Origin of the sequence: Cellulomonas shaoxiangyii (assembly GCF_004798685.1) — a bacterium.
Taxonomy (GTDB): Bacteria; Actinomycetota; Actinomycetes; order Actinomycetales; family Cellulomonadaceae; genus Cellulomonas; species Cellulomonas shaoxiangyii.
On sequence record NZ_CP039291.1, the window covers coordinates 3839615 to 3896671 of the forward strand.

Annotated in this window: 50 protein-coding genes and 3 pseudogenes (1 of these 53 running past the window's edge); 28 read left to right on the top strand and 25 right to left on the bottom strand. The window is 73.5% G+C overall.

Annotation, left to right across the window (positions count from 1 at the left end):
* From E5225_RS17045 to E5225_RS18080, 4 genes are all read left to right on the top strand, one after another.
* Window positions 1-1268 carry the 3' portion of a glycosyltransferase family 39 protein gene (locus E5225_RS17045; protein WP_135972145.1) on the top strand. The gene continues 361 nt to the left of window position 1, outside the view, so the window shows 1268 of its 1629 coding nt (coding positions 362-1629); its start codon lies off the left edge, out of view; its stop codon occupies window positions 1266-1268.
* Complete coding sequence (locus E5225_RS17050; RefSeq protein WP_166435878.1) at window positions 1265-2713, top strand: MATE family efflux transporter; 1449 nt, start codon at window positions 1265-1267, stop codon at window positions 2711-2713. The genes E5225_RS17045 and E5225_RS17050 overlap by 4 nt, the downstream gene beginning before the upstream one ends.
* Window positions 2710-4347, top strand: coding sequence for an ArnT family glycosyltransferase (locus E5225_RS17055; protein ID WP_135972147.1), 1638 nt, complete (start codon window positions 2710-2712; stop codon window positions 4345-4347). The genes E5225_RS17050 and E5225_RS17055 overlap by 4 nt, the downstream gene beginning before the upstream one ends.
* A gap of 156 nt (window positions 4348-4503) precedes the next feature.
* Window positions 4504-5928, top strand: a complete 1425-nt coding sequence (locus E5225_RS18080) for a cellulose binding domain-containing protein (protein WP_135972148.1) — start codon at window positions 4504-4506, stop codon at window positions 5926-5928.
* 96 nt (window positions 5929-6024) lie between these two features.
* On the opposite strand, the gene E5225_RS17065 is transcribed toward E5225_RS18080, so the two are convergent.
* A complete protein-coding gene (locus E5225_RS17065) occupies window positions 6025-7044 on the bottom strand; it encodes a zinc-dependent alcohol dehydrogenase family protein (RefSeq protein ID WP_135972149.1) in 1020 nt (339 codons plus the stop codon).
* Between the two features lie 141 nt (window positions 7045-7185).
* Between E5225_RS17065 and E5225_RS17070 the strand changes: the two genes are divergently transcribed.
* Window positions 7186-7323 (top strand): hypothetical protein, encoded by a 138-nt coding sequence (locus E5225_RS17070; RefSeq protein ID WP_208012444.1) that lies wholly within the window; start codon window positions 7186-7188, stop codon window positions 7321-7323.
* Window positions 7320-7892 carry a sugar O-acetyltransferase gene (locus tag E5225_RS17075; protein WP_135972150.1) on the top strand — a complete coding sequence of 191 codons (573 nt, stop codon included), beginning with the start codon at window positions 7320-7322 and terminating at the stop codon, window positions 7890-7892. Before E5225_RS17070 ends, E5225_RS17075 begins: the two co-directional genes overlap by 4 nt.
* A 123-nt stretch (window positions 7893-8015) precedes the next feature.
* Here E5225_RS17075 and E5225_RS17080 read toward each other — a convergent pair whose 3' ends face one another.
* Both E5225_RS17080 and E5225_RS17085 read right to left on the bottom strand, forming a co-directional pair.
* Window positions 8016-8348: a hypothetical protein gene (locus tag E5225_RS17080; RefSeq protein WP_243738072.1), complete on the bottom strand. Its 333-nt coding sequence runs from the start codon at window positions 8346-8348 to the stop codon at window positions 8016-8018.
* Window positions 8349-8381: 33 nt separating this feature from the next.
* Window positions 8382-8981, bottom strand: a complete 600-nt coding sequence (locus E5225_RS17085; RefSeq protein WP_341765546.1) for a putative immunity protein — start codon at window positions 8979-8981, stop codon at window positions 8382-8384.
* Between E5225_RS17085 and E5225_RS18085 the strand changes: the two are divergent.
* Window positions 8935-9060: pseudogene (locus E5225_RS18085) on the top strand (dihydrofolate reductase family protein); the annotation flags it as partial. The gene E5225_RS17085 and the pseudogene E5225_RS18085 sit on opposite strands and share 47 nt — an antisense overlap.
* Window positions 9061-9171: 111 nt before the next feature.
* Here the strand turns inward: E5225_RS18085 and E5225_RS17095 are convergent.
* Window positions 9172-9612, bottom strand: coding sequence for a hypothetical protein (locus tag E5225_RS17095; protein ID WP_135972152.1), 441 nt, complete (start codon window positions 9610-9612; stop codon window positions 9172-9174).
* Window positions 9613-9875: 263 nt separating this feature from the next.
* On the opposite strand from E5225_RS17095, the gene E5225_RS17100 reads away from it, so the two are divergent.
* Window positions 9876-10949 (top strand): lytic polysaccharide monooxygenase auxiliary activity family 9 protein, encoded by a 1074-nt coding sequence (locus tag E5225_RS17100; RefSeq protein ID WP_135972153.1) that lies wholly within the window; start codon window positions 9876-9878, stop codon window positions 10947-10949.
* A gap of 82 nt (window positions 10950-11031) precedes the next feature.
* Here the strand turns inward: E5225_RS17100 and E5225_RS17105 are convergent, their stop codons facing one another.
* Window positions 11032-11964, bottom strand: a complete 933-nt coding sequence (locus tag E5225_RS17105) for an SDR family NAD(P)-dependent oxidoreductase (RefSeq protein WP_135972154.1) — start codon at window positions 11962-11964, stop codon at window positions 11032-11034.
* Entirely contained in the window at window positions 11961-12599 is a 639-nt protein-coding gene (locus E5225_RS17110) for an NAD(P)-dependent oxidoreductase (protein ID WP_166435879.1), read from the bottom strand. Before E5225_RS17110 ends, E5225_RS17105 begins: the two co-directional genes overlap by 4 nt.
* A gap of 56 nt (window positions 12600-12655) precedes the next feature.
* Here E5225_RS17110 and E5225_RS17115 point away from each other — a divergent pair, with 56 nt between their 5' ends.
* Entirely contained in the window at window positions 12656-13222 is a 567-nt protein-coding gene (locus E5225_RS17115; RefSeq protein ID WP_135972156.1) for a TetR/AcrR family transcriptional regulator, read from the top strand.
* Between the two features lie 72 nt (window positions 13223-13294).
* On the opposite strand, the gene E5225_RS17120 is transcribed toward E5225_RS17115, so the two are convergent.
* Entirely contained in the window at window positions 13295-13678 is a 384-nt protein-coding gene (locus tag E5225_RS17120; protein ID WP_135972157.1) for a winged helix-turn-helix transcriptional regulator, read from the bottom strand.
* Window positions 13679-13742: 64 nt separating this feature from the next.
* Here E5225_RS17120 and E5225_RS18235 point away from each other — a divergent pair, with 64 nt between their 5' ends.
* The 3 genes from E5225_RS18235 (at window position 13743) to E5225_RS17130 (ending at window position 16772) form a co-directional block, all read left to right on the top strand.
* On the top strand, window positions 13743-14621 hold the full coding sequence (locus E5225_RS18235; protein ID WP_341765547.1) for an LLM class flavin-dependent oxidoreductase: 879 nt from the start codon (window positions 13743-13745) through the stop codon (window positions 14619-14621).
* Window positions 14618-15934, top strand: coding sequence for an FAD-binding oxidoreductase (locus E5225_RS18240; protein ID WP_341765548.1), 1317 nt, complete (start codon window positions 14618-14620; stop codon window positions 15932-15934). The genes E5225_RS18235 and E5225_RS18240 overlap by 4 nt, the downstream gene beginning before the upstream one ends.
* Window positions 15935-16016: 82 nt before the next feature.
* Complete coding sequence (locus tag E5225_RS17130; protein ID WP_135972158.1) at window positions 16017-16772, top strand: polyamine aminopropyltransferase; 756 nt, start codon at window positions 16017-16019, stop codon at window positions 16770-16772.
* A gap of 344 nt (window positions 16773-17116) precedes the next feature.
* Here E5225_RS17130 and E5225_RS17135 read toward each other — a convergent pair whose 3' ends face one another.
* Window positions 17117-18577 (bottom strand): protein adenylyltransferase SelO, encoded by a 1461-nt coding sequence (locus E5225_RS17135; RefSeq protein ID WP_135972159.1) that lies wholly within the window; start codon window positions 18575-18577, stop codon window positions 17117-17119.
* 223 nt (window positions 18578-18800) lie between these two features.
* Window positions 18801-19226 (bottom strand): annotated as a pseudogene (locus E5225_RS17140) (ribonuclease FAU-1 family protein); the annotation flags it as partial.
* Window positions 19227-19284: 58 nt separating this feature from the next.
* On the opposite strand from E5225_RS17140, the gene E5225_RS17145 reads away from it, so the two are divergent.
* Window positions 19285-19782: a peptidase S9 gene (locus E5225_RS17145; RefSeq protein ID WP_135972161.1), complete on the top strand. Its 498-nt coding sequence runs from the start codon at window positions 19285-19287 to the stop codon at window positions 19780-19782.
* A 189-nt stretch (window positions 19783-19971) separates the two neighbouring features.
* On the opposite strand, the gene E5225_RS17150 is transcribed toward E5225_RS17145, so the two are convergent.
* Entirely contained in the window at window positions 19972-20175 is a 204-nt protein-coding gene (locus E5225_RS17150; protein ID WP_135972162.1) for a hypothetical protein, read from the bottom strand.
* Between the two features lie 602 nt (window positions 20176-20777).
* Here E5225_RS17150 and E5225_RS17155 point away from each other — a divergent pair.
* The gene (locus E5225_RS17155) at window positions 20778-21506 is read left to right on the top strand and encodes a hypothetical protein (protein WP_135972163.1); all 729 of its coding nucleotides are present in this window, start codon (window positions 20778-20780) and stop codon (window positions 21504-21506) included.
* A gap of 4 nt (window positions 21507-21510) precedes the next feature.
* On the opposite strand, the gene E5225_RS17160 is transcribed toward E5225_RS17155, so the two are convergent.
* Window positions 21511-22347 carry a DUF5677 domain-containing protein gene (locus E5225_RS17160; protein WP_135972164.1) on the bottom strand — a complete coding sequence of 279 codons (837 nt, stop codon included), beginning with the start codon at window positions 22345-22347 and terminating at the stop codon, window positions 21511-21513.
* Between the two features lie 96 nt (window positions 22348-22443).
* On the opposite strand from E5225_RS17160, the gene E5225_RS17165 reads away from it, so the two are divergent.
* Complete coding sequence (locus E5225_RS17165) at window positions 22444-22773, top strand: hypothetical protein (protein WP_135972165.1); 330 nt, start codon at window positions 22444-22446, stop codon at window positions 22771-22773.
* Window positions 22774-22900: 127 nt separating this feature from the next.
* A complete protein-coding gene (locus E5225_RS17170) occupies window positions 22901-25429 on the top strand; it encodes a hypothetical protein (RefSeq protein WP_135972166.1) in 2529 nt (842 codons plus the stop codon).
* Between the two features lie 328 nt (window positions 25430-25757).
* On the opposite strand, the gene E5225_RS17175 is transcribed toward E5225_RS17170, so the two are convergent.
* From E5225_RS17175 to E5225_RS17185, 5 genes and pseudogenes are all read right to left on the bottom strand, one after another.
* The gene (locus E5225_RS17175; RefSeq protein WP_243738073.1) at window positions 25758-26837 is read right to left on the bottom strand and encodes a hypothetical protein; all 1080 of its coding nucleotides are present in this window, start codon (window positions 26835-26837) and stop codon (window positions 25758-25760) included.
* A 186-nt stretch (window positions 26838-27023) separates the two neighbouring features.
* Window positions 27024-27497 (bottom strand): annotated as a pseudogene (locus E5225_RS18295) (TniQ family protein); the annotation flags it as partial.
* A gap of 288 nt (window positions 27498-27785) precedes the next feature.
* Window positions 27786-28325 carry a hypothetical protein gene (locus E5225_RS17180; protein ID WP_135972167.1) on the bottom strand — a complete coding sequence of 180 codons (540 nt, stop codon included), beginning with the start codon at window positions 28323-28325 and terminating at the stop codon, window positions 27786-27788.
* A 36-nt stretch (window positions 28326-28361) separates the two neighbouring features.
* On the bottom strand, window positions 28362-28520 hold the full coding sequence (locus tag E5225_RS17650; protein WP_166435882.1) for a hypothetical protein: 159 nt from the start codon (window positions 28518-28520) through the stop codon (window positions 28362-28364).
* A gap of 353 nt (window positions 28521-28873) precedes the next feature.
* Window positions 28874-31531 carry a replicative DNA helicase gene (locus tag E5225_RS17185; RefSeq protein ID WP_135972168.1) on the bottom strand — a complete coding sequence of 886 codons (2658 nt, stop codon included), beginning with the start codon at window positions 31529-31531 and terminating at the stop codon, window positions 28874-28876.
* 399 nt (window positions 31532-31930) lie between these two features.
* Between E5225_RS17185 and E5225_RS17190 the strand changes: the two genes are divergently transcribed.
* Window positions 31931-33259 (top strand): MATE family efflux transporter, encoded by a 1329-nt coding sequence (locus E5225_RS17190; RefSeq protein WP_243738081.1) that lies wholly within the window; start codon window positions 31931-31933, stop codon window positions 33257-33259.
* Between the two features lie 42 nt (window positions 33260-33301).
* Here the strand turns inward: E5225_RS17190 and E5225_RS17195 are convergent, their stop codons facing one another.
* The 6 genes from E5225_RS17195 to E5225_RS17220 all read right to left on the bottom strand — a co-directional run bounded on the left by E5225_RS17195 (window position 33302) and on the right by E5225_RS17220 (window position 38235).
* Window positions 33302-33676, bottom strand: coding sequence for a hypothetical protein (locus tag E5225_RS17195; RefSeq protein ID WP_135972170.1), 375 nt, complete (start codon window positions 33674-33676; stop codon window positions 33302-33304).
* Between the two features lie 178 nt (window positions 33677-33854).
* On the bottom strand, window positions 33855-34304 hold the full coding sequence (rplI, locus tag E5225_RS17200; protein WP_135972171.1) for a 50S ribosomal protein L9: 450 nt from the start codon (window positions 34302-34304) through the stop codon (window positions 33855-33857).
* Between the two features lie 14 nt (window positions 34305-34318).
* Window positions 34319-34555 (bottom strand): 30S ribosomal protein S18, encoded by a 237-nt coding sequence (rpsR, locus tag E5225_RS17205; RefSeq protein WP_135972172.1) that lies wholly within the window; start codon window positions 34553-34555, stop codon window positions 34319-34321.
* A 77-nt stretch (window positions 34556-34632) separates the two neighbouring features.
* On the bottom strand, window positions 34633-35181 hold the full coding sequence (locus E5225_RS17210) for a single-stranded DNA-binding protein (protein ID WP_135972173.1): 549 nt from the start codon (window positions 35179-35181) through the stop codon (window positions 34633-34635).
* A 96-nt stretch (window positions 35182-35277) separates the two neighbouring features.
* Window positions 35278-35571 (bottom strand): 30S ribosomal protein S6, encoded by a 294-nt coding sequence (rpsF, locus tag E5225_RS17215; protein ID WP_135972174.1) that lies wholly within the window; start codon window positions 35569-35571, stop codon window positions 35278-35280.
* Window positions 35572-35763: 192 nt separating this feature from the next.
* The gene (locus E5225_RS17220) at window positions 35764-38235 is read right to left on the bottom strand and encodes a transglycosylase domain-containing protein (RefSeq protein ID WP_135972175.1); all 2472 of its coding nucleotides are present in this window, start codon (window positions 38233-38235) and stop codon (window positions 35764-35766) included.
* A gap of 303 nt (window positions 38236-38538) precedes the next feature.
* On the opposite strand from E5225_RS17220, the gene E5225_RS17225 reads away from it, so the two are divergent.
* From E5225_RS17225 to E5225_RS17235, 3 genes are all read left to right on the top strand, one after another.
* Complete coding sequence (locus tag E5225_RS17225) at window positions 38539-39177, top strand: PadR family transcriptional regulator (protein ID WP_135972176.1); 639 nt, start codon at window positions 38539-38541, stop codon at window positions 39175-39177.
* Window positions 39174-40268 carry an inositol-3-phosphate synthase gene (locus E5225_RS17230; protein ID WP_135972177.1) on the top strand — a complete coding sequence of 365 codons (1095 nt, stop codon included), beginning with the start codon at window positions 39174-39176 and terminating at the stop codon, window positions 40266-40268. The genes E5225_RS17225 and E5225_RS17230 overlap by 4 nt, the downstream gene beginning before the upstream one ends.
* A 224-nt stretch (window positions 40269-40492) precedes the next feature.
* Entirely contained in the window at window positions 40493-41506 is a 1014-nt protein-coding gene (locus E5225_RS17235; RefSeq protein ID WP_243738074.1) for a type IV toxin-antitoxin system AbiEi family antitoxin domain-containing protein, read from the top strand.
* Between the two features lie 92 nt (window positions 41507-41598).
* Here the strand turns inward: E5225_RS17235 and E5225_RS17240 are convergent, their stop codons facing one another.
* Window positions 41599-43050, bottom strand: a complete 1452-nt coding sequence (locus E5225_RS17240) for a hypothetical protein (RefSeq protein ID WP_135972178.1) — start codon at window positions 43048-43050, stop codon at window positions 41599-41601.
* Window positions 43040-43600, bottom strand: a complete 561-nt coding sequence (locus E5225_RS17245) for an RNA polymerase sigma factor (protein WP_135972179.1) — start codon at window positions 43598-43600, stop codon at window positions 43040-43042. The genes E5225_RS17240 and E5225_RS17245 overlap by 11 nt, the downstream gene beginning before the upstream one ends.
* A gap of 236 nt (window positions 43601-43836) precedes the next feature.
* Here E5225_RS17245 and E5225_RS17250 point away from each other — a divergent pair, with 236 nt between their 5' ends.
* Together E5225_RS17250 and E5225_RS17255 are read left to right on the top strand one after the other, a co-directional pair.
* Window positions 43837-45150 carry an MFS transporter gene (locus E5225_RS17250; RefSeq protein ID WP_135972180.1) on the top strand — a complete coding sequence of 438 codons (1314 nt, stop codon included), beginning with the start codon at window positions 43837-43839 and terminating at the stop codon, window positions 45148-45150.
* Window positions 45147-46856 carry a SpoIIE family protein phosphatase gene (locus tag E5225_RS17255; RefSeq protein ID WP_243738075.1) on the top strand — a complete coding sequence of 570 codons (1710 nt, stop codon included), beginning with the start codon at window positions 45147-45149 and terminating at the stop codon, window positions 46854-46856. Before E5225_RS17250 ends, E5225_RS17255 begins: the two co-directional genes overlap by 4 nt.
* A 31-nt stretch (window positions 46857-46887) precedes the next feature.
* On the opposite strand, the gene E5225_RS17260 is transcribed toward E5225_RS17255, so the two are convergent.
* A complete protein-coding gene (locus tag E5225_RS17260; RefSeq protein ID WP_135972222.1) occupies window positions 46888-48492 on the bottom strand; it encodes a CCA tRNA nucleotidyltransferase in 1605 nt (534 codons plus the stop codon).
* A gap of 57 nt (window positions 48493-48549) precedes the next feature.
* Between E5225_RS17260 and E5225_RS17265 the strand changes: the two genes are divergently transcribed.
* The 6 genes from E5225_RS17265 to trxA all read left to right on the top strand — a co-directional run bounded on the left by E5225_RS17265 (window position 48550) and on the right by trxA (window position 56604).
* The gene (locus tag E5225_RS17265; RefSeq protein ID WP_135972181.1) at window positions 48550-49104 is read left to right on the top strand and encodes an NUDIX hydrolase; all 555 of its coding nucleotides are present in this window, start codon (window positions 48550-48552) and stop codon (window positions 49102-49104) included.
* Window positions 49101-51323 (top strand): DUF6049 family protein, encoded by a 2223-nt coding sequence (locus E5225_RS17270; RefSeq protein WP_135972182.1) that lies wholly within the window; start codon window positions 49101-49103, stop codon window positions 51321-51323. Before E5225_RS17265 ends, E5225_RS17270 begins: the two co-directional genes overlap by 4 nt.
* On the top strand, window positions 51320-53029 hold the full coding sequence (gene murJ / locus E5225_RS17275; RefSeq protein ID WP_243738076.1) for a murein biosynthesis integral membrane protein MurJ: 1710 nt from the start codon (window positions 51320-51322) through the stop codon (window positions 53027-53029). Before E5225_RS17270 ends, murJ begins: the two co-directional genes overlap by 4 nt.
* A 138-nt stretch (window positions 53030-53167) precedes the next feature.
* Window positions 53168-55081 carry a protein kinase family protein gene (locus E5225_RS17280; RefSeq protein WP_135972183.1) on the top strand — a complete coding sequence of 638 codons (1914 nt, stop codon included), beginning with the start codon at window positions 53168-53170 and terminating at the stop codon, window positions 55079-55081.
* Between the two features lie 150 nt (window positions 55082-55231).
* On the top strand, window positions 55232-56275 hold the full coding sequence (gene trxB, locus E5225_RS17285; protein WP_135972184.1) for a thioredoxin-disulfide reductase: 1044 nt from the start codon (window positions 55232-55234) through the stop codon (window positions 56273-56275).
* Window positions 56272-56604 carry a thioredoxin gene (gene trxA / locus E5225_RS17290; RefSeq protein ID WP_135972185.1) on the top strand — a complete coding sequence of 111 codons (333 nt, stop codon included), beginning with the start codon at window positions 56272-56274 and terminating at the stop codon, window positions 56602-56604. The genes trxB and trxA overlap by 4 nt, the downstream gene beginning before the upstream one ends.
* The last annotated feature ends 453 nt before the right edge of the window (window positions 56605-57057 follow it).

Here is a 57057-nt window from a genome sequence, read left to right on the forward strand (position 1 = left end):
TCGTGGGGTCGATGGCGGGGTCGATGGGCGCGGGGGCCGCCGGCCGCGCGACCGCCGCGGGCCTGTGGGCGGGCACCGGCAGCGCCCTGGTCAACGGCCACGTGTTCGTCACCGGCACGTTCGACCTGCTCGCGAGCGCGGCGATGTGCTGGTGCCTGGTCCGGGCCATCGCCACCCGGGACCCCCGCTGGGTCGCCGTGGCGGGGCTGGCCCTGGGGTTCGGGCTGACCAACAAGATGCTCGTCGGCGCCCTGGCGGGGTGCCTGGCGCTCGCGCTGCTGCTCGTCGGCCCGCGCTGGGTGCTGCGTTCCCGCTGGACCGTGATCGGGGCGGTGCCCGCCGTCCTCGCGGCCGCGCCCTACGTGTACTTCCAGGCGACGCACGGCTGGCCGCAGAGCAGCGTCGCCGCCTCGATCTCGACGCTGGCCGAGACCCGGCCACCGGGTCAGCTGCTGGCCCAGCTCACGATGCTCTCGGTCCCTGCCGTGGCGCTGTGGGTCGGCGGCGTGGTGCACCTGTTCCGGACCGAGCGGCTGCGCCCGTTCCGGTTCTTCGCCGTCGGCTACCTGCTGCTGCTCGTCTCCGTGCTGGTGCTGCACGGGCGGGGCTACTACACCAACGGCGTGGGCCCGGTGCTGGCCGCCCTGGGCGGCCTGGCAGGCGAGGCGTGGCTGCGGCGCGGGCGCGCGGGGCGCTCCACGCGCGTGCGCCGCGCCGCCGTGGCGGCCACCCTCGGCGTCGCCCTCGCCGTCGGCGTGGTGTTCTCCCTCCCGGTGATCCCCGCCGCCCGGCTCGAGGCCAGCGGCGTGGGCCGGCTGAACCCGATGCTGATCGACGAGGTCGGCTGGCGCCGCGTCGCCGAGACCGTCGCGGAGGTCCACCGCAGCGTCCCCACCGCGCAGCGCGACGAGACCGTCGTCCTCACCACCAGCTACGCCAGCGCCGGGGCGGTCGACGTCTACGGCCCCGACCTCGGGCTGCCCCGGGCGTTCAGCGGGCACAACGGCTACGGCGCGTGGGGGCCGCCGACCGGTGACGGTCCCGTCATCCTCGTCGGGTTCGAGAGCCCGGCCGCGGTGTCCGGTGCCTTCCGGGGCTGCCGCCCGGCGGCGGTGACCGACAACGGCCTGGGACTGACCAACAGCACGCAGGGCCTGCCGGTGCTGCTGTGCGCGGGACCGCTCCGGCCGTGGCCCGAGCTGTGGCCCGAGCTGGTCCACCACGACCTGGGCCTGGACCGCACCCTGCCGGGCGCCGGGTCCTCGTGACCCGGGCGGCGAGGGCGCCGGAGCCGCCGGACCGTGCGGCGCCCGAGCCGCCGGAGCGCACGGGCCCGGTCGACCGCACGGACCTGACCCGCGGGCCGGTGCTGCGCCGGACCCTCGCCTACGCGCTGCCGGTGGCCGTGACCAACCTCCTGCAGCAGACGTACCTGCTGGTCGACACCGCGGTCGTCGGGCACCTCCTGGGGCGCCCGGGGATGGCGGCGGTGGGGGTCAGCCAGGGGCTGGTGTACGTGCTGTCGGCGGGGTCGTTCGGCATCGGCGGCGCGTTCGCGATCCGCCTCGGGCAGCTCAAGGGGGCCGGGCGGGACACCCGCGCGACCCTGCGCGCGCTCGCCCTGAGCACGGTCGCCTGGGCGCTGGTCTGCCTGGTCCTGACGCTCGGCCTGGCCGGGCCGGCGCTGGCCGCCATGGGCGCCGAGGGGCAGCTCGCGGACGACGCCCGCAGGTTCCTGACCACGCTCGGCTGCGGCCTGGTCGCCGTCTTCGCGCTCGGCTCGGTCACCGCCGTCCACGCCGGACGTGGTGACTCCCGCACCGCGATGCTGCTGCTCGCGTCGAGCAACGTCCTCAACGCGGCCCTCGTCTGGCTGTTCGTCGGACCGCTCGGCCTCGGGCTGGAGGGAGCCGCCCTGGCGACGATCGCGGCCAGCGGGCTCGCCGCGGTCGTCGGCCTGCGCGGGCTGACCCGCACGCGGGGTCGCCCCGACGCGCGAGCGGACGTCGGGGGCGTGCGGGCGGAGCTGCGGGCCGGCCTGAGCCTCGGCGCACCGATCACGGCGCAGCACCTGGTGATCGCGCTGGGCGCCACGCTGCTGCTCGGGATCGTCACCACCTCGGGGACCGCGGTGCTGGCCGGGGTGACGGTCGTGGTCCGGCTGGAGACGTTCGCCGCCCTGGCGTTCATCGCCCTCGCGTCCGGGCTGTCGGCGACGGTGGCCCAGAACGCCGGCGCCGGTCAACCGGACCGCATCCGGACGGCGCTGACCGGGTGCGTCCGGTTGACCGCCGGTCTCGGCGTCGTCGTCTCCGCCGTGCTGGTCCTCTGCCGTGACCTCGTGGCCACGCTGTTCGTCGCGGACCCGGCGGTGGCGGAGGTGATCAGCCGGTACGTCGCGATCACGTACCCGTTCTTCACCTGCTACCTGCTGATGGTCGTCGTCCACGGGTACCTCACGGGGCTGGGGCGGACGGCGGTGCCGCTGGTCTGCACGGTGCTGTCGTTCGCCGTCGTCCGGCTGCCGCTGTCGGCCGTCTGGAGCGACCGGTACGGGCTCGACGGCCTCATCTGGGCGGTCGTCGTCGGGTGGGTGGTGGGGCTGGCGTACACCGTGCTCGCCGTGCTGCCGGGCGGCCGGCGACCAGGGCGACCACGAGGCCCGGACCGCCGGCCGCTGGCCGTCGAGGCACGGGAGGCGACGCCGGCGTGAGCGTCTCGGTGGACGAGCGGCGGCACGAACCGCTGCACGGGCGCCGGGGACGGGTCGTCCCGTGGGTCCTGCGGTCGCTGCCCCTGACGGCGGTCCTGCTCGCGGTCGCGGTGCTGTACGGCACGAACCTGGGCGGCTACCCGGCCTTCGTCAACGACGACGAGGGGACGTACTACGCGCAGGCGTGGGCCGTGCTCACGCAGGGCCGGCTGACCCACTACTCCTACTGGTACGACCACCCGCCGCTGGGATGGATCCAGCTGGCCGCGGGGCTGCCGCTGGGGCGACGGCTGTCGGGCGACGCACCCGTGCTGGTCGGCGGGCGGGCCGTCATGGCCGCGGTGATGGTCGTCTCCGCGGCTCTGCTGCACCGCGTCGCGGGCAACCTGGGCCTGCCCCGGGCTGCGCGACTCGTCGTGGTCCTGGTCTGGTGCCTGTCCCCGCTGACGGTGTTCCTCGGGCGGCAGGTCCTGCTCGACTCCGTCGCGCTCGCGTGGCTGCTCGCCTCCGTCGCGGCGGCGACGGGCCCCGGCGACCGGCGTCGGCACGTGCTGTCCGGGCTGTGCTTCGGCATCGCCGTCCTCAGCAAGGAGACCGCCCTCCTCGCCGGGCCGGGCATCCTGGTGGCCCTGTGCACCGTCGGGGGCGGCCGGCCACGACGGCGGGCCGTCACCGACTGGCTCGCGGCCGCGGGGCTCGTGCCCGGGTGCTACCTCCTGGTCACCGCGCTCGCCGGCGACGCGCCGGCCCTGCTCGGCGCGGTCGCGTGGCAGCTCGGCGGCCGGGAGGGCTCGGGGTCCGTCCTGGACGCCGGCTCGGTGGCCCACGGGGTGCTCGCCTCGTGGCTCGCCCACGACCCGTACCTCCTCCTGGTCGGGACCGCCGTCGCGCCGCTCGCGCTCCTCTCGCGGACCGGCCGGGGCATCGCGCTGATCCCCCTCGTCCTGGTGGCAGCGGGGCTGCGGCCCGGGGGGTACCTGCCGGCCATGCACGCGATCCTCGTGCTGCCCTTCCTGGCCCTGGTCGTCGTGCACACCGCGTGGCGGGCGTGGCGGACCGTGCGGGACCGCGGGCACGCACCCGCTCCGCTCCCCCGGCCGGCCGCGACCGCCGCCCGGGCCGCCCCCGCGGTGCTGGTGGCCCTGGTGGCGGCCGCCGTGGTCGTGGTCGCCCCGCCGTGGGCGAGGGGTGCCCGTGCGGCCCTGACCCAGGACCACAACGCCCCCTACCGGCAGGCACTGGCGTTCGTCGCCACGCGCGTGCCGCGCGACACCGTCGTGCTCACCGACGACACCACCTGGAACGACCTGGTCCGCCTCGGCTGGAGCGGCGACGGGTGGGAGGGACCCCTCTGGCACTACAAGCTCGACCGGGACCCGGACGCCGCGGCCCACCTGCCCGACGGGTGGCGCGACGTCGACTACGTCCTCGCCGGCCGCGGCATGGGGTCGCTCCTCGGGACCGACGCCATCAGCTGGCAGCAGTCCCCGCAGGTGCTGAGCGCGTGGCAGAACAGCACGGTGGTGCGGGCGTGGGGCCCGGCGGACGCGCAGGTCGTGCTGCGCAGGGTCGACCCGGACGGCACCGACGGGTGCGTGCGGTGGACCTGCCCGGCGCACGAGCCGACGTGGTGAACCGAGCGCGAGGACGAGGTCGTCGCGCCGAGGACCGGACCACCGGTGGCCCAGGTCGTCGCGCACCGGCGATGCGAATGGATTCGGGCATGGCCACCCACGGTCCCGCGCCGCGACAGTGTGCTGGATCGATACAACGCCACGGGAGGGACGGTCATGTCGAGGACGCGCAGGACGACGGCAGGGGCTCTGCTGGGGGCGGTCGCGCTCGTCGCGGTGGGTGCGATCACGGCGGTGAGCACCCCCGCGCAGGCCGTGCAGACCACCACGAACGTCGCGTACGCCCCGGCGGAACCCGCGGGCAGCCGCGGCCACCTGCTGGACCTGTACGTCCCCGACGGCGCCGGCCCGTGGCCGCTCGTCGTCTGGTCCACGGGGTCCGCGTGGACGTCGGACGACGGCAAGTCCGGGGCGAGCGCGATCGCCCAGCAGCTCAACCCGCGCGGTATCGCCGTCGCCGGCGTCAGCGTCCGGTCCAGCTCGCAGGCGAAGTTCCCCGCGCAGGTGCACGACGTCAAGGCGGCGATCCGCTTCCTGCGCAGCAACGCGACGCAGTACCGGCTCGACCCGCAGCGCTTCGCCAGCATGGGCGACTCCTCGGGCGGATGGGTCGCCGCGATGGCTGCCGTCTCGGGCGGCGACGCGTACCTCGAGGGGCGGGTCGGCACCACGGGCGTGTCGAGCGCCGTGCAGGCGGGCGTCGACTTCTTCGGGCCCACCGACTTCTCCCGCCTGAAGGAGCAGAACCCCGGCGGATTCATCGACCATGACAGCATCAACGCCCCCGAGGGCCAGCTCCTCGGCTGCGCGACCCCGACCTGCCCGGACAAGGTGCGGCAGGCCAACCCCCTGGCGTACGTCGACGCCCAGGACCCGCCGATGCTCCTGCTGCACGGGCGGGCCGACAACGTCGTCCCGCACGCGCAGACCGAGATCTTCTACGACGCGCTCAAGGCCGCGTGCGTCGACACCCAGTTCTTCTCCGTGCCCGGTGCCGGTCACAGCCACGCCGACGTCACGAGCTCGTCGCGCTACGGCCAGCAGACGGTCCGCACCGTCGAGGGCTGCCGGGAGACGGTCACGCAGGGCACGCCGAACCCCAGCTGGGACACGATCGCCGCGTTCCTCAAGGACGCGTGGGCGGACGCGGGCCCGGGGCCGACCCCCTCGGTCACCCCGACGCCCTCGGTCACCCCGACTCCCTCGGTGACGCCCACGCCGTCCGTCACCCCCACGCCCTCCGTGACCCCGACGCCCACCCCCACCCCGACGCCCACCCAGGGCACGGGTGCCGGGTGCACGGCGACCTACCGGCTGGCGAACAGCTGGCCGAACGGCTTCGTCTCGGACGTGACGGTCACGGCAGGCAGCAGGGCGATCAACGGCTGGCGCGTCACCGTGACGCTGCCCTCCGGTGCCAGCGCGACGCAGGTGTGGAACGGGCAGTCCACCGCAGGCGCCCCGCTCACCGTGACCAACGCCTCCTGGAACGGGCGGGTCGAGGCCGGCCGCAGCACGACGTTCGGCTTCCAGGGCACCGGGAACGGAGCGGGTGCGACGGTGACGTGCGTCGCGTCCTGACCGTCGGCTGACTGACGCGCACCGGCGTACGCCGTGAGGTCCTGCAGCGCGGCAGGCACGGGGCCGGCGCGCGTCCGTCTCGGTCGCGCGGGTGGGTCAGAAGGTGAGCAGCACCTTGGTCGCGCGGCGCTCGTCCATGGCCTGGTAGCCCTCGGCGGCCCGCTCGAGGGGCAGCGTGAGGTCGAAGACCTTGCCCGGGTCGATCTCGCGGTCCCAGACGAGCCGGACGAGCTCGGGCAGGAACCGGCGCACGGGCGCGGGTCCACCGTGCAGGTGGACCCCGGAGAAGAACAGCTCCTCGCCGGGCAGCGAGACGTCGTGGGAGACCCCGACGTACCCGACGTGCCCCCCGGCGCGGGTGGCGCGGATGGCCTGCGTCATCGACTCCTGCGTGCCGACGGCCTCGATCGTGCTGTGCGCGCCGAGCCCGCCGGTGAGCTCCTTGACCCGCTGGACGCCGGCGGCGCCGCGCTCCTCGACGACGTCCGTGGCGCCGAAGTCGCGGGCGAGCGCCTGCCGGTCGGGGTGCCGCGACATGGCGATGATCCGCTCGGCGCCGAGCTGCTCGGCCGCGAGCACGCCCAGCAGGCCGACCGCGCCGTCGCCCACCACGGCAACCGTCTTGCCGGGGCCGGCCTCGGCAGCGACCGCGGCGAACCAACCGGTGCCGAGCACGTCCGACGCCGCCAGCAGCGACGGGATCAGGTCCTCGTCGGGCATGGCGGGGGTGGCGACGAGCGTGCCGTCGGCGAGAGGGATCCGCGCGTACTCCGCCTGCGCGCCGGGGACCGCGCCGGGCCCGCGGTGCACGCAGTGGGTCTGGTAGCCGGCCCGGCAGATCTCGCAGGTGTTGTCGGAGGAGAAGAACGAGCCCACCACGAAGTCGCCGAGCGCGATGCTGGTGACGTCCGAGCCGATCTCCTCGACCACGCCGACGTACTCGTGGCCCATCGGCTGGTGGTCGACGTCGTCGGCGCCGCGGTAGGGCCACAGGTCCGACCCGCAGATGCAGGTGGCGGCGAGCTTGACGATCGCGTCGGTCGGCTCGACGATCGTCGGCCGCTCGGTCTCGTCGACCCGGACGTCGCCCGGGGCGTACATGACGACTGCGCGCATGGTGGTGGCGCCTCTCTGTCGGTGTACCCGCCGGCGAACCCCAGCGTGCGCGCGCCGGGGAGCCCTTGTCGAGGGGTGTGCCGCCGGTACACCGCTCACACGGACTCCCTCGGCGGGCACGCCGGGCCTACCGTCGCGAGCATGGGCATGGACGACCGGGCAGACGTACGCGAGCTCCTCATGTCGCGGCGCGCGGAGGTCACCCCCGACACCGCCGGCGTGATCGGCGGGACCAACCGGCGCGTACCGCGCGTCCACGACGACGGGACCCGCAGATGAACCTCCAGGACTTCCTCGACCACGTGCAGGCCAGGACGGTCATCGAGGCCGGCTCGGCGCAGCACGCCTTCATCGTCGAGACGGCCCAGCACGCGCTGCGCACCACCGCCGAGCTCAACAGCGGCTATCGCACCCCGGACGACGTCAGGCGCCTGCTCTCGCAGCTGACGGGGCGGGCGGTGCCCGAGTCGGTGACGCTCTTCCCACCGTTCTACTGCGAGTTCGGCAGGAACCTCACGCTCGGCGAGGACGTGTTCATCAACATGGGCTGCACGTTCCAGGACGCCGGAGGCATCACCATCGGGGACGGCACCCTCATCGGCCACGGCAGCACCGTGGTCACCCTCGACCACGCGGTCGACCCCGCCCGTCGGTCCGACATGCTCCCCGCACCCGTCGTCATCGGTCGCCAGGTCTGGCTCGGCGCCCGCGTCACCGTCGTCCCCGGTGTCACCATCGGTGACGGCGCGATCGTCGGCGCCGGCGCCGTCGTCACCAAGGACGTGCCCGCGAACACGATCGTGGCGGGCGTCCCCGCGCGACCGATCGGCCCCACAGGCGCACCATGACCGTGGGGAGGCACAACGGCCTCCTGGGGCTCGCGCTGGCGTTCTCCCTCGCTCGCCGCGTGCACCGCCACGCCCAAGCGGACGGGAGTACGACGGCACCTGACCCGAGGACCCCGCGGCCCCTCACCTCAGGTGCCGGTCGAAGAACCGGCAGGTGTCCTCCAGCTCGAACCTCGGGGTGTCGAGGTGCCCTCCCCTGTTGGCGTGCAGCGTCTTCTCCGTGCTGCCGAACGCGTCGAACAGGTCCAGGGCCCGCTGCCGAGGGTGGCCTGCGTCGTCCCACTGCAGCAGGAGGAGCAGCGGGGCGGTGACGTGCCGGGCCTCCTCGTGCTGGGCGCGAGGGACGTAACCCCCGGCGAAGAGACCGGCGGCCGCGATGCGCGGCTCGGCCGCGGCCAGCCGGACGCCGAGCGCCGCCCACCCCGCGTACCCGACCGGCCCGTCGATCAAGGCCATCTGACGGCGCGGCCCCGGCCACGGCCGCGGTCGTCAGGACGCAGCCAGGTCCGCCTGGATCTCTCGGATGACGGTCGCAAGGACGCCGGACGCCAGCAGCCCCGACCCGAGCGGGCCCGCCGGGTCCTCACCGAGCAGGGGCAGCCGCCGCAGCGCTGCCCGGGTGGCCGCTGTCATGCCGTGCAGCTGCCGGCGGACCTCGTCCTCGACGGCGTCCGCGCGATCGGGGACCCCGAGGCCGGCAGCCTTCGCGGCGTAGGCGGCCGCCCCCAGAGCGTGCGCACCCATGTGGGCGACGCCGGAGGCCTGCGCCGCCGCCCTCGCTGCGGCGACAGCCGCGGGCGAGCTGACGACGTTCGCCGCGCGGCCGGCCACGAAGCGCCGGCGGATCTCGTCGGCGGCACGCAGCTCGCCGCGACCGAACGCCCGGGCGCGTGCGATCGCGTCGCGCGGGCGACCGTCGTCCGGCGCCTCGGCCTCGAACAGCGGCAGGACACGCTCCGCGCAGTCGGCTGCCCACCCCGCGACCGTGCGCCGATCGGCCTCGCTGAGCGCCTGGGGAGAGACCACACCGACCTCCGGTTCGCCGAGCACGGTGGGCGCCGGCACGCCGTTCTTCGCGGCCCTGGACACCTGGGTGAACCTGAGCCTGGTGGAGACCCGGACGTTTCCCGGCGGCGTGCTGCTGACCAGGTACGAGACCCGGCGCTGAACACCCGACCCCGGGTTGGGCGAGGCCGGGACGGAGGCGGGGTCGGGGGCGCGGTCGTCATGGCGCCGGTCGTCATGACGTGCGCTGCTCGGCTCAGCGTTCTGGCGTCGTCTACTCGGGCTGCGCGGGCACGGTGACGGGCGGCAAGCACGGGTTGGCCTCCCAGCACCAGTGCCAGCAGCTGCAGTCGGCGCAGCAGCACAGGATGGCACCGATCTCGCCGCCGTCCATGGCCAGGCGGCCGTCCGGCCCGGCCACCTGCAGCATCAGCATCCGACGGCCGGTCTCGACGTCGGCGTGGACGCGGAGGCGGATCCGCTCCCCCTGACGCACCCGTTGGCTGGCGGCGGCGAAGGCCGCCTGGACCTCGCCGTTGCGCTCGTCCGAGATGTCGGACAGGGCGATGCGCTGACTTCTGGTCAGCTCGAAGTGGTCGTGGAAGGCCTCGCGCCAGTCCGTCTCGACCAGGCTCGGGTCGTCGTTGATCCGCCGCGCCAGCGCGGTCAGCCCTCTGATGCTGAACTCTCGGTAGTCGTCGTGCGATGTCACCACGGGACTCGGCCCCCCTCGGTACGTCCGTTCCGGGTCCGCGTCGACGACGCGGTAGACGGCCGCGGGGCACGCCCGGTGTGGGGCAGCGTTGCCGAGGGTCGCGACGAGCGCATTCGCACGCTAGGGAGCCGCTGCGCGGCCCGCAAGGCGTTTTCGAGCAGCCGGTTCGACGCCCCAAGCGTTTCGGACCGTTGCCGCGCCCGCTCCCCCGCCGAAGGGTGCTCTCGTACGTTCTCCACCGTCCTCGTCCCGGAGGGGCACCCATGTCACGGTCACCAGTACTCCGCCGCCTGGCCGCGGCGGCCGGCACGCTCGCGCTCGGCGCCGCGATGGTCGCAGGCTCGGCCGTCCTCGCCGCACCGGCATCGGCGCACGGCGCCGTGTCCGACCCGCCCTCGCGCATCTACGGGTGCTACGACCGCTGGAGCGCCGCCTGGACCGACCCGGCGATGCAGACGCAGGACCCCATGTGCGCGAACGCGTGGCAGAGCAACCCCAACGCCATGTGGAACTGGAACGGCATGTTCCAGGAGAACGTCGGCGGCCGGCACGAGCAGGTGATCCCGAACGGCAAGCTGTGCTCCGCCAACAACCCCACCTACGCGGCCGCGGACACCCCCGGCGCGTGGCGGACGACCTCCCTGCCCCACAACTTCCGCCTCACCGTGCACGACCCGTCGAACCACGGCGCGGACTACCTGCGGATCTACGTCACCAAGCAGGGGTACGACGCCCGGACGAAGCCGCTCGCGTGGTCCGACCTGGAGCTCCTCAAGACGACGGGCAGCTACCCCAGCTCGAGCCCGTACGTCACCGACGTCAGCGTGCCGAGCGACCGTCGCGGCCACCACGTCGTCTTCACGATCTGGCAGGCGAGCCACCTCGACCAGCCGTACTACCAGTGCAGCGACGTGAGCTTCGGCGGCGGCAACCCGACGCCGAACCCGACGACGCCGGCACCGAACCCGACGACGCCCGCGCCGAACCCGACCACGCCGGCCCCCAACCCGACCACGCCCGCACCGAACCCGACGACGCCCGGCCCGAACCCGACGACGCCCGCGGGTGCCTGCACCGCGACCGTGTCGGTGGCGAGCGCGTGGCAGGGCGGCTACCAGGCGACCGTGACGGTCACGGCCGGGTCGAGCGCGATCAACGGCTGGCGGGCGACCGTCAACGGCGCGACCGTCACCCAGGGCTGGAACGGCACCTTCTCGGGCAGCACGATCACGTCGACGTCGTGGAACGGGAAGCTCGCCGCCGGGGCGTCGACCTCCGCCGGGTTCCTCGGGAGCGGCAGCCCGGGCAACCTGACCGCGAGCTGCACGGCGTCCTGAGCGTCGCGCACTGACGGCCGAGGGCCGCACGTCCACGCGGACGTGCGGCCCTCGTGCGAGGTTCCCGGCGCGTGCGCGCGGATCAGCGGTCGAACCACCTGCTGCTCACGTCGTGCAGCCGCTGCTGCACCGCCGCGTCGTGCGAGACGGCGGGCGTCGTCGCCTCCCGTTCACGGCGGTAGTAGCGACCGGTGACCCCGGCCAGCGCGGGGTCCGTGGCCAGCCGCAGCGCGGCGGATGCGCCGTCGCGGGGCGTCCGCATGGCCCTGCGGATGAGCCCACCCACAGGACGCAGCGCCGCGGGGACGAGGTCGTCGACGATGCCGGTGGCGACGATGCCCGGGTGCACCGAGTTGATCGTGACCCCGTGGGGCCGCAGGAGGCGCGCGACGTCGTAGCCGCTGGTGACGGTGAGGAGCTTGGCGCGGGCGTACGCCTCGAAGGCGACGAAGCCGCCCGCCGGGTTGAGGCGGGTGAGGTCCTCGAGGTGCGCGGGGTCGAGGCCGGCGGGACGGGCGCGTCCGACGAGCCTGACCTGCCGGGTGTCGTTGAGGCTGTCGGACGCGACGTGGACGACGCGCCCGCCGGCGGCGACGAGGCTCTCCCGCAGCAGGTGGGTGAGCCCGAAGGCCGCCAGGTAGTCCACCGCGACGTGCATCTCCACCCCGTCGGGCGTCAGGCGTCGCTCGGGGAAGTGCGCGCCGGCGTTGTTGACCAGCACGTGCACCCGCGGGTGGCGTCGGCTGATCGCCGCGGCGGCGTCGATCACGCCCCGGCGCAGGGACAGGTCGGCCTGCACGACCTCGAACCCGCCGTGGTCGCCCATGGCCTCCCGCAGCAGGCCCTCGGTGCGCAGTGCGTCCCGGGCCACGGCGACCACGTGCGCACCGGCGCGGGCCAGCTCCCCGACCAGCACCCTCCCCATCCCCCCGCCGGCCCCGGTGACGACCGCCACCCGCCCCGTCAGGTCCGCGCCGCCGACCGGGCCCGCGGCGCGGGAGCCCCCGGCGTTCACCGGGCGATCCGAGGGAAGGCGTGCACGTGGTGGGGGTCCTCCACCTCGCGGACGAGGAAGTCGGCGAGGTCGGCGCGTGGGACGGACGTCCACAGGTGCACCGGCAGGTCGACGGCGGTGCGGTAGGTCCCGGTCGCGGAGGCGTCCGTGAGCCGCGGCGGACGCACGACGGTCCAGCGCAGGGGTGCGGAGGTGACGCGGGACTCCATCGCCTCCTTGTCGCGCATCCGCTCCCCGACCGCGGCCCACACCGCGAGCGAGAACGGCGACCGGTCCCGGCTCTCGGCGACGCCGTGCGCGCTGACGACGACGAGTCGCGCCGTTCCCGCGGACCGCATCGCGGGGACGGCGACGGCCATGGCGTCGGTGCAGACGGAGGTCGGGCCCCGCGCCGCTCCGCCCAGGGCGCTGATCACCGCATCGGCGCCGGTCAGGGCCGTGGACAGCGTGGCGGCGTCGCGGACGTCCCGCCACTCCACCTCGCGGAGGCCGGGCGCGGGCGCGAAGGACCCCGGCCGGCACGCCAGGGCGGTGACGTGGTGGCCGTGCCGGAGCGCCGTCGAGACCACCAGGCGTCCGGTGGCCCCGGTCGCGCCCAGGACGACGACCCGCTTGTGTGCGACAGTTTGTCTCATAGGCTCAGGGTGGCGCTCGCCCCGTTCTGAGTCAAGATGTCTCATAGGATCGTCGAATGGTGGCCACCCAGGACGACCCCCGGTTCCTGCGCAGCCGGGAGGCGATCCTCACCGCCGCCCGTGAGGTGCTGCTGGCCCACGGTCCCGGCGCCGTCACCCACGCGCGGGTCGCCGAGCAGGCGGGGATCGCACGCGCCACCGTCTACCGCCACTGGCCGCGCACCGACCAGCTCCTGGCCGAGGCGATGGCCACCGTGCCGATGCCGTTCTTCGAGGCACCCGACGCCCCCACCCGCGAGTGGCTCGTCCGGGAGCTGACCGCCCTCGCCCGGCAGCTCGACCACCACGACGTCCGCGTGATCGCGACCACCCTGGCCGGCAGCGCCCTGTGGGAGGACGACATGGACGCCCGCCGCGCCCGCTTCGCCGACCTGCTCGCCGGCCGGCTGGCCGGTGCACTCGAGGCCGCCCGGTCGCGCGGGGAGGTCGACCTGCACACCGCGCCCCGCGACGCGGCTGCCCTGGCGATCGGACCCCTCTACTACCGGGCCACCATCGAGCGGGGCACCACCGACGAGGGCGTCATCGCGACGGTCGTCGACAGCCTCGGCCGGTGGCGGTGAGCCGCCGCCGCGCTCGCGACCGCAGCCGTGTCCACCACCACGCGGCGTCCGACGCCCTGCGGACCCGTGATCTCAGGCGCGCGCGGCGGCCCGGTCGGGTGCGGCCTCCCAGCGGCGGATGTACCCCGCGATGGGGTGGACCGCCTCGAGGAGGTCCACACCGCGCGGCGTCAGCCGGTAGCGGACGGAGACGGGCGTGGTGGGGATGACGATGCGGTCGACGATCCCCCCGTCCTCGAGCTGCTTGAGGCGCACGGTCAGCATGCGTGCCGAGAGACCAGGCACGGCGGCGGTGATGTCGGTGAAGCGCTCGACGCCCCGTGCGAGGGTCAGCAGGATGCTCGGCGTCCAGCGCTGGCCGACGACCTCCAGCGCTCGGCTGGCGTACCGGCAGTCCGCCTCGTCGGTGTCCTGCCATCGCGTCGACGGGGGCTGGTCGGGTGCGGACCTGGTCACTTACGAACGGTAACTCAGTTACCTCATGCTTGCACGGGTGGCGAGGGCACCGAACGATGAGCCCATGCCCGACTACGGTCACCCGCTGCGCTTCGGCAGCTTCATCACACCCACCTCCGCCCGCCCGCAGCACGCGGTGGACCTCGCCGTGCTCAGCGAGGACCTGGGCCTGGACCTGGTCACGTTCCAGGACCACCCCTACGAGCCGTCGTTCCTGGACACCTGGACGCTGCTCTCGTGGGTGGCGGCGCGTACCACGCGGATCGCCGTCTCGGGGAACGTCCTCAACGTGACGCTCCGACCACCGGCGGTGCTCTCCCGCGCGGTGGCCAGCCTCAGCCTGCTGAGCGGTGGCCGGGTCGAGCTCGCCATCGGTGCCGGTGGTTTCACGGACGCGGTCGTCGCCTTCGGCGCCCCGCGCCGGACGGTCGGTCAGTCGTTGGTGGCCCTGGACGAGGCCATCGACGTCATCCGCGGGCTGTGGGACGCGGGTGACCCCACGCCGCTGCGGGTGCTCGGTGAGCACTACCGGATCGACGGCGCACGGCGCGGACCCCGGCTGCCTGCGCCGATCCCGATCGCGATCGGCGCGTACCGGCCCCGCATGGTGGCGCTCACCGGGCGCCAGGGCGACGCATGGCTGCCCAGCCTGCCGTGGCTGCAGCCCGGCGGTCTCGCGGAGGGGAACCGGATCATCGACGAGGCCGCCGTCGGTGCGGGGCGCGCTCCGGGCGAGATCCGTCGGATGCTGAACATCCCGCCGGGCACCCCGACGGAGGTCCTCGTCCGGGCGGCGGTGGACCACGGCGTGAGCACGTTCATCCTCGCCACCGACGAGCCCGAGCTGCTCCGCGAGCTCGCCACACAGACGGCCACCGAGGTCCGCGAGCGCGTCGGCGACTCCCGCGCGGGCGCGACGGCGAGCGGCCGGTCACTCCCGTGAGCGCCGGGACCGACCGCGCCGCGGTGCCGGCCTCGCTCGCCGACCGGGCGCTCGCCCCGGGCGACGACGGGTACGGGCGGTACACCTCGGGCTACTTCCGCGGTGCGCGGCCCGGCGTGGTGCTGCGGCCTCGGTGTGCCGCCGAGGTGCAGGACGCCGTCCGGTACGCCGACGGTCACCGCGAGGTCCCGCTCGGCATCCTCAGCGGGGGCCACGGCATCTCGGGCCGGTCCCTCAACGACGGCGGCACCGTGATCGCGCTCGACGCACTCGACGAGATCACGGTGCTGGACGACAACCGGGTCAGGCTGGGCCCCGGGGCCCGGTGGGGCGACGTGGCGCGGGCCCTCGCGCCCCACGGGCTCGGCGTCACCGCCGGTGACAACGGGGGCGTCGGCGTGGGCGGGCTGGCGACGGCGGGCGGGATCGGCTGGTTCGTCCGTGAGCACGGCCTGACGATCGACCACCTGCGATCGGTCGACGTCGTGACGGCGGACGGCCGGCTGGTCCGTGCGAGCGACGAGGAGAACCCCGACCTGTTCTGGGCGATGCGCGGCGCCGGCGCGAACTTCGGCGTTGCCGTGTCGTTCGAGCTCGAGGCGCACCCCGTCGGTGGTCAGGTCGGCTTCGCGATGCTGGTGTTCGTCGTGGCCGACGTCGCCGCGTTCCTGCCGGCCTGGGGCGCCGCGATCGAGGCGGCCCACCCGAGCGTGACCGGGACGCTCATGCTCGGGACGAGCCCGCCGGGGGCGCCGTCGACCGTGCAGGCGCTCATCCTCGTCGACTCGGACTCCCCCGGCGCGGTCATCGAGCGGCTCCAGCCGTTCGCCGGGCTCGCGCCGATCGTGGAGCAGTCGGTACAGCTCACCCCGTACTCCGCGCTGCTCCCGCCGGAGCCGGGGCAGCACGGCCGCGGCGACCCGCACGCCCACTCCGGCCTCGTGCGGCACCTCTCCGCCGACGTCGCCGACGGCCTCGCCGCCCTGCTGTCGTCCGACAGCCAGGTCATCCTCACGGTGCGGTCGGCGGGCGGAGCCGTCGCGGGCACCCCGGCGGACGCCACGGCCTACGCCTGGCGCGACGCGAACTTCTTCGTCGCCACCCTCGGCGGCGGACCTGACCTCGACCGCCGCTGGTCGCGGCTGACGCCCCTGCTGGACGGCATGTACCTCAGCTTCGAGACCGACACCGGGCCGGACGTCGTCGCGCGCGCGTTCCCGCCGGCGCACCTCGAGAGGTTGCGCGCACTGAAGCGGCAGTGGGACCCCACCGGCCTGTTCCGGGACAACTTCTTCATCGATCCCGCCGGCTGAGAGCCGGACCCGCTTACTGCGCCGGCGGGCGACCTGCGATTCCTGCGTCCGTGCGTCCACCGCCCCGGCCTAGGCTGACCGGATGCCCGAGCAACCAGTACGACGTCCGCGCGTGGAGGAGCTCGCCTGGAAGCCGACGCCGATGGGCGACATCAGCCTGCGCCGGCGCCAGGACCCGGTGACCGGAGCCGACGTGCTCGAGGTCAAGCTGGGCGACGAGTTCCTCATGTCGAGCCTGTTCACGGTGGCCGAGGAGGAGCTCGCGCGGCTCGGACTGGCCATGACCGGGGCGTCCGCCGACGGTGGTGCGGCTCCGCTCGACGTCGTCGTCGGCGGCCTCGGGCTCGGGTACACCGCGCTCACCGCGCTCGAGGACGCGCGGGTCGGCTCGCTGGTCGTCGTCGACGCGCTCGCCGAGGTGATCGAGTGGCACCGCGCCGGCCTGATCCCGGCCGGCGCGGTCCTCACCGCCGACCCGCGGTGCCGGCCCGTGCACGCCGACTTCTTCGCCGCCCTCGCGTCGGACGACGGCCTGGACCCCGCCATGCCCGGCCGCCGGTGGGACGCCGTCCTGGTCGACATCGACCACTCGCCCCGCCACCTGCTCAACCCCAGCCACGCGAGCTTCTACACGCTGGCCGGCCTGCAGCGGCTGCGCGAGCAGCTGAAGCCCGGCGGCGTGTTCGCGCTGTGGTCGAACGACCCGCCGGACGAGGCGTACCTGGAGCTCCTGCGCACCCTGCTGGTCGACGTCCGGGCGGACGTGGTCACCTTCCCGAACCCCTTGCAGGGCCGGGACGCCACGAACACCGTCTACCTCGGGCGCGCGCCGGGCTGATCCCCGCCGGGTCCCGTTCGATGCCGTTCGCGAGCTCCTGGGAGCGCGGCGTTCGAGCCGTGCAAGCGCGGGAGCACCAGCAGCAGTGGACTACTCGAATCGACGAGCGCGCGGATGACAACCCCTCGTCCCGGGCGGTACACCGTAGAAGGCCTGCCCGAGAGCTGGGGGCTGATGCACTAGTAGGTGACAGCAGGTCTCAGACGGCGAGCGCGATGCGGCTGGGACAGGTGCGCCGCCGCACGGCGCAGCACCTCGTTCTCCTGCTCCAGCGACCGGATCCGCCGGTGGGCCTCACGCAGCTCGTCCGACTCCGTCGACGTGCTCGTGGACGAGTAGCGCCGTCAGGTACCGCAGAAGGTCCGGTAGGCGCCGAAGTCCTCGGGGGCGGGGGCGGCGTAGCGCTCGAGGCCGGCTCGCTCCTCGAAGGGACCCGACACGGCGGCGAGCAGCCGGTGGAGCGGATCGAGGTCGCCCGCGACCGCGGCGTCCAGGGCCTCCTCGACGAGGTGGTTGCGGGGGATGTAGACCGGGTTGACCCGGTCCATCGACGGCGCGTCGGGACGCAGGGCGAGCCACCGCGCGAGCCACCCGTCGAGCGCCGCGGTGTCCCGGACCAGGCTGCGCACCGGGTCCGCGTGGCCGCGAGCGGCCGAGGCGAGCCGGCGGAAGAACGACGTGTGGTCGACGCGCTCCTCCTGCAGGAGCGCGAGCAGGTCGTCCACCAGCATCCCCGTCGCCGCATCGTCGGAACCCTCCGGCAGGCCGAGCTTGGCATGCATCCCGGCGGACCACGCCGCGCTGTACCGCACCGGGAAGGTGCCCAGCGCCGCCATCGCCAGCTCGACGGCCGCCTCGGCGTCCTCGTGGAGCAGCGGCAGGAGGGCCTCGGCCAGGCGAGCCAGGTTCCACTCGGCGATGACCGGCTGGTTGCCGTAGGCGTAGCGGCCCTCGGCGTCGATGGAGCTGTAGACGGCCGCGACGTCGAAGGCGTCCATGAAGGCGCACGGCCCGTAGTCGATGGTCTCGCCGGAGATCGTCATGTTGTCCGTGTTCATGACGCCGTGGACGAAGCCCACCAGCATCCACCGGGCGACGAGGGACGCCTGCACGGCGACGACCGCCTCCAGGAGGGCGAGAGCCGGGTTCTCGGCCTCCGCAGCGGCCGGGTGGTGGCGGGCGACGGCATGGTCGGCGAGGCGGCGCAGGAGGTCGACGTCCCCGGTGGCCCGGGCGTACTGGAAGCTCCCCACGCGCAGGTGGCTGCTCGCCACCCGGGCGAGCAGCGCGCCGGGCAGCATGGTCTCGCGGCGCACCGGACGGCCGGTCGCCACCACGGCGAGGGAGCGCGTCGTCGGGATGCCGAGCGCGTGCATCGCCTCGCTGAGGACGTGCTCACGCACCATGGGCCCCACGGCGGCGAACCCGTCACCGCCACGGGCGAAGGGCGTCCGGCCCGATCCCTTGAGGTGCAGGTCGCGCACGTCACCGCCGATGTCGACGAGCTCACCGAGCAGCAGCGCGCGCCCGTCACCGAGGCGCGGGGAGAAGCCGCCGAACTGGTGCCCGGAGTAGGCCTGCGCGACGGGCCGTGCGCCGTCCGGCACCTGGGCGCCCACGAGGAAGGCCACGCCGTCCTCGCTCCGCAGCCACGCCGGGTCCAGGCCCAGCTCGGCGGCCAGCGACTCACCGAGCACGAGCAGCTGCGGGGCGGGCACCGTCTCCGCCTGCCAGGGGAGGGCCATCTCGGGCAGCTCCCGCGCGAAGCGGTCACCCAGGGTGATGATCGATGCCGCGACGCTCATCGATCCACAGTACGTCGCCCACGGTGAGCGGCGACCCGCGCGGCACGGCGGGGCTGCGCTGGGCGTCGAGGGCTCCAGATGCCGCGTGTCCGCCGCCTCGTCGGTGGCACGAGCTGCGCGACGCGACCTCGTGCGCGAGGGCCGCCTGGCACCGGGTCGGTGGTGGCCGAGCTCTGTCCTCGCTTCCGGCGCTGGTGGCGACCAGCGACGAGCCTCCGCTGGCCTAGTCCTCCCCGGGCAGGCGTTCCCAGCCGTCCGGCACGGGAACGGCTGCCCATCGCGCGTCGGGCAGCCACGCGTCCCAGCCGGCGTCGAACGGCCAGCCCGCGTCCCGCGTGTGCTGCAGCAGCCGAGTGCCGACCATGCGGACGTGGAAGGCCTGCTCGTCGGTGACGAAGCGCTGGTGGACCATCCACGCGAGCTCGTCCTCGTCCTTGAAGCCCACCGTCCACGGGCCATCGAGGGGGCTCCCGGCGGCGACCACGTCGAGCGCCCAGTCATGCGTGTCGAAGCCGACCGTGGTCCGGCGCCCCGGCGACTCGAGGTTGCCGTACCAGCGGGGCGTCCACCGCTCGCCGTCGTGCCACCGCCACACGGACCACCGGTCGCCGCGCCGGTGCACGCGCACGACCGTGTCCCCCGGCCAGACGCGCTCGTCGTACGACGAGCATGGTTAGCGTGGCCACCCGACGACCTGGAGGCCACCTGTGACGACTGCCCGTGCTCGCACGACCACCGCCCTGCTGACCGGCCTGACGACGGCCGCGTACTACGCCGTGCCGGACGTGGCCCGCACGCGCGCCGCGCGAGGATGGCTCAAGGCCGCCTGCGTCGCCGCCGGTGCGGCGGTCGCCCTGCCGGACGCGCGCCAGGCATGGACCGAGCTGCAGGCGCGGCGGCGCCGCACGGCCCTCGACGGCATCCCCGTCGCGACCGAGAACCTCGCGCAGAGCGTGCTCGACAACGCCGGGGACGGCCCCGCGCGCTCAGCGACCGCGCGCACGGTCGTGCGCGGGGCCGTCGTCGTCGCCGTGGCGGTCGCCGGCTCGGTGGCCGTCACGGTCGCGTTCGAGCGGTGGGTGTTCCGCCGCGGTGAGGCGCGTGCCGCCGCGGGGGTGCGGTTGGCGCACACCCGCACGGGTCTCGTGCTCGGGGCGCTGACCGCGGCGGGCGGCCTGATCCCGGACCCGTCCGAGGGCCGCTGACGTCTCACGTGCATGTGCTCCGAGTGCAGCTCGGCTACCTGCAGATCGACGGCACGCGCAGGTCAGGAGGCAGGAGTGAGCTGCCCGTGCGGCTCCTCCCGGGGGCACCAAGAGGCCACGAACGCGCGGAGCGCGTCGTGACCTCTTGGTGCATTCCGGCGTGATGACGGGAGCGGGTGGTACGAGCCCCTACCGCCGGCGGGAGCTCCCCCCACGTCCCCGCCAGCCGCCGTTCACCGGCGACGCGCCGCCGACTCCTCCCAGGTGCAGCGCGAGGAAGAGCAGACCGGCAAACATCAGCGTCTGTGGGGTCAGAGCGTCCCCGACGTTCGCCTCGACGAGGTCGAGGAGCAGGGCGAGGGCGAAGATCACGGCAGCGACGAGCGCAAGCATGAGCACTCCAAGGGAAGGGGTCCGGCGAGCCTGCCGGAGGGTCGGACATTTCGGGCGATTCGATAGCACCCGGATCATGGCCCACGGTCACGACGACCGCTAGTGGGAGAAGGGCTCCGAGGGCTCGAAGGACTCAGGCGGGTCGCTCGATGGCAGCTGCCCGGAGCGTGTTCCGCCGGGCCAGTCCCACGAGGGCGGCCACGTGGCCACGGGTCTCCGGGCGCATGTCGGAGCGCCACCGGGCCTCGATCCCGACAGGGCGCAGCGAGAACGGCGGGTCGAGACAGACCAGATCACCGGAGCCCATCGCATGGGCTCGCACACCCGCGCGACCATCGCCGAGCCGGGCACCCACTGAGCAGACTGCACACATTGACCGGTGACCGGTCGAGACCGGTAGCCGGTCAAAGTACGGAGCCGCGGGGCTGACCTCGCTCAACCCAGGCATCTACACGCGGAGAACGCCGCGTGACTCGCACGACCGCGGCAAGATCGTCGGGTGACCTCCAGCGGCGTGCCCCCCCTCCTGGCATCACCTTCCCCCGGTAGGCGCAGCACGCCACACGGCGCAGAAGCCGCCCCCACGGGTACGGCCTGACGCCGTGCACCAGCTAATCCGCGACCGGCACGAGCGCCTCGAGGACTCGGTCCCGCCAGGAGCGGCGGAAGGCAGTGAGCTAAGCCTGGATGACCGGGCTCTCGCGCCCTACCTGCTTTCGGGGTTGATCCGAGCGAGCATGGTCCAGTCGCTGGACCATCTGGACGCGCATCGTGGGCTGATGGAAGACGCCCAGAGGACGCACGTCTGGGCCGAGTACACGCTGATGCGGGCGGCGCTCGAAACCGCGTGCACCGCAGTGTGGCTCGTGACGCCAGACGAACCCGAGGAGCGGCGCTTCCGCCTGCTTCGGCTCGCCGCGAAGGACATTAACGACTCCAAGGACGCCGCCAAGCTGCACAGGACGGAGCCAGCGTCTGGTCGGACACACAAGGAGCGGCTTGACGAGGTGAAGGCGCTAGCGCCGGCAGAGCGCAGAGCAGAGGTCGGCGCCTCACTCGGCTACCGCGGGATCGTGCGTGCCGCAGCACCGGCGGCAGACGTCGAGCCCGACTTCCTCGAGCTCCAGTGGCGCATCCTCTCCGGTCTCACCCACGGCGCGCAGTGGGCCACCCTCGGATGCTCGACCGGACCACCACGCCGTCTGCCGTCGATGGCATCGCGCACGTCCGCCTCACCGGCTCGACCGAGACCCTCTCGCTTCACAGGGCTGCAGCAGGCGTGTCTGCTGACTGGCAAGCCGTGCACATCTCCGGACGATCTCCGCGGCTGAGCTGCTAAGCGCCGGGCGTGCGGCGGGACTTCCGGGCCGCCTTGGCCTTCTTCTCCCGGTCGCGCTCGTTCTGCAGGCCCCTGGCCGAGGGCTGGTTCTTCACCGTGATCCTGAAATGCTGCGCGAGCTGCTTGAGCCGCGTCCGAGCGTGATGGTGGCCGTCGAGGCGGTCCCACGCCAGACCGCTGTGGACCAGCATGACCGGCACGATCCGAAACCAGTCGTCGACGTCCACCAACGTGGGTGTACGCGACACCGCAAGACCCCACGGGGCCACGTCGCGCGCCCCGGTGCCGTCGTCGTGCACGTACCACTGCGTCGTCGCGGTCCCCGCGTGGGAGAACTGGCTCAGTGCCCGGTAGATCGCGTAGACGCTCAGGCCGTTCTCGAAGTCCTCGCAGCGGCCCTGGAACGTGCGTCCCGGCGGACTCGCGGCCGACTCGAGCTCGTCCAGCGCCGCGATGGCGTCGTCGAGGGCGCGGGCGTCGTCGACGACGCCCAGGTCGAGGAAGGTCTGGATCGACCACCGACGACTGCGTGCCTCCTCGTGAAGCAGTGCACCGGCCGCGCGCTGACCGAACCGCTCGATCCACACCGCGGTGAACGCGCACTCCACTAACTGCCGTATCAGGGCCACGGACGCGTGGCCGAGGTCCCGTTCGTACAACGTCAGGACCGACTCGGCGAGGTTCACGGCGTGCGCGTGCAGCGCGTAGACGACCAGACCGATCAACGGCGACTCGCGCTGGTTCACGCGCACGCCTTCCGCAACGCCTGTATGCCACAGGTCGATGAGTTCACGAGCGATGGCGCGAAACTCCGCGTCCTCGGGAGGCGACATGCGCGGACCCTACCGAGCGCCGCCGGTCCACGTATCCACTGAGACGTGTCTCCTGGCCGCGACCTGCGGCTCGCTACGGTCGTCACCATGAACCCTATGCAAAGCGGCCCCGTTGACCACTGGTACGACGTCGAGGTCGGCGGCGAGGCGAGAACCTGCAAGCGCAGCTACTACGACGAGGCGTTCCACCGTGGTGCACTTCAGGGGATCTCTGTCAGCGCCGACGACGCCATGCATCACTTCGTCCCGACGTACACGCTGTCGCTGAGCGGCGTTCCCACGCAGCTGTCCTACAGCACAGACGACGACGGTTCCCTCCGCGTGCTGGCGGGCAGCACAGTCGTCGCGACCTTCCTGTCGTATGACTGGGTCGAGGTACGCGAGCGGCACGTCGCCTCGGGTAGTCAGACCACCGACGGCCTCTAGTCGTCGAACTGCTGTCAAGAGGCGGGGCCGCTGACCCGCGCTCAGCGCCACATCTTGATGCCCCTCCCGACAACGAAAACTCCAGCGGTAGCTCAGCTGTGTCGGCGCCAACTGACACGCTCTGGTGATGAGCACTCCATCCGAAGGCTCGGGCGTCAGACGTGCGGCGCTGCCCTCCTGGCAACTTGAGGTCGACCGTGACGACGCGATGGCTTCGCACGGGGCGATCTACGTCGGCCCGGATGGGCGGCGTGTCCACATGGTTGCCGGAAGCTCGGCAGCGCTGGAGGCTGCGATCCGGCCGCTGGCTGCCTACCTCGATGCGGCAGGAGCGACGGAGCACCAGGGTGAGGGGACGCCCGAAACGACTGGGCTCTCCGCGGAGATCCGACGTGCCGTGACGGTCCTGTCGGAGCTGTTAGCCGGCCACGACTCATTGGACGTCCTGTCGATGCTCCGGCAATACCTTGTTCCGCCTGATCTCGCCCTCTGGTCCGAAGGCGGCTCCCAGACCTCGGACTCCTGGGCCTGCGCGGAGGTTGTGGCTCTAGTGGTGCTCGGCCGTGGGTTGCCGAGGCGCTCGAACCCACCGATCCGCACGTCCGCGATCATCCCCGATCTCGTCCATGGCGCAGCGCGTGTGCTGTACCTGGCCGCATTGGCATCAATGGAAAGCCGGGCGGAGGGAGTCAAGCAGTCTGCCTCTGAGGCGGCAGTCAGCGACATCGCGTGGCGACTTCGCACGTACGAAACGGCCGTTCGCGGCCGACAGTACGTCTCGAGCGCGGAACGCATCAACGAAGCCACTCTGCGGCGACCCAACGCGGACGCCGTTTGGCGTCGCGTGCTGGGCTTCACGTACACAGACGTCCTGGCCGTACGGGAGTCGCTCGTCGACGTCCTCGGCGCGAAGCAGCAGGTTGCCCGGGACTGCGTCGCCGACACTGCTGCGGCGGGAGGGGCGCCGAACGCTGACGTCCTCGAGGCTATGCATTCCCTCCTCGTGACGCCGTCAGCGCTCTACCTGGTCACGGCTGAACAGGTGGCGACGCATGCTGGACTCGACCCCGAGGTCGCGACACGCGTCCTTGACGTGTACAGCCTGGGGCCTGACGGAAGGACACCGCTTGATCTCGTCGAGGAGTTTGTCGCCGGTCGCAATCCGATGGCTGGCAAGGGAGTCATCAAGGCACCCGGCCATGGCTACTTGGTCTTGCCTGGCGCCGTCGCCTTGGACGAGATCCGTCGAGCAGCCGAGACGCTGATCGCGAAGGACCCGGCGTGGGTGAAGTATGGGAAGGGTCGTGACGCTGCCGCAGAGGTCCTCGTCTCCGACGCGTTCGAGGAGCTCGTCCACGGTCGCGGTCGCATTCACCGGCAGGTTCGTTACCGCGGAACGCCACCTGCCGGTCTGGCCGTCGACCTGTCAGCGTCCTCGACAGACGCCCGTCAGGCCGAGAGCGCGGAAGCTGACGCACTGCTCGTTCTCGACGGGGTCGCGCTGTGCATTGAGGTGAAGGCGGGGTCAATTCGAAAGCCGTCACGCCAGGGCCGCTCCACGCACCTGCGCCGCGATCTCAAAGAGACCGTGCAGAAGGCTGCAGGTCAAGCAGATCGGCTTCGAGCACTCATCACGACCCACCACGGGCTCTGGCTTGAGGACGGCACGTGGCTCGACCTTCCCGACATCCATGAGGTCTATAGCGTCGTCGTCACCCTGGATGATCTTGGGCCGGCCTCGCTCGACACCGAGGCGCTCGCGCGGAGCGGTGTCATCACACAAGCGACTCTGCCGTGGATCGTCTCCGTGCACGACGTTCTCGTGATCGCGGAGCTGTTCGACCGCCCCGAGCAGTTCCTCACGTACCTCCGCCGGCGGACTAGTCGGGACGCCGCCCTGTGGGTGACGGCCGTCGATGAGCTCGACATCGTGATGTGGTTCGTCGCGGGCGGGTTCTACTTCGAACCCGATCCGGACCGACTCCACCGTGACCACCCCGGCGGCCGCCCGCCCACGGCGAAGGACCGGCGCACCTACGCCAATCAGGGCCGCACGGTCGTAGGCACCTTCACCGACCCGCTCGACGCGTGGTTCTACTACCGGGAGGGCAGTTCGTCCGCACTTGTTGGCCGCCCGATGAGAGACGGCAACGAGTTTGTGCGAACCATCATCGACCAGATGACGGAACAGGGCGCTCCCGGTTGGTGGCGCTCCGGTGCAGACCTGGATGGGTACTCGGCGCACGCACAGGAAGATCTCTCCAAGTACGTTCTAGGGATGCTCAGCATGTCCGCGCGTGACGGACAGTTTCACACCTACGCCACTGGAGGAACAGATGACTCTGGGCGGTGGCTCTTCATCTTTGCGAGCGGGCCAGACACCGCCGAGAATCGAGAGCACCTGAGCCTGTACCTGCGTGCCAAGAAGCATCAGGAGCGAGCCGACCGCGCCATGGCGTTCTTCCTGCGGCGCGACGGCAAGCCGCGCCTAACCGTTTGGATGCCGGACCCACCTTTACCCGATTCCGCACTTGACCAGCTTGCGCGTGAGATGAAGCTCGTTCCGCCCGACCGCACGCCGCGGGCGGTGCCGCCACACGCGAAACCAGGTGCACAGCCAGCGCGCCGAAAGCGCAGTAAGCGCCGCCGCCGATAGATCCCGTCGGCGGGCCGATACGGGCGCCTTAAGGCACTTCGATCGGACACCGGTCATCGCCACGGGTTCATCAGAACCTCTCAAGCGACCCGAGAGGTTGCTATCCCGACGCCGAGATGCGGCTCGGATTGACTGGTCCCGTAAAGGCTACCGACGGACGACCTCCAGCGTGACGCCCCGGTCGAGGCGCGGGATTTCCCTGAAGATCGGCTTCCTGCGTCGCGCCCGAATCCACCACCATCACCCAGGACAGTCAGCAGGCGCTCTCCGGCCAACGCGGCGTGCACCGTCGCGGGTGGAGCAGCCGCCTCAAGGAGGCGTTGACACCTCAAGTTTCGGCCGCCCTTGCATGCGAGAGGACACCCCAAGCTCTCTTGTAGAGCGCGTACCGAAGCTCGGACTTCTGGTATTCCGACAGGGAGGCCTCGAACTGCCGGTACAGCGCTCTGTCCTTCGCCACGGGACGGCGCCCTCGCCACGCCGGGGCCAGGTCGATGTGCCCGTGCGCGATGTGCTCCCACTGCCAGATCAGCGCGTACGTGCGCGCCTCCCAGTGGCTCTCTGGCCGACACCGGCGCGCCCACTCGTCGAACCAACGCGACATGCTGGTGCGGTGGCGCACCTTCTGCTCGACAGCGCGGTAGTCAACGCGGGCCAAGTCGCGCACCACACCCTGAAGTCGCGGCGTCCACTCGTCGTGGTTCACGAGCACCCGTGCCGAGCTGGCCCTCGCGGTGCGCGTTCCCAGAGCAGGTGGCATCTCGAGCGCCTCAGCGGCCGCAGCCCAGGACCTGACCGCGGGATCCATGCGCGCCAGGCACAGCGCCGCGAATACCCGAACCGTCTGCTCGGTGCTGTCCACCGCCGTGGCCAGGTGCTTGACGTACAACCCGTGCGGAATGACCTGCGGGATGGCTCGGACGACTAGACGCATTGGTGCTCCGTCGGGGTTGTCGAGGCGGTGGGACAGGCGACGATGCGGGGCCAGCGCCGCCATGACGAGTGCCGTGATGCGCGCTGTCATGACGGTCCGGTCGGCCAGCCAACCCAGCGGACCGTCGGAGGTCTTGGGCACCAGGCAGGTCCAGACGGCCAGCTCATCAGCAGCGCCCTGCCGATCGCTGGCACTCAGGAGCTGATCCGCACTCGTCAGCGCGCGGCCGCGGAGGGCGCCGTCGTCCGGAGGACGCATCCCCCACCGCGGCCCGCGAACGGCGGTCCGCCCGGCGGCCTCGACCGCGAGGGTCTCCGCCCAAGGGGCCACCCGTTGGGCGCCGGGTTGGCACGCCAGGTGCAGGAGAAGGCAGGTCAGGTGTCGAAGGTCGGCAAGGTAGTCAGGGCCGGGCACCACCTCGCCCCAGACTCGCACCGGTCCACCGTCGAGCGCGGTGTCGACGCGTCGCTGCATCGCGACGCATGCCAACTCCGCACGAACTGCAGGCAGGCGGACCAGATCCTGCGGGCACTGCCGGACTGGTCCGGCGCCGAGGGGGTTACCGCACGTAGTCGACGCCCCGACCGGGCGCAGCACGGAGTGCCGATGATGGCGGAACGAGCGCCCACAGCCCGGACACCTCCCGGCCAGGAACACCCCGTGCCTGGCGCACGCCGACACGATCGGCAGCCTCCACCGGACCTGCCACCTGCCGCCCTCGCTCAGGCACCGCGGGCACAGCTGCGTCCCGTGGTACGGCGGCCAACCACGTGTTGCCACCGCACGGGACGAGTGACGGTTCTCTGCGTCGAGCCTCATCAGAACGACGACGACGTCCCCCATGGACGCCACGGTGGCTGACCTCACCGCCACCCGGGAGGCGCCCGTGAGTCGTGCGATGCGCGTGACAGTCCTGTCACTCGGGGCGAGTGAAAGGAAACGCGTGGTGACCTCGTCAGCGGCACGAACGAGATGACGGCGGCCTAGACGGCGGCCTCCTCCGGCGACACCGAGACGACATGCGGCGCGTGGCCGCTGCCGAGAGACAAGCACGCTAGCTCCTCCACCGCTTCGCTCGAAGCCCTGAGACGACTGCCCGCGACCGGTCGTCAGCGCGAGCCGTCGCCGCCGCACCCGACGTGCCCACTGACGGGCTCGACGTGCAGCCGTCCAGTGCAGACCTACCGAGCCCCATGAGTGCGGACCGAGAAGGCCAGCGGTTGTCGGCCGCCGAGCTCTGGACGCGGCTTCGCGTGTGGGAGGCAGAGCCGCGGAGCGACGGCCGTTCGGAGGCCACAGTCGCCATGTACCGCCGGAAGGTCAGCGCCTTCCTCGCTTGGGTGGCAACACGTTGATGGCGGGCCGGCGGTGGAGTTCCGCCGACACCCAGGTGGCCCGGGCGGTGCAGTCCGGCCGCTGCTGCTAGCGCTGACGGGCCGACGTGGTGATTCGCGGAGGTAGCGGCGGGACGCGGACCTCGCGGTGGATGACCCACACCTCATCACCCCGCACAGCGCTGACGACCAGTCGGGCCCTCCCGGGCCGCCCGCTTCCTGCTGAGGTGACCTCCGTCTGCCATGTCACAGCCTGGCCAGGACTCACCAGTACCTCGCCAGGCCGCGCGCGTCGGCTCCCCTTGACGATCGGACCAGGGGCACCGGCGATGACGCCATCCTGATCAGGACTCAGTGACAGTCCGGGAGCATCGTGGATCTCGACGTCGACACCCGTGAGCGCTTCTGACGATGCCAACCGCACCACGAGCCGCTGGTGCCGGCGCAGGCGATCGCGGCTCAGCGGCTCGATCTCGATGTCCAGCTCGGGGGTCCGCTCGTCGTATCTACGCGCCCGCTCGATGGCCGCAGTCTCGTCCGCAGCTCGTGCCTGCCTGCGCGTATACAGAGTGCTCAGGGCTGCCACGAGAAGGGCAACGGCGGAGATGATGAGCGCGGCGACGTCCACGTGCGTTCTCTATTCCTCTCCGTGATCAGATGAGGCTCATGGCCGGGTCACGGGGAATGCCTGCTCCAGATGGCTGGTGATCGGGACCACCAGGGCCTCAGTGATTCCGGCGGAGACGCCATGGATGAACCACAAGACGACATCGTCGAAGGTGCCGGTAAGCAGGAGCACACCGAAGACGACGAGGCCTGTCACCTCCCGCCAGCGTCTAGGCAGGAGGTCAGCGGCGATCTGGACTGCGTCACTTCCGCGCACAGGAGGAGGATGGCATGGGCCACTGACAGCGGCGGGCATGTCGGTCGGTCTCGCGTGCAGCGCTCCGTTGTGGGCACGGCTCGGCACCACGCTGCTTCACCGGTGCGCCCTGTTTGCCCGTCAGTAGACACGCTTGTAGCAGCCTTGTGACAGGCAGACAGGCGTCACGGAAGCCCACCCGGCCGGCCATCGCACCAGGGGACGCCTGCTAGTTCACGCGCTGTACCTAATAAAGTGGTCGCGCTCTTTCAAGTAGGAGGGATCTCGACAAGAGGCAACCCGCGCAGCGCGAATCACATCTGCATGTCGACGAATCGCGAGTAGTGCCCCTGGAATGCCACGGTGATGGTGTCGGTCGGGCCGTTTCGGTGCTTGGCCACGATGAGGTCGGCCTCGCCCGCGCGCGGCGATTCCTTCTCGTACGCGTCCTCGCGGTGCAGCAGGATCACCATGTCGGCGTCCTGCTCGATGCTGTTGTGGACGGCGATGCCGTTCGCAATGAAGTTGTGGGTCCCCACCACGGTGGCGTCGAAGACCTGCTGCTCCCCCAGCGCCTCGATCGCCACCACCTCGTCCCAGAGCAGGTCGTTGACCGCCATGATCTCGAGCTCCTGGGAGTCGAGGACCTCCGCGATGCGGCCGAGCCGCTGCCGCGACGGGGCGTGCTTCCACATGGTCGAGCCGCAGAACTGCGTGCCGAGGGCGGCGGCGAACTCCCGGTGCGTCATGCCCCGCTCGGCGAGCAGGTCGCGCACGTCCTCCCAGACCTGACGGGGCACCGTGTCGACGTTCGTGTTGGCGCGGGTGTCTCGGATGATCTCCAGCAGGCGGTCCGCCTGTGCACCGCGAGCGCCGTGCACACCGATCTCCTGCAGGAAACGGCGCTGGTCGTCGACGCCCGAGATGTCCAGCGTCCACCCGTCGCGGTAGCCGGTCTTCTGCGTCCGCCGGATGCGGGTGGAGATCCCGAACCGCAGCAGGAGCCGCGACAGGTCGTCGACCAGGCGGCGCGAGGTGGACGCGTAGTAGATGCGCCCGGACCGGCCGTTCGCGTTGACCGTGACCGATCCGTCCGTGGCCCAGATGTGGCGGACGAATAGCGAGATCTGCGCCTTGGGCAGGTGGAAGACGGCGGTCGGCACGAACTTCTCGTGGCTGCGCGCGCCGAAGAGCCCGAACTGGTCGAGCCACTCCGCGACGGGGTTCCGCTTGCCCCGGGCGAGGCGGAACGGGGCCGGCAGCCGCAGCGTGGTCACGCGCGCAGCCGCGTAGTCGTCCCGGATCGGCGTGATGCCGAAGGCGGTCGCGGCGTCCGACACGGCGGTGAGGTTCGCCTCGTCGACCGACGCGTACCGCACGGGCTGACGCTTCACGAACGACCCGTCACCGAGCAGGTGCGCCAGCATCACGACCTTGCGGTCGTCCCACGCCTGGCTGCGCTCGGGCCCGGGCACGTGCCTCGGCACGCCGACCCGGGACCCGACCTCCAGCTCGCCCAGTGCCGTCCAGCCCTCGTAGGTGAGGAACGGGTGGTTGGCGGTCGCCGTGACCTCCTTGCCCGACGCGAGCCGCAACCGATACACCGGCTTCACACCCGTGGGGAAGACGTGCGTGAGGTGGCGGCGCACGTACTGCAGCCGGTCGTCGAGCGCCCAGATCGGGACGTCCTTGTGCCCGAGGGCGAACATCTCGCCCAGGCTGGTCTCGGCACCCGTGTCGGCGCGGAGCACGCGGGTGTCCTCGGTGAGGCAGCCCGACTCACGAAGGTCGCTCATCTGCGGCTTCTTGTCGGTTCTCTGCTCCGGGCCACGGTTCAGCTGCGAGATCGCGATGACCGGGACCTCGAGCTCCTTGGCCAGCAGCTTGAGCGCACGCGAGAACTCGGAGACCTCCTGCTGGCGGGACTCGACGCGCTTGCCGGACGTCATCAGCTGGAGGTAGTCGATGACGACGAGCTTGAGGTCGTGCCGCTGCTTCAGGCGCCGGCACTTGGCGCGGATCTCCATGAGCGACATGTTCGGCGAGTCGTCGATGAACAGCGGGGCCTCGGAGATACGGCCCATGGTCGCGGCGATCTTCGCCCAGTCCTCCTCGCCCATCGCGCCCGTGCGCAGCTTCTGCAGGTGCACGCGCGCCTCGGCGGAGAGCAGACGCATCGTGATCTCGTTGCGGCTCATCTCGAGGGAGAAGACAACAGCGGCCATGTTGTGCTTGATCGCCGCAGATCGGACGATGTCGATACCCACCGTCGACTTGCCGATGGCCGGCCGCGCCGCGATGACGATCATCTGGCCCGGGTGCAGGCCGTTCGTCAGCCGGTCGAAGTCCGCGAAGCCGGTCGGCACGCCGATCATGCCCTCGCCGCGGTGACCGGCCGCCTCGATCTCGTCGACCGTGCCGCCGATGATCTCCGACAGCGGCAGGTAGTCCTCGGACGCGCGCCGCTCGGTGACGGCGTAGACCTCGGCCTGGGCGTTGTTGACGAGCTCGTCGACGTCGCCGCCGTCGGTCGCGTAGCCGAGCTGGACGATGCGCGTGCCCGCCTCGACGAGCTTGCGCAGGATCGACCGCTCCCGGACGATCCGCGCGTAGAACCCCGCGTTCGCCGCGGTCGGGACCCCGGCGATGAGCGTGTGCAGGTAGGGCGCGCCGCCGATGCGGGCGATCTCGCCGCGCTTGGTCAGCTCGTCCGAGACGGTGATGGCGTCGGCGGGCTCGCCACGGCCGTAGAGGTCGATGATCGCGTCGTAGATGACCTCGTGCGCGGGGCGGTAGAAGTCGGTGCCCCGGATCTGCTCGATGACGTCGGCGATGGCGTCCTTGCTGATCATCATGCCGCCGAGCACGGAGCGCTCGGCGTCGAGGTCCTGCGGCGGGGTGCGGTCGAAGCCACCGCCCCTGCTGCTGCGCTCCGCCGGCGGTGCGCCGAACTCGAGGTCCTCGATGGTCACCTGTCACCCACTCTTCGCTCGTCCCACCCGGTCGAACGCCAGTTCTACACGGAGCCGCTGACAGGGGCCGGGCCGCCGCCGCGACGCTGCGCCGGCACGCGGGTGCCCACCTGTCCTCGCGAGGTTAGGTGCCGCCGTCCCCGGACCCAAACGGGCGTGTGCACACACCGGTGGACAGCCTGTGGACGGCCCCCTCAGGCCTGTGTGCACAGGTTGTGGACGAACCTGTGGAGAAGGTCACGCGGCGGCCCGCGCACCCCCTCCCACCGGCGCATACGCTGTGCACGTGCTGTGGAACGACATCCGTTCACCCGAATGTCACCTGGCGGACGTGTGAACCGGCACGTGGACGGTCGTCCCACTCCGTACCCCGCCTCCGACGGCGCGTCGGGCGACCACCTGCCCGGCGCGCGCCCGGCCGGCGTGGACCGTCAGATCGTCGCCCTGGCCGTCCCCGCCCTCGGCGCCCTCGTCGCGGAGCCGCTGTTCGTCCTCGTGGACTCGGCGATCGTCGGGCACCTGGGCACCGACGCCCTCGCGGGCCTCGCCCTCGCGTCCACGGTGCTCGTCACCCTCGTCGGCCTCTGCGTCTTCCTCGCCTACGCCACGACCGCGGCCGTCGCCCGCCGGGTCGGTGCGGGCGACACGCGCGGTGCCCTGCAGACCGGTGTGGACGGCATGTGGCTCGGCCTGGGGCTGGGCGTCGTGCTCGCCGGCGCCGCGTGGCTCGCTGCGCCCACGCTGCTCGGCGTGCTCGGCGCGAGCGGGGGCGTCGCCGAGCAGGCGGTCGCGTACCTGCGCTGGTCGACGCCCGGCCTGCCCGGCATGCTCCTGGTCCTCGCCGCCACGGGTGCGCTGCGCGGGCTCCAGGACACCCGCACCCCGCTGGTCGTCGCCGCCTCGGGTGCCGTCGCGAACGGGCTCCTCAACGCCGTGCTCGTGTACGGCGCGGGCATGGGCATCGCCGGCTCGGGTCTCGGCACCGCCGTCGCCCAGCTCGGCATGGCCGTCGCGCTCGTGGTCGTCGTCGTGCGGGGCGCGCGCCGAGCCGGGGCGGACCTGCGCCCGGCCGCCGGCGGCATCCTCGCCAACGCCCGCGCGGGCGTCCCGCTGCTCGTGCGCACGGCGAGCCTGCGCCTCGCGATCCTGCTGACCGTGTGGGTGGCGACCGGCCTCGGCGCCTCCGCCCTCGCCGGGCACCAGGTGGTCAACGCCGTGTGGGGCCTGACGGCGTTCGCCCTGGACGCCCTCGCGATCGCGGCGCAGGCGCTGGTCGGGCACGCCCTCGGCGCGGGCGACGTGCCGCGCACCCGCGCACTCCTGCGCCGCACGCTGCAGTGGGGCGTCGCCGCGGGGGTCGTGATGGGCGTCCTCGTCGGCGCTCTCGCGCCGCTGTACGTGCGCCTGTTCACCGCCGACCCGGACGTGCGCCGCGCGGCTGTCACCGGGCTCGTCGTCGCGGCGGTCGCGTTGCCCATGGCGGGCTGGGTCTTCGTCCTCGACGGCGTGCTGATCGGCGCCGGGGACGGGCCCTTCCTCGCGTGGGCGGGCGTCGCGACGCTGGTCGCCTACGTCCCCGCGGCGCTGGCCGTGCACGCGTGGGCGCCGCCGGGCGCCGCCGGGCTCGCGTGGCTCTGGGGAGCGTTCGCCGTCCTCTTCATGGCCGCTCGCGCCCTCACGACGGGATGGCGCGCACGCGGCACGGCCTGGATGGTCACGGGCGCCTGACCGTCGGTCGGGCCGACCGGTGCCCGGCGGGCCGCCGGGTGCTCAGTCGCCGCCGCCACCACCTCCGCCGTCGCCCCCGCCGCCGTCCGACCCACCGTCCCCGTGCGTGTCGCCGCGGTGCCCGTCGCCCCCGTACCCGGCGCTGCCGCCGTCGCCCGTGCCGCCCGCGTCCCGGCGACGCGCGTCCCGACCGCGGCCCCCGGCGGACTGCGACTGTGCCATCCCGCCGAGCGAGAGCACGAGGAAGACGATCCCGACCGCGAGGAACGCCGCACCCGTGCCCTCGCCGAGCTGCGTGACGCCCAGGACGAAGAACACGATGCCGATCGGCAGGAACGCCGCCCACTGCCCCGTGTTCTTCTGCGCCTCGGCGTCCGACCGGCCCTCGGCCTGCCCCGCTGGGTCCTGCTCACTCATCCGCACACCCCTCGTCGTTGCGGGGATCGTAGCCACGTGCCGCGGACCTGCGCCGCAGCGCACGCACGCCGTTCGCGGGTGTGTCCGGGCTCCCCCGCGCCCTCGCGGCACGTCCAGGCACGCAGAACGGCCCCGCCCCGGACGTGCCGGGACGGGGCCGTTCTCGTTCGAGCCGGTGTCAGGCGCCGACGACCCGCACGGTCACCGTCGCGGCGACCTCCGGGTGCAGGCGGACCTGGACCTTGTACTCGCCGAGCGACTTGATCGCCTGCGAGACCTCGATCTTGCGCTTGTCGACGGAGGGGGCGCCGGCGGCCTTGATGGCCTCGGCGATCTCCGCGGTCGTGACGGCGCCGAAGAGGCGGCCGGACTCGCCGGACTTCGCCGTCACCGTGACCGCGTTCGCCTGGAGCGAGTCGCGGACGGCCTTGGCGTCGTCGAGCGACGCGATCTCGCGGGCCTTGCGGGCCTTGCGGATCGCGGCGACGTCCTTCTCGGCACCCTTGGTCCACGGCGTGGCCAGGCTGCGCGGGATGAGGTAGTTACGGGCGTACCCGTCCTTCACCTCGACGATGTCGCCGGGGGCACCGAGACCGGTGACCTCGTGGGTCAGGATGATCTTCGCCATGAGTCTCCCCTTCCTCAGCGAGCCGACGACGAGTACGGCAGGAGAGCCATCTCGCGGGCGTTCTTGACGGCACGCGCGATCGCGCGCTGCTCCTGGACCGACACGCCGGTGACGCGACGGGCACGGATCTTGCCGCGGTCGGAGATGAACTTGCGGAGCAGGACCGTGTCCTTGTAGTCCACCGTGTCGATCTTGGCGGCCTTCAGGGGGTTCTGCTTCTTCTTGGGCTTGCGGACGACGGGCTTGGCCATCGTGGAGCTCCTTGTCTGTGGAGCCCCGAGCGTTGCCGTGCTCGGGGATGTGAGTCTTCAGGTGGTGCGAGGACCGATCAGAACGGGGGCTCGTCGGAGTAGCCGCCGCCGCCGGACGACCCACCCGCGGGCGTGGCCCACGGGTCGTCGGCCTGGCCCGCGGAGGATGACGACGACGACTGGCCGCCCCCGTAACCGCCGCCACCGCCACCGCCGAACCCACCGCCGCCACCGCCACCGAAGCCGCCGCCACCACCGGACCGCTGGGTCCGGGTGACCTTGGCCGTGGCGTAGCGCAGCGACGGGCCGACCTCGTCGACCTGCAGCTCGTACACGGTGCGCTTCTCGCCCTCGCGGGTCTCGTAGGAGCGCTGCGTGAGCCGTCCGGTCGCGATGACGCGGGTGCCCTTGGTGAGGGACTCGGCGACGGACTCGGCCGCCTCGCGCCAGATCGAGCAGCGGAGGAACAGCGTCTCGCCGTCCTTCCACTCGTTGCTCTGGCGGTCGAACGTGCGAGGCGTGGACGCGACGGTGAAGTTCGCGACCGCCGCCCCGGACGGGGTGAAGCGCAGCTCCGGGTCCCCGGTCAGGTTCCCGATCACCGTGATGGTGGTCTCACCGGCCATGGCGGCCTCCTCGCTCGTTCCGACGGATCGACTGCGGCTGTGCCGCGCGGTTGGGGTGCTGCCCGGACGCTAGCGCCGGGCACCCACACGCGGGGCTCAGACCTCGCGGCGCAGGACCTTGGTGCGCAGGACGACCTCGTTGAGGCCGAGCTGGCGGTCGAGCTCCTTGGCGGTCGCGGGCGACGCGGTGAAGTCCACGACGGCGTAGATGCCCTCGGACTTCTTCTGGATGTCGTACGCGAGGCGACGACGGCCCCAGACGTCCACCTTGTCGACGGTGCCACCCTCGGTCTTGACGACCGTCAGGTACTTGTCGAGCGACGGGGCGACGGTGCGCTCCTCGATCTCGGGGTCGAGGATGATCATGATCTCGTACTGACGCAGGCTCATACCCACCTCCTCTGGTCTTCGCGGTCACGGTCGGTCCGTGACAGGAGGGTTCTCGTGCGTCTGCGCACCCCCGCCCCGGGTCGGGGAGAGGGCACACGGAGCCACCCACGAGGGACGGCAGCGGCCCAGCCTACCGGGTCGGGAGGCCGACGCCGAACAGTCGTGGGGCGACGTCGTGCGGCACGGGGCCGCTCACGGGTTGGGAACCGGGCCGACGGCGCCGCCGCCGCCCTGTCCGCCACCTTGTCCGCCGCCCTGCCCGCCGCCCTGCCCACCGCCGGCCCCGCCACCGTCGGCGGGTTGCGTGGGCGTGGGCTGCGGGACGGGTGTCTGCGTCGGCTGCGGCGGCGGGCCGCTGGAGACCACGATCGTCACGACCGAGCCCGTGGCGACGGTCGCGCCGCCACCCGGGTCGGTGCGCACGACGCGGCCGGCCGGCACGCTGGTCGACTCCTCCGACACGATGCTCGGCACGAGCCCCGCGGCGAGGACCGCGCCCGAAGCGTCGGCCTCGGTCCGGCCGCCGAGCCCGCCGGGCACGGACACCTCGGCCGGCGGGGCCTCGGTCGGCTCGGGCGCGACCGTCTCCCGCGGCGGCGCGGTCGTGGCCTTGGCCGTCGGCGTGCGGCCCACGTTGGCGCGTGCCGGGAACTCCACCACCTCGGCGTACGCCGGCTGTGCGAAGACCTGCTCCATGTAGTGCGCCCAGACCGCCGCCGGGTACGTGCCGCCGGTGATCTCGCTCAGCCGGCCGCCGCCCGCCGAGAACCCGAACTTCGAGATGGAGTCCTTCGACTTGCCGTCCGCGGCCTCCTGCGAGAAGGAGACGGCCGTCGCGAGCTGCGGCACGTAGCCGACGAACCACGCGGACTTGTTGTCCTGCGACGTCCCGGTCTTGCCGGCGATGGGCCGGTCGAGCGGCGAGACCCAACCCTCGGCGGAGCCCTCCTCGACCACGCGCGTCATCGCGTACGTCGCGTCGGCCATGACCTCGGGCGAGAAGACCTGCTCGCCGCCCGTCGTGGGCTCGTACGCGAGCGACCCGTCGGTGTTCGTCACGCTGGCGATGATGTGCGGCGTGTGCCGGACGCCCTGCGCGGCGAACGTCGCGTAGGCGCCCGCCATGTCGAGCGGGCGCACGTCGTCCGCGCCCAGCACGTTGGACGGGACGACGGTCGGCTCGGTCGTGATGCCGGCCCGCTTCGCGACGTCCGCCGTCTTCTCGGGCCCCACCTCGAGGTTGAGCTCGGCGTAGACGGTGTTCACGGAGTTGGCCGTCGCCTTCACCAGGTCGACGGTCCCCTGCGACTGGTTGCCGAAGTTCTGCACCTTCCAGGGCTCGCTCTCGCCGATGTCGAACTCCTGCGGCGAGCGGCCGTCGTAGCGCGTGCTCAGGCCGATGCCCTGCTCGAGCGCCGCGACGAGGGTGAACGGCTTGAACGTCGACCCGGCCTGGACCGGGTCGAACGTCGCCGTGTTCCGCGCGTCCGCGAGGTAGTCGGGTCCGCCGTACAGCGCGACGATGCCGCCCGTGGCGGGGTCGACCGACACGACGGACATGCGCAGGCGCTCGTTGGGCAGCTCGCCCTCGGACAGCGCCCCGGTGCGCAGCGCGTCGACGGACGCGACCGCCGCCTGCTGCAGCGCGGGGTCGATGGTCGTGATGATGTCCAGGCCGCGCGTGCGCAGCTCGTCCTCGCGCCACAGCTTGGTGGCGACGAGCTCGTCCTCGACCATCTTCAGCAGGTGGCCGTTGGGCCCGCGGAACGTCTCGCCGCGCGCGTACTCCACGGTCGTCGGGAAGACCTGGGCCGCGCGGTCCGCGGCGCTGAGCCAGCCGGAGTCGACCATCGAGTCGAGCACGATGCCCCAGCGCTGCTGGGCCTTCTCCGGGCTGTTCGCGGGGTCCCAGTTGTTGGGCGACGGGATCACGCCGGCGAGCAGCGCCGCCTCGGACACGCTCAGGTCCGCCGCGTTCTTGCCGAAGTAGGCCTGGGAGGCCGCCTGGATGCCGTACGCGTCACGACCGAAGTAGATCGTGTTCAGGTAGCGGCCCATGATCTGTTCCTTGGACTCCCGCTGGCTGATCTTGACGGCGAGGATCGCTTCCTTCGCCTTGCCCAGGTAGTCCGTGGTGGTGTTCTGGTAGTACCGCTCGACGTACTGCTGCGTGAGCGTGGACCCGCCCTGCGTCGGCTTCCCCTGGATGTTGTTGAGGAAGGCGCGGGCCATACCCGTGATCGAGATGCCGCGGTTGGAGAAGAAGGTCTTGTCCTCACCGGCGGCGACGGCCTTGCCGATGTGGTCCGGGAGCGTCGCGTAGTCGACGATGTCGCGCTTCTGCTTCGCGAACTCCCCCATCACGGGGCCGGGCGTGCCGGGCGTGGGGCCGGCGAAGTAGACGGTCGTCGTCTCGAACGCCACCTCGTCGAGCTCGTCCGGCGGCTGCACGAGCGCGAACGCGGCGACCCCGGCGCCGAGCACCAGGAAGACGCCGCCGATGAAGGTGCCGAGGAGCACGCGCCACGACGGGAGCCACCGGTGCAGGCCGGTGTAGCCCGAGCGGGGGTAGTCCCAGAAGCGGCGCTTGCCGCCCTCCGACGTGGGGCGTCGCGTCGCGCGCCGGGCGCGCGAGGGCGCCGATCGGCGGTTGGTGCCTGCCACGGATGGCCTCTCGTCCGACGACTGGTGCTGCGTCGCCGTCCACCCGGTCGGGGTGGCAGGGCGGCGCGGGGCCCAGTATGGACGAACGACCTGCGCCACTCGCCTCGTCCCGGCCCGGGACGTCCGATCCTCAGCGACCTTTCACATCATCGGCACGGGGAGGGCTCGGATCTGCACACCCGGATCTGCACGCGCGGTTGTGCCCGTGCCACGTCGAGACCTACTCTCCTCGATGTATCGAGTTGATACATCGAGAGCTGGACCAGCCGGTCCCGGCGCGAGCAGCAGGCGGAGGAGGGTGACGTGCGCGGACGGTCCGACGTGCTCGACCCGGCCATCCTCGGGCTGCTCGCCGAGTCGCCCATGCACGGGTACGAGCTGCGCAAGCGGCTCAACCTGGTGCTCGGCTCGTTCCGCGCGCTCTCGTACGGCTCGCTGTACCCCGCGCTGAAGTCGCTCGCGGCCCGTGGCTGGATCGTCGGCACCGAGGCCCCCGCCGACCGGGCGGTCGTGACGAAGCGCGCGCGCATCGTCTACCAGCTCACGGCGGACGGCAAGGAGCACCTGCAGCAGGTCCTGCGCACCTCCGGCCCGTCGGCGTGGGAGGACGAGAACTTCGACGTCCGGTTCGCGTTCTTCGGCCAGACCGACGCCGAGACGCGCCTGCGCATCCTCGAGGGCCGCCGCACGCGCCTGACCGAGCGGCTGGAGACGATCCGCCAGTCGGTCAACCGCACCCGCGAGCGCATGGACGAGTACACCCTCGAGCTCCAGCGCCACGGCCTCGAGCAGGTGGAGCGCGAAGTGCGCTGGCTCGACGGCCTCATCGACAACGAGCGCGGCGTCAGCCGCTCTCGCACCGCGAGCGGCGGCCGTCCGGCCACCGCCACAGACGACGCCGAGGGATCCACCGAGGCGAGAACCGAGAAGGAGCGAGGATGACTTCCATCCGCGTCGCCATCGTCGGCGTCGGCAACTGCGCCGCATCGCTGGTCCAGGGCGTGCACTACTACCGCGACGCCGACCCGCAGGCGAAGGTCCCGGGCCTGATGCACGTGCAGTTCGGCGACTACCACGTCCGCGACATCGAGTTCGTCGCGGCCTTCGACGTCGACGCGAAGAAGGTCGGCTTCGACCTCTCGGAGGCGATCTTCAGCTCCGAGAACAACACCATCAAGATCTCGGACGTCCCCCCGCTGGGCGTCCCGGTGCAGCGCGGCCACACGCTCGACGGCCTGGGCAAGTACTACTCCGAGACCATCGAGGAGTCGGACGCGGAGCCGGTCGACGTCGTCGCCGCACTGCGCGAGGCCCAGGTCGACGTCCTGATCTGCTACCTGCCCGTCGGGTCGGAGGCTGCCGCGAAGTTCTACGCGCAGGCCGCCATCGACGCGAACGTCGCGTTCGTCAACGCGCTGCCCGTGTTCATCGCGTCCGACCCCGAGTGGGCCGCGAAGTTCGAGGCCGCCGGTGTGCCGATCGTCGGCGACGACATCAAGTCGCAGGTCGGCGCGACCATCACGCACCGGGTGCTCGCCCGCCTGTTCGAGGACCGCGGCGTGATCCTGGACCGCACGTACCAGCTGAACGTCGGCGGCAACATGGACTTCAAGAACATGCTCGAGCGCGAGCGCCTGGAGTCCAAGAAGGTCTCGAAGACGCAGGCCGTCACGTCGAACCTCGACGACGGCCCGCTGGCCGGCAAGAAGGACGACCGCAACGTCCACATCGGCCCGTCGGACTACGTCGCCTGGCTGGACGACCGCAAGTGGGCGTACGTGCGCCTCGAGGGTCGCGCGTTCGGCGACGTCCCGCTGAACCTCGAGTACAAGCTCGAGGTCTGGGACTCCCCGAACTCGGCCGGCGTCATCATCGACGCGCTGCGTGCGGCGAAGATCGCGAAGGACCGCGGCGTCGGTGGCCCGATCATCTCGGCGTCGACGTACTTCATGAAGTCCCCGCCGGTCCAGATGGAGGACCAGAAGGGCCGCGCAGAGCTCGAGGCCTTCATCCGCGGCGAGAACGAGCGCTGACCCCGCGCTGACCTCCCCCGGCACGGCCTGAGGGCCCGACGAGCACGTCTCGTCGGGCCCTCACCCGTCCCACCGGTACTCGTCGAGCGTGCAGGACGGGTGCTGCAGCGTTACGGACGCCTGGTGACCACAACGCTGCAGGACCGGGGCGTCGGGCCGGGGGCGTCGTCCACAGGGGGTCGTCGGGCGGTCACTACGGGTGCGTCTCGCGCCACCATGGCGGCGTGAGGCGGGAGGCGCTGCTGCGGACGGACGTCGCGACCTGGCCCGACGTGGTCGCCCTCGCGGAGCCCGTGCGCTCGCTCGTCGTCCGCCAGGAGGGCGCCGCGACTACCGCGCAGCTCGGTGCGGGCGGCGTGCCGGCGCGCACCGTCGCGCGTCGGGTGCGGTCGGGGCGGTGGCAGCGCGTGCACCGGGGGGTCGTCGTGCTCCAGTCGGGGCCGCTCCGGTGGCGGCAGCGGGCGCACGCGGCCCTGCTCGCGGCGGGCGCCGGCGCGGCGCTGTCGCACGCCTCGGCGGCGTACCTGCACGGCTTCGTGGCCGCGCCGGGCCCTTCGGTGGTCGTGAGCGTGCCGGCGGAGCGGGCCGTCCGGCCGCAGCGCGGCGTGCAGGTGCGTCGCCGTGGCCGGGTGCCGCGCGCCTGGGGGCGGCTGCGGTGCGTCGGGCCGGAGGACACGCTGCTGGACCTCGTGCACGAGGCGCCGGACGAGGACGCGGCGGTAGCGCTCGCGTGCGACGCCGTTCGTGCGGGCGTCCGGCCCGATGTCGTTCTCGTCGTGGCCGGCGAACGCGCCGTCCTGCGCCACCGCGCGCTCGTGCGTGCCGTGCTGGGCGACCCGTCCCTCGGGGTCGAGTCACCCCTGGAGCACCGGTACGTGCGGGACGTCGAGCGGCGCCACGGGCTGCCGCGGTCGGCCGGGCAGGTGCGGCAGCGGGTCGGCGGGCGGTGGATCCGGTCGGACCGCGCCTACCCCGGCGTCCGCGTCGAGCTGGACGGCCAGCTGGCGCACCCGTTCGCCGCGACGGACGCCGACGTGTGGCGCGACAACGCGGTGCTGCTCGCGAGCGCCGACATCACGCTGCGGTACCGGTGGCGGCACGTCGTGGCGACGCCCTGCCGGGTGGCGCACCAGGTGGCCGCCGCGCTGACGACCCGCGGCCACCCGGTGACCCTGCGCCGCTGCCCACGCTGCCCGGCCGCCGCGACACGCGACCGCCCCGCACACCCGACGCGTTGACGCGCGGCCACCACCGCACGGAGCAGCCGTGAAGCGTCGTGGACAGCAGGCGTCCACAACGCTTCACGGCCGGACCCGATCGTGGTGCGGCCTCAGCGTCGCGGCACGACCGCGGACGCGACGGGGTACCGGGCTTCCGGCCCGTCGCCCGCGGGCAGCGCCCAGCTGCCGCCGCCGACCAGGTCGACGACGACGAGCGCCGCCGGCGCCTCGTCCCCACCACAGCTGACACCCTCCGTGACCTGGACGTAGCCGGTCAGCACGTGTCCGATGCCGACGGGTGCGTCGGGCGCGACCCGGCGGCGGTCGAGCGGGGTCGTGGAGCCGTCGGCACGGAGCTCGACCACGTCGTCGTCCGCGCACCGCTCGCCGTCCGCGGTCACCGGCGCGAGCGCGGCCACCAGGCGGCCGTCGCCCACGGGGTGCACGTGGGAGGGTGCGGCCGTGTCGCCGGCGAGCTCGCGCACGACGACGGTCGCGGACCGGCCGGTGACGTCCTGCCGGACCAGCCGCGGGCGCTGGTCCGGGCGCGGCGGGTCCAGTGCGGCGCCGTCGTCGGCGCACAGCAGCAGCACGTGCGTCGCGTCGGCCCAGCCGGCCGGCCGGCACGCCTGCCCGTCCGGTACGGGCCCGCCGGGGACGGTGCGCCCGGACGCCAGCTCGACGACCACGGCACCGCCTGCGCCGCCCCGCTCCCCCAGGGCCAGCCGCGCGCCGTCGGGGCTGAGCCTCGCCTCGTGGACGAACCCGGTGCTGCCGGTGGCGACCTGCCGCGCGGCGCCGGTCGGTGGCACGACCCACCAGTCGGACGTGGCGGACGCCGAGTCGGACAGGCTCCACACCTCGCCGCCGTCGGGCGCCTCGGCGAGGAACCACGCGTCGGCGGGCAGGCCCCGCCCGTCCGGCGTGAGGTCACCGGTGCGCAGGTCGACGACGTAGCGGGCCGTGTCCTGCGCGGAAAGGTGCTCCACGACCACCGAGGACGACCCGTCCCAGCGCACGGGCTCCAGCCACGCGCCGTCCTCCCGCACCCGGCCGAGGTACAGCTCGCCCGTGGGGGCGGCGACCACGAGCGCGGTCGGCAGCAGCCGGCCGTCCACCACGAACGGGTCGCCGTACCCGTTCGTGTACAGCCCGACGGCCCAGCCGGGGCCCACGGACGCCAGCACCGCGTCGTCGAGGGCGAACATCGGCGGCATGCCGGGCACCGTGACGGGCGTCGGCGCGGTCACCGGCGTCGCCGACGGGGTCGGCGTGGGGCTCGGCGTCGGCGGGGGCGTGGGCGTCGTCGTGGTCGTCCGCGACGGGGACGGGGTCACGACGGGCTCGACGTGCGTGCGCTGGAGCCCGAACCAGCCGGCGGTTGCGACGGCCACCACCGTGACGGCGGCGACGGACGCGTGCTGCGCGGTGCGCGTCACCCGGCGGCGGCGGACGTCGCGGTGCAGCGCGGCCAGCTCGGTCGCGTCGGCGCGGGTGGCGCGCTCCCGGTCCTCGAGGGCGTCGAGGGCTCCCGTCAGGCGCGCGGTCAGGTCATCGGTCACGGCGGTTCTCCTCCCGGCCGACCAGGTGCACGGGCGCGACGTCGGCGACGGGCGCGGCGGTGGTGCCCAGACGGGCGTTGAGGGTCGCGATGCCGTCGGAGACGTACCGCTTGACCGCGCCCTCGCTCAGGCCGAGCAGCTGTGCGGTCTCCTTGACCGACAGGTCGTCCAGGTGCCGCAGCAGCACGCACGCACGCTCCCGCGGCGCCAGCTCCGCGAGCGCGGCGACCACGTCGGCGCCGAGCACGTCGGGGGCGGGATCCACGACGGCGTGGTCCGTCATCACCGCCAGGCGCGCCACCGTCAGTCGCTCACGACCCCGCCGACGCGTGCCGTCGACGAACCGGGACACGATCGCCCGGCACACGTACTGCTCGGCCTGCTGCACCGAGCCGAACGTCGCGCGCGCCGCGAACGTCGACACCAGCGCGTCGTGCACCAGGTCGACCGCGTCCGCCCGCGACCCCGAGACGAGCGTCGCGCGCGCCACCAGGGCCCCGTACCTGTCCTGCACCAACGCGTCGAGCGCCGGCTGCCACCGACCGCTCACGCCACCCACCGTCCGGACACCGGTCCTCCTCATCACCGTCGAGCAGTACAACGCCCACGGGCCGCCCGAGGTTGGGTCGGCGCGCGCGGCCCCGACCTGAAGGCCGGCGGCGTGCGGCACGGGTCCGGGCACGTCGCCGGAACGCGCCGGAACGCGCCTGCACCGAGGCGGACGGAGGCGGACGTCACCAGGTCAGGGCCGCCGTCCCGGGGACCCGACCGCATAGCCTGGTCTGCGTGCAGGTGCTCTCCGACCTCCGGGCGCTCTGGCCGCTGAGCGGCTTCCGGCGCCTCTTCGCCGTACGACTGGTCAGCCAGTCGTCGGACGGCATGTTCCAGGTCGGGCTGGCCACCCTGTTCTTCTTCTCGCCCGAGAACGCGAGCACGGCGACCGGGGTCGCGGCGGCCTTCGCGGTGCTGCTGCTGCCGTTCACGATCGTCGGGCCGTGGGCCGGGGTGCTGCTGGACCGGTGGCGGCGCCGCCAGGTGCTGCTGTGGGGCAACCTCGTGCGCGTCGCCCTGACGCTGACGATCGCGGTGATCATGCTGACGGTCGGCGTCACGCCGGCGGTGTACGTGCTGGCGCTGATCACGCTGTCGGTCAACCGGTTCCTGCTGTCGGCGCTCTCGGCGTCCCTGCCGAAGGTCGTCGACGGGCCGTTGCTCCTCACCGCGAACTCGCTGACGCCGACGCTGGGTGCGGCGGCGGCAGGCGCGGGCGGCGCGATCGGGTTCCTGCTGGGCCTCGTCCTGCCGACCGGCCGCGTCCGGGACGCGATCTCCCTGCTGCTCGCCGCGGCCGTCATGGCCTGCGCGTCGGCGCTCGCGACCCGGCTGGGTCCCGAGCAGCTCGGCCCCGACGAGCGCGCCGAGCGTGCCGACGTCCGCGCGGCGCTCGCCGAGCTCGCGCGTGGGCTGGTCGCGGGCGCCCGGTGGCTCGTCGCGCGGCGCACCCCGGCGCAGGCGCTCGGGATCATGGCGCTGCACCGCTTCTGCTACGGCGCGGTGTTCATCGCGAGCATCCTCATCTCCCGCAACCTCCTGTCCGACCCGGCGGACGCCGACGCCGGCCTGAAGACGTTCGGCCTCGTGCTCGGCGCCAGCGCGGTGGGCTTCGCGCTGGCCGTCGTCCTCACCCCCGTGCTGAGCCCGCGCACCGGCCCGCACCGCTGGGTCGTCCTGTGCCTCGGGCTCGCGGTCGTGAGCCAGCTGCTGCTGGCGGTCACCGTGGCGCGGTGGGCGGTGCTCGCGTGCGCGCTGGCGCTCGGCCTCGCGGCGCAGGGGGCGAAGATCGCGGTCGACACGATCGTCCAGCGGGACACCGTCGACGCGTACCGCGGGCGGGCGTTCTCGCTCTACGACGTCCTCTACAACGCCGCCTTCGTCGGTGCGGCCGCGCTCGCCGCCGTGACCCTGCCCGACACGGGCTGGTCCCGGCCGGTGTTCGTCGCCCTCGCCGTCGTCTACGCCCTCGGGGCCGTCGCGTACGCGGCCGCGCCGCACGCCCCTGCCCCCGTCGGCCGCACGTCGCGGCAGGTGGCCCCGGCGTGACGACGCAGGACGCGCACCTCCCCCCGCTGGCCGCGCTGGAGGACGTGCTCACGGGCGACCTCGCGCGGCGGGTGCTCGTCGACCACACGCTCGCGATGATCCTCACGGACCCGACGCAGCCGGACGAGCCGGTGGTCTGGTCGAACGCGGCGTTCACGGAGCTGACGGGGTACGGGGCGCACGAGGTGCGGGGCCGCAACTGCCGGTTCCTGCAGTCGCCGCACACCGACCCGGCCGCCGTCGCGGGGCTGCGTGCCGCCCTCGCCGCCGGCGAGGACCACGTCGAGCTGCTGCTCAACGCGCGCAAGGACGGCTCGGAGTTCTGGAACCAGCTCGTCGTGACGCACCTGCGCGACGACGACGGCCGCGTCACCCACCGGCTCGGCGTGCAGGTCGACGTGACGGCACGCGCCGCCGGCGAGGCGGCCCGCGACGTCGAGCTCTCCCTCGCCCGCCGCACGGGTGAGCGGCTCGCGCTGCTCGCGGCCGTCACGGACGAGCTCACGCGGCACCTCGAGTACGAGGACGCCGTCGACGCCCTCCCGGAGGTCGTCGTGCCGCGCATGGCGACGTGGGGCTTCGTCGCCGTGACGAACGAGCGCGGCCGTTTCGAGCACGTGCACGTGGTGACGACCGACCCGGCCGCCGCCGACGCGGCCGCCGCGCTCGAGCACGAGAGCCCGGAGTGGCTGCTCCACTCGCCGCGCGTCCAGGCGGCGCTGCGGTCCGGGCCGGAGCACGTCGCCGACGCGCTGCCCGTCGACGTGGACTCCCTGCCCGCCCGCACGACGTCCCGCCAGCTCGCGCTGCTGCGCACGCTGCGGCTCGGGTCCGCGCTCGTCGTGCCGCTGCGTGCGCGTGCGGGCGTGATCGGCGTCCTGTGCCTCGTGCACGAGCGGCCCGACTGGTTCGACCGCGAGGCCGTCGTCACGGCCGCGCACCTGAGCAGCCGCGCCGGCATCGTGCTGGAGAACGTGCGCCTCTACCTCGCCGAGCGGGACGCGGCGCTCACGCTGCAGCACAGCCTGCTGCCGGTGCTGGGCGACGTCGCGGGACTCGACGTGGCGGCGTCCTACCTGCCGTCCGGCCGGCGCGCCCAGGTGGGTGGCGACTGGTTCGACGCGTTCGCGCTGCCGGACGGCGCGGTGAGCCTCGCCGTCGGCGACGTCGTCGGCCACGACCTGCGGGCCGCCGCGTCGATGGGCCAGCTCCGCTCGCTGCTGCGCGCCGCCGTGTGGCGCGGCGACGAGCCGGGGACGGCGCTCGCCGGGCTCGACGAGCTCGTCCGCGGCCTCGAGCTCGCGGACCTGGCGACGTGCGTGCAGGTGCGCTGGGAGCGGACCGACGACGGCGCGCGCCTGACCTGGGCCACCGCGGGGCACCCGCCGGGGCTCGTCCGGCTGCCCGACGGGCAGGTCGTCGAGCTCACCGGCGGCAGCACCACGCCGGTCGGGCTCGCCGGGCCGGGCCGCGGGTCGCAGGCGTCGGCGACCTTCCCGCGCGGCGCGACCCTCGTGCTCTACAGCGACGGGCTGGTCGAGCGCCGCGACCGCACGCTGCGCGACGGCATCGGCCGCCTGCGGGAGGCACTCGCCGCGACCCCCGCGGGCGCGTCGGCCGAGCAGGTGCGCGACGCGCTCGTCGCCGGGCTCGTGGGCCGGCACCAGGAGGACGACGTCTGCCTCCTCGTCGTCCGCGACGCCTGACGCGGGCCCGCCCCGCCCGGGGGCGCGGGGGTCAGCCCGTGCGGGTCTCCCACCAGCGCAGCAGCTCCTCGCGCGCGGCGTCCTCCCCGAGCGGCCCGCGCTCCATCCGCAGCTCGAGCAGGAAGCGGTACGCCTCCCCCACCTCCCGGCCGGGCGGCAGCCCGAGCGCGGCCATGATCTGCGTGCCGTCGAGGTCCGGGCGGATCGCCGCCAGCTCCTCCTGCTCCCGCAGCGCCGCGATGCGCGCCTCGAGGTCGTCGTACGCGGCGGACAGCCGGGCGGCCTTGCGCGTGTTCCGCGTCGTCGAGTCCGAGCGCGTCAGCCGGTGCAGCCGCTCCAGCAGCGGGCCCGCGTCGGTGACGTAGCGGCGCACGGCCGAGTCGGTCCACTCGCCCTCGCCGTAGCCGTGGAACCGCAGGTGCAGCTCGGTGAGGCGGGAGACGTCCTGCACGGTCTGCTTGTCGAAGCGCAGGGCCTTGAGCCGCTTCGCGACGAGCTTCGCGCCGACGACCTCGTGGTGGTGGAAGCTCACGCCGCCGCCGGGCTCGAACCGGCGCGTGCGCGGCTTGCCGATGTCGTGCAGCAGCGCGGCGAGGCGCAGCACGAGGTCGGGCCCGGGGACGGCGCCGTCGGGCCCGGTCTCGAGCGCGATCGCCTTCTGCAGGACCATGAGCGAGTGCTCGTAGACGTCCTTGTGGCGGTGGTGCTCGTCGATCTCGAGGCGCAGCGCCGGCAGCTCGGGCAGCACGTGGTCGGCCAGGCCCGTGTCGACGAGGAGCTCGAGGCCGGCTCGGGCGTGCGGTGCCAGCAGCAGCTTGACGAGCTCGTCGCGGACGCGCTCCGCGGAGACGATCGTGATGCGCTCGGCCATGTCGACGACCGCCGCGCGGGCCGCGTCGTCGAGGTCGAAGCCGAGCTGGGCGACGAAGCGCGCGGCGCGCATCATGCGCAGCGGGTCGTCGTCGAAGGACTGCCGCGGGTCGACGGGCGTGCGCAGCACCCGCGCGGCGAGGTCCGCGAGCCCACCGAACGGGTCGACGAAGACGAGGTCCGGCACGCGCACCGCCATGGCGTTGACGGTGAAGTCGCGGCGCGACAGGTCACCCTCGAGCGTGTCGCCGAACGCCACGACCGGCTTGCGCGAGGACGCGTCGTACTCGTCGGTGCGATAGGTCGTCACCTCGACGACGACGTCGGCCGACCCGGCTCCGCGGCGACCCGCGAACCGGCGCGCCCCGACCGTCCCGAACTCGCGGCCGACGTCCCAGTGCGCGTCCCCCCACGCGGCCAGCAGCGGCTCGGCCTCGTCCGGTGTCGCCGAGGTCGCGAAGTCGAGGTCGTTGCTCACGCGGCCGAGGAACGCGTCGCGGACGGGCCCGCCGACGAGCGCCAGCTCGTGACCGGCCGCGCGGAACGCCTCCCCGAGCGGGACCGCGTCCGGCGCCATGCGGGTGAGCACGTCGATCGCGCGGCGCTGGAGCTGGGTCAGGGAGGGCAGGGGAGGACGGTCGTCGGTCTCGCGCGGCACCGCACCAGGGTGCCAGAGGTCCCGGCTCGTCCCGCGCGGCCCGCTGCGGAGGTGACCACCACGTGAGCACCCGTCGACCCCCGCATGACCGCGTGATGACGAGGACATGACGTCGCTCGTCCGGATGACAGCGGACACCAGGGGAGGACTCGTTACAGTGTCGGCATGTCCGCCGCCCCCCACCCGCCCGTCCCCGGGCGCGTGCCGGCGCCTCCCGGCGGCCATGCCCTGCGCATCGACCCCGCCCGGCTGGCCCCGCGTGCGCAGCCGGTGGCCGTGCCCGTGGTCGACGAGACCTCGGCCGGGGGCCTCGTCGTCACGCAGCGCGACGGCGAGTACGAGGCGGCCGTGATCGCGCGGCGCAACCGTGCCGGACGGCTCGAGTGGTGCCTGCCCAAGGGCCACCTCGAGGGTGACGAGACGCCCGAGGAGGCCGCCGTCCGTGAGATCGCCGAGGAGACCGGCATCACCGGCCGCGTGCTGCGCCGCCTCGGCGTCATCGACTACTGGTTCTCCGGCGACGACCGACGGGTGCACAAGGTGGTGCACCACTTCCTGCTCGGCGCCGTGCACGGCGACCTGACGGTCGAGAACGACCCCGACGGCGAGGCGGAGCAGGTCGAGTGGGTGCGGGTCGCCGACCTCTCCGCCCGCCTCGCGTACCCGAACGAGCGCCGGCTCGCGGGGACCGCGCTCGTCGTCCTCACCGACGACGCATGAGCGCACGCGACCGCCGCCGCACGCGCCCGGCACTGCTCGCGCTGCTGCTGCTGACGTGCCTGCTGGGCCTGCTCGCCCCCGCCACGCCGGCGGCGCTCGCCGCCGGCGACGCGGCGCCCACGGGCGAGCCGGCCGCCTCCTCCGCGGCACGCACCGGCCCGTCGGCGCTGCCGACGCGTCCGCCGGACGACGCGACGGCGAGGCCGGACGACGAGGACGAGCTCGGCGTGCGGGTGCAGGTGCTGGAGATCGCGCCGGTCGTGCTGCGCCCCGGCGAGGACCTCACGGTCCGCGTGCGGCTGACCAACACGGGCGAGGACGAGGTGACGGCGCCGCGCGCGTACGTGCGGATCGAGCGCATCCGACCCGGCACCCGCGCGGACCTCGAGACGTGGCTCGCCGAGCCTGCGGCGACCGGATCCGGCGGGCGCGTCGGCACCCGCGCCGCGACCGTGGCGGCGGACGCCCCCCTGCCGTCCGGCGCCGCCGTCGACCTCACGCTCACCGTGCCGGCCGGGGAGGTCGGCCTGCTCGACCGCCCGGACGTGTGGGGCGCCCGCGGGCTGGCCGTCGAGGCCGTGGACGGCACCCGCCGCGTCGGGCTCGAGCGCACGTTCGTGCTCTGGGCCCCCGAGGGGGCGATCCCACAGGCGCGCGTCTCGGTGCTCGCGCCCGTGGTCGGGCCGCCGACCGTGCCCGCGGCGCTCGAGGGTGAGGCCACCGTGCCGGGTGACGACCTCGAGACGCTCGCCGGCCCCGGCGGGCGCCTCGCCGAGGTGCTCGACGTCGCCCGGGCGCACCCCGACGTCTCGCTCGCCGTGGACCCCGCGCTCGTCGCCTCGGCGCGTGCCGCCGACGGCGCGGCCGGCACGTGGTCGCAGGACCTGCTGACCGTGGCGGCCGGCCGTGACGTCATGGTCCTGCCGTGGGGCGACCCGGACCTGACGGCGCTCGCCCACGCCGGCACGCCGGACCTGCTGCAGGCCGCCGTCGAGCGGTCCCGCGCCGCGACCGTGGGCGGCACGACGCAGGACGCCGCACTCGCCGGACGCACCGACGTCCTGTGGGCGCCCGGCCCCACCACCGACCAGGCGACCGCCGACCTCGCCGCCGAGGCCGGTGCCGAGGTGCTCGTGCTGGCTCCCGGGGACCTGCCCACCCGGACCGGCGAGCCGAGCGGCGCGCGCACCGACGACGCGGGCGACGGGCTCGTCGGGCTCGTCCCCGACGAGGTGCTGACCGAGCTCCTCGTCGACCCCGTCTCGCTCGACCCGGACGCCACGCCCGCGACCGTCGTGCAGCGCGTGCTCGCCGAGCTGTCCGTCGTCGCGCGCGCGTCCGGCACCGGCCCGCAGCACCTGCTCGTCGCACCGCCGCGCGGGTGGACCCCCGACCGCGAGGTCGTCGACGCGACCCTGGCGGCCGTCCAGAGCGCGCCCTGGTCGCGGCTGTCCTCGCTGTCCTCGCTGCTCGGCGCCCCGTCCGACACCACGGCGCGCGAGCCACTGCCCGCGCTGACGGAGGTGGCCGCCGCGCTCCCCGCCGAGCAGGTGCGCCGGCTCGCGGAGGCCCGCGCGGGCACGCAGACGTTCGCGTCCGTCACGACCGACCCCGATGCGATCGTCGCCGGCGTCGACGAGGCCGTGCTGACGCCGCTCGCGACGGCGTGGCGCGTCGACCCGCCGGCGCGCGCCGAGGTCGTCGACGCCGTCGTCACCGAGGTGGACGCACGCCGCACCGGCCTCGAGCTCGCGCAGACGAGCACCCAGAACATCATCAGCGCGAGCGGTGAGGTGCGGTTCTCCGTGCGCAACGGCCTCCCCGCCGACGCGACCGTCCAGGTCCGCACCACGCCCCGCAAGGCGTGCCTGCGGGCCGGGGAGAGCGCGACGGTGGTCGTGCCCGCGGGCGGCGAGGCCGCCGTCCCGGTGCCGGTCCACGCCACGGCGAACTGCGAGGTCGAGGTCGAGGCCGTGCTGACCAGCGCCGACGGCACACCGCTGTCCGCGCCCGTCACGTTCCTCGCCCGCGTGACGCCGACCATCGAGTCCGTCGGCACGGGCGTCGTCGGCGTCCTGCTCGCGGTCGGGCTCGTGCTCGGCATCGTCCGCACGGTCCGCCGCGGCCAGAGCGCGCGGCGCGGTGCGCGGCGCGTGCGCGAGGAGGAGGGCACGCGGCCCCTGCCCGTGCTGGGCGGCACACCGGAGGGAGACGCGTGAGCGGGGTCGGGTCGACGGGCGGGGTCGGGGTCCCGGGCGAGGCCCAGCCGACGGGCGGGGCCGGCTCCTCGGACGGTGCCGTGCGCCGCGGGGCCGCCGTGATGGCGTCCGGTACCGCCGTGTCGCGGCTGCTGGGCTTCCTGCGGGCGATGGCGCTCGCGGCGGCGGTCGGCGCGACCGGGCAGGCGGCGGACGCGTTCTCCGTGGCCAACAAGCTGCCGAACGTGCTCTACATGCTGCTCGCCGGCGGCGTGCTCAACGCGATCCTCGTCCCGCAGGTCGTCCGTGCGTACAAGCGCAACGCCGGCCAGGAGTACGTGGACCGGCTGCTGTCGTTCGGCTTCGCGCTGCTCGCGGGCCTGAGCCTCGTGCTGACGCTCGCCGCGCCGCTGCTCGTGCGCGTGTACGCCGACCCCGCGAGCGACGCCCAGATCACGCTCGCGACGACCTTCGCCTACTGGTGCGTCCCCCAGCTCTTCTTCTACGGCGCGTACGCGCTGCTCGGTCAGGTGCTGAACGCCCGGCAGTCGTTCGGCCCGTACATGTGGGCGCCGGTGGTCAACAACGTCGTGTCCATCGTCGGGTTCGGCGCGTTCATCGCCGTGTTCGGCGGCGGCGTGACCGCCGCGGCGGACTGGGACGCGGGCCGCATCGCGCTGCTGGCCGGCACCGCCACCGCCGGCGTCGTCGCACAGGCGCTCGTGCTCGTCCCGTTCCTGCGGCGGGCCGGCGTGTCCTACCGGTGGCGCTGGGGCCTGCGCGGGTCGGGGCTGAGCCGCGCGGGCACGGTCGCGACGTGGACGTTCATCGGCCTCGCGATCGGCCAGCTGGGATACGTCGTCGTGAGCCGCGTCGCGTCGGCCGCACCCGGCGCCGCGGACGAGGCCCAGGCGCACATCGCCGGCAACGCCGCGTACGACTACGCGTTCACCCTGTTCATGCTCCCCCACTCGCTCGTCACGGTGTCGCTCGCGACCGCGCTGTTCACGCGCCTGTCGGCGCAGGCGCACGACGTCGACACCGCCGGCGTGCGGTCCACGTTGTCGTCGGGGCTGCGGGTCGTCGGCCTGTTCACGATCATCGCCGCGGCGGGTCTCGTGGTCCTCGCGCAGCCCGTGACCCGCCTGGTGCTGCCCAGCCAGCCCCAGGGGTCGGTCGACGCCGTCGCCGGCGTCGTCGTCGCCATGGCGGTCGGCCTGCCGGCGTTCGGCGCGTGGTCGATGTGCCAGCGCGTCTACTACGCGTACGAGGACGCCCGCGCCATGGTGCCCATCCAGGTCGCGATGGCCGTTGTCGTCGCCGGTGGCGCGCTGCTGAGCCAGGCGGTGCTGCCGAGCTCCGCCTGGGTGGCCGGCGCCGGGGTGTCGATGAGCGTGTCGTACGTGCTCGGTGCGGTCGCGGCCATGGTCTCGCTGCGCCGCCGGCTGGGTGACGTGGACGCGCGCGCCGTCGTGCGCACCCACGCCCGGGCGACCCTCGCGGGCCTGGCCGCGGCGGCGGTCGGCGTCGGGGCGCTGCTTCTCATGGAGCGGTGGGGGCCCGACGGCCTCCCCGGCGCCGTCCTGCAGTGCGTCGCGGTGGGCGGCGCGATGGGCCTGACGTACCTCGGCGGGCTGCGCCTCATGCGCGTCCGCGAGCTCGACCTGCTGCTCGGGCCGCTGCTGCGCAGGCTCCGCGGAAGGCGGGGGTCCGACCGACCCGTCTAGCATGGCCCCCAGGGTGCGCGGCCGGCGCGCGCGGACGCGCGCCGGGACGGGCGTGCCGACGGGCGCACGCAGCACCCCGGCCCGCACGGACGGGTCGGGAACGGTACGGACGAGCAGTCGGACGGCGGAGGTGCGGACGTGGCGGAGGTCGGCCGGGGAACGGTGCTGGCGGGGCGCTACCGCGTGCTCGAAGCACTGCCGTCGGACCTCGACGGCGTGTCCGTCTGGAAGGCGATCGACCAGATCCTGGACCGGCCCGTGCGCGTGCGCGTGCTCCAGTCGGGTGACGTCGGGCCTGCCCTCGACGCCGCGCGCCGCGCCGCGCTCGTCACGGATGCCCGCCTGGTGCGGGTGCTCGACGTCGGCACGCACGAGGGCGTCGGTTACGTCGTCTCCGAGCAGATTGTCGGGGCGTCGCTCGCGCAGCTCGTCGAGCACGGTCCACTGACGGCCGACCAGGCCCGCGCCGTCGTCGGCGAGGCAGCGGCGGCCCTCGAGGTCGCCCGCCGGCGAGGCGTCCACCACCTCGCGCTGCGCCCGTCCGTCGTGCACGTCTCCGCCGACGGCCGCGTCCTCATCTCCGGCCTCGCGCTGGACGCCGCCCTGCTCGGTGTGCCGCACGGCGACGCCGGCGCCACGAGCCGCACCGACGCCGTGGACCTCGTCCGCCTGCTCTACACGGGGCTCACCGGCCGGTGGCCCGCCCACCGCGACGGGCACGCCCTGCCGACACCGGGGGTCGGCGCAGCACCGGTCCTCGACGGCGCCCCGGTCCCGCCCGCGGAGCTCGCGCCGGGCGTCCCGAACGACCTCGACACGCTGTGCGCCGTCACCCTCGGCAGCTACGAGGACGGCCCGCACGGCCCCGGTGACCTCGTGCACGAGCTCGAGCCCTGGGGTGAGATCCGCGTGGGCCGCTCGGCCGACGAGCTCGCCGACCGCACCGACGGCCGGGGGGCGCTCACCGCGGCGCCGTCCGTGCCGACCGAGGCCGAGATCGAGGCGGCGACCGCGCCCGTGCGCGTCCCGCGCCAGTCCGTGCGGACCGTCTTCGACGAGGCGCCTCCCGGGGTCGTACGCCCCGGCACGCCCCCGCCCGCCGCCCCGACCCGGGTCAGCAACCTGCCCAGGTCCGCGTCGCGCGTGGATCGTACGAGCGCGCTGCCGGCGGCCGGCGCCGCCGCGACGGCTGCCGCCGGCGCGACATCGGCTGCCGCGGCGCCGACCCTGCCCGCCAGCCTGCCTCCCCTCGAGCCCGCGGACCACGCCGGCGGGCCGCCCGCGGCCGTCTCCCCCGAGCCCTACGGCACCGAGCCCTACGGCACCGAGGACGACGCGTGGGGCAACGCGGCGTGGGGCGGCGACGACGGCGACCCGTTCCCGTTCGACCAGGACGACGAGGAGGACGGCCGCCGGCGGTTCGACCCCACGGCCGTCGTGCTCGTCGTGGTCGGGATCGTCGTCCTGATCGGGCTCGTCTTCGCCGCTCGGGCGCTGTTCACGGTCCCCGGCGGGACGGACCCGGCCGCGACGCAGGCCGAGCAGCCTGCCGCCCCCGCGGAGACTGAGGCGCCACCGGCGGAGAGCGCGGCCCCGCCGCCCCCCGCGGAGCCGCCGGCCGCCGGTCCACCCGTCGTCATCGGCATCCGCTCGCTCGACGCGTCCGACGCGGACGGCGAGCACGAGGAGGCCGTCACCAGGGCGATCGACGGCGACCCGGGGACGTACTGGTTCTCGCAGACCTACAACCGCCCCGACTTCGCCGGGCTCAAGGACGGCGTGGGGCTCGAGGTGCGGCTGGCGGCGCCCGCGGCCGTCAGCGCCGTCACGCTGGCCGTCAACGGGTCCGGCGGGAACGTGGAGGTCCGCGCGACCAGCGGCGACGCGCCGACGCAGGGCGACGTCCTGGCGTCCGCCCCGATGGGCGCGCAGACGGCGTTGACGTTCGCGGCGCCCGTCGAGACCGACGTCCTCACCGTCTGGTTCACGGAGCTCCCGACCATGCCCGACGGCCGCTTCCGCATCGAGCTCACCGACCTGACGCTCGGCTGAGCCACCCCCCCACGTGGTCGCCGAACCGGGGCGCGGACCGGCCCGCGCGCGGGAACAGATGGGCCCTACCATCGGTTTGACCGGGCAGACCACGCCGCCACCGCGGCGAGTCGCCCACGCGACGCAGCCGATCGACACAGTGAGGCACATGTGACCGCTCAGAACCCCGCCCCGCAGCCCGGCGCGACCACGCCCGACGACGTCCACGACGTCGTCGTCGTGGGCTCCGGCCCCGCGGGGTACACCGCCGCCATCTACGCCGCTCGGGCCGGCCTCGCACCGGTCGTGGTCGCCGGTTCGGTGACCGCCGGCGGCGCACTGATGAACACCACCGAGGTCGAGAACTTCCCCGGGTTCCCCGACGGCGTCCAGGGCCCCGAGCTCATGGACAGCATGCAGAAGCAGGCCGAGAAGTTCGGCGCGACCGTCCTGTGGGACGACGCGACGGAGCTCGACCTGACGGGCCAGGTCAAGATCGTCACGACGGGCAGCGGCGAGGTCTACCGCGCGCGCACCGTCATCCTGTCCACCGGCTCGGCGTACCGAGAGCTGGGCCTGCCGGACGAGAAGCGCCTGTCCGGGCGCGGCGTGTCGTGGTGCGCCACCTGCGACGGGTTCTTCTTCCGGGACCAGCCGATCGTCGTCGTCGGCGGCGGCGACTCCGCGGTCGAGGAGGCGACGTTCCTCACCCGCTTCGGGTCCAAGGTGACGATGGTCCACCGGCGCGGCGAGCTGCGGGCGTCGAAGATCATGGCCGACCGGGCCTTCTCGAACCCGAAGATCGAGTTCGCGTGGAACTCCGAGGTGGTCGGGATCCAGGGTGAGCAGAAGGTGACCGGCGTCGTCCTGCGCGACACGCAGACCGGCGAGACGCGCGAGCTCGAGGCGGGCGGCCTGTTCGTCGCCATCGGCCACGTGCCGCGCTCCGACCTGCTCGTCGGTCAGGTGGAGCTCGACGAGAACGGCTACGTGCAGGTCGCCGGGCGTACCACCGCGACCAACCTGCCCGGCGTCTTCGCGTGCGGCGACGTCGTCGACCACACGTACCGCCAGGCCATCACCGCCGCCGGCTCCGGCTGCTCCGCGGCGCTCGACGCCCAGCACTACCTCGCCGGCCTCGCGTACACCTCCGACGTCGAGGACCCGATCGTGCCGTCCGACGCGTCGGCTCCCGTGCCGGAGGTGCAGGGATGAGCACCATCGACGTCACCGATGACACCTTCGAGGCGGAGGTCCTGCGCAGCGACGTCCCCGTCGTCGTCGACTTCTGGGCACCGTGGTGCGGACCCTGCCGCATGGTCTCCCCCGTCCTCGAGGAGCTGTCGAACGACTACGCCGGGCGTGTGAAGGTCGTCAAGGTCAACACCGAGGAGAACCCGCGGCTCAGCCGCGACTACCAGGTGCAGTCGATCCCGTTCATCGCGTTCTTCGCCGGTGGCGAGCTCGAGAAGTCGCTCGTCGGCGCCAAGCCGAAGGCGATCCTCAAGGAAGCGGTCGAGGAGGTCCTGCACCTGCAGGGCTGACAGCGCTCGAGGCGCCCGACCACGGCGGGCTGCACCCGGCGGGTCCGCGCTCGGTGTGCGATGCCAGCGCGGCGGGTTTCGGCTTCGGCGACGGCTCGGGTCGGCCGACGAGTTGGGCTTCGCGTCGGTTCGGCTTCGCCCGCGGCTTCGCTTCGCCAGCGGTCCGCTGGGCCGTCCGTTCGGCTCGCCCGTCCGCCCGCTCCCCGTCCGGCTCAGCCTTCCGCTCGATCGCGGGCCGGCTCGGCATCGCCCCGACCCCGCGTCGCCGACTCCGCACCCGCACGCGGGCTCCCCTCCTCCAGGGTCGGGCGCGCTCGACGTCGGTGCGCGCGACCCGCGCCGCCGAGATCCGGCGGATGCGGTGCTGGCGCCGACGCCTGGCTGGGCGTCCTCCCCCGGGCCGCCGCGCAGCGTCGCAGTGAACGGCCGGCCCGAACCATGGGCAACGCGGGC

Coding starts and splice junctions, on each gene's coding strand:
- E5225_RS18080 (WP_135972148.1), top strand. CDS start 4,504: ATGTCGAGGACGCGCAGGACGACGGCAGGGGCTCTGCTGGGGGCGGTC.
- E5225_RS17065 (WP_135972149.1), bottom strand. CDS start 7,044: ATGCGCGCAGTCGTCATGTACGCCCCGGGCGACGTCCGGGTCGACGAG.
- E5225_RS17070 (WP_208012444.1), top strand. CDS start 7,186: ATGGGCATGGACGACCGGGCAGACGTACGCGAGCTCCTCATGTCGCGG.
- E5225_RS17075 (WP_135972150.1), top strand. CDS start 7,320: ATGAACCTCCAGGACTTCCTCGACCACGTGCAGGCCAGGACGGTCATC.
- E5225_RS17080 (WP_243738072.1), bottom strand. CDS start 8,348: ATGGCCTTGATCGACGGGCCGGTCGGGTACGCGGGGTGGGCGGCGCTC.
- E5225_RS17100 (WP_135972153.1), top strand. CDS start 9,876: ATGTCACGGTCACCAGTACTCCGCCGCCTGGCCGCGGCGGCCGGCACG.
- E5225_RS17110 (WP_166435879.1), bottom strand. CDS start 12,599: ATGAGACAAACTGTCGCACACAAGCGGGTCGTCGTCCTGGGCGCGACC.
- E5225_RS17115 (WP_135972156.1), top strand. CDS start 12,656: ATGGTGGCCACCCAGGACGACCCCCGGTTCCTGCGCAGCCGGGAGGCG.
- E5225_RS18235 (WP_341765547.1), top strand. CDS start 13,743: ATGCCCGACTACGGTCACCCGCTGCGCTTCGGCAGCTTCATCACACCC.
- E5225_RS17130 (WP_135972158.1), top strand. CDS start 16,017: ATGCCCGAGCAACCAGTACGACGTCCGCGCGTGGAGGAGCTCGCCTGG.
- E5225_RS17135 (WP_135972159.1), bottom strand. CDS start 18,577: ATGAGCGTCGCGGCATCGATCATCACCCTGGGTGACCGCTTCGCGCGG.
- E5225_RS17150 (WP_135972162.1), bottom strand. CDS start 20,175: ATGCTTGCGCTCGTCGCTGCCGTGATCTTCGCCCTCGCCCTGCTCCTC.
- E5225_RS17160 (WP_135972164.1), bottom strand. CDS start 22,347: ATGTCGCCTCCCGAGGACGCGGAGTTTCGCGCCATCGCTCGTGAACTC.
- E5225_RS17165 (WP_135972165.1), top strand. CDS start 22,444: ATGCAAAGCGGCCCCGTTGACCACTGGTACGACGTCGAGGTCGGCGGC.
- E5225_RS17170 (WP_135972166.1), top strand. CDS start 22,901: ATGAGCACTCCATCCGAAGGCTCGGGCGTCAGACGTGCGGCGCTGCCC.
- E5225_RS17175 (WP_243738073.1), bottom strand. CDS start 26,837: ATGCAGCGACGCGTCGACACCGCGCTCGACGGTGGACCGGTGCGAGTC.
- E5225_RS17195 (WP_135972170.1), bottom strand. CDS start 33,676: ATGAGTGAGCAGGACCCAGCGGGGCAGGCCGAGGGCCGGTCGGACGCC.
- rplI (WP_135972171.1), bottom strand. CDS start 34,304: ATGGCGAAGATCATCCTGACCCACGAGGTCACCGGTCTCGGTGCCCCC.
- rpsR (WP_135972172.1), bottom strand. CDS start 34,555: ATGGCCAAGCCCGTCGTCCGCAAGCCCAAGAAGAAGCAGAACCCCCTG.
- E5225_RS17210 (WP_135972173.1), bottom strand. CDS start 35,181: ATGGCCGGTGAGACCACCATCACGGTGATCGGGAACCTGACCGGGGAC.
- rpsF (WP_135972174.1), bottom strand. CDS start 35,571: ATGAGCCTGCGTCAGTACGAGATCATGATCATCCTCGACCCCGAGATC.
- E5225_RS17230 (WP_135972177.1), top strand. CDS start 39,174: ATGACTTCCATCCGCGTCGCCATCGTCGGCGTCGGCAACTGCGCCGCA.
- E5225_RS17260 (WP_135972222.1), bottom strand. CDS start 48,492: ATGTCCTCGTCATCACGCGGTCATGCGGGGGTCGACGGGTGCTCACGT.
- E5225_RS17265 (WP_135972181.1), top strand. CDS start 48,550: ATGTCCGCCGCCCCCCACCCGCCCGTCCCCGGGCGCGTGCCGGCGCCT.
- E5225_RS17270 (WP_135972182.1), top strand. CDS start 49,101: ATGAGCGCACGCGACCGCCGCCGCACGCGCCCGGCACTGCTCGCGCTG.
- trxA (WP_135972185.1), top strand. CDS start 56,272: ATGAGCACCATCGACGTCACCGATGACACCTTCGAGGCGGAGGTCCTG.